This is a genomic window from Halanaerobium polyolivorans, from assembly GCF_020711195.1.
Taxonomy (GTDB): domain Bacteria; phylum Bacillota; class Halanaerobiia; order Halanaerobiales; family Halanaerobiaceae; genus Halanaerobium; species Halanaerobium polyolivorans.
Map to the genome: position 1 here is coordinate 57,672 of NZ_JAJFAT010000011.1, position 41,078 is coordinate 98,749.

The 41,078-nt window shown below is 32.7% G+C and carries 42 protein-coding genes, 1 tRNA gene, 2 riboswitches and 1 other annotated feature (1 of these 46 only partly in view); of the genes, 6 read left to right on the forward strand and 37 right to left on the reverse strand.

Annotation, left to right across the window (positions count from 1 at the left end; all coding sequences use genetic code 11):
* From grpE to lepA, 4 genes are all read right to left on the reverse strand, one after another.
* Nucleotides 1-135, reverse strand: the 5' end (the start) of a protein-coding gene (grpE, locus tag LJ207_RS08705) for a nucleotide exchange factor GrpE (RefSeq protein ID WP_229346106.1). The gene continues 483 nt to the left of window position 1, outside the view; only the first 135 of its 618 coding nucleotides appear in the window; the start codon lies at nt 133-135; its stop codon lies beyond the left edge, outside the window.
* 5 nt (nt 136-140) lie between these two features.
* The gene (gene hrcA, locus LJ207_RS08710; protein WP_229346107.1) at nt 141-1,190 is read right to left on the reverse strand and encodes a heat-inducible transcriptional repressor HrcA; all 1,050 of its coding nucleotides are present in this window, start codon (nt 1,188-1,190) and stop codon (nt 141-143) included.
* 106 nt (nt 1,191-1,296) lie between these two features.
* Nucleotides 1,297-2,451 (reverse strand): radical SAM family heme chaperone HemW, encoded by a 1,155-nt coding sequence (gene hemW, locus LJ207_RS08715; protein ID WP_229346108.1) that lies wholly within the window; start codon nt 2,449-2,451, stop codon nt 1,297-1,299.
* The gene (gene lepA / locus LJ207_RS08720; RefSeq protein ID WP_229346147.1) at nt 2,444-4,219 is read right to left on the reverse strand and encodes a translation elongation factor 4; all 1,776 of its coding nucleotides are present in this window, start codon (nt 4,217-4,219) and stop codon (nt 2,444-2,446) included. Before lepA ends, hemW begins: the two co-directional genes overlap by 8 nt.
* Nucleotides 4,220-4,417: 198 nt before the next feature.
* Here lepA and rpsT point away from each other — a divergent pair, with 198 nt between their 5' ends.
* Entirely contained in the window at nt 4,418-4,678 is a 261-nt protein-coding gene (rpsT, locus tag LJ207_RS08725) for a 30S ribosomal protein S20 (RefSeq protein WP_229346109.1), read from the forward strand.
* A 64-nt stretch (nt 4,679-4,742) separates the two neighbouring features.
* On the opposite strand, the gene holA is transcribed toward rpsT, so the two are convergent.
* The 6 genes from holA to LJ207_RS08755 form a co-directional block, all read right to left on the reverse strand.
* The gene (gene holA, locus LJ207_RS08730; RefSeq protein WP_229346110.1) at nt 4,743-5,750 is read right to left on the reverse strand and encodes a DNA polymerase III subunit delta; all 1,008 of its coding nucleotides are present in this window, start codon (nt 5,748-5,750) and stop codon (nt 4,743-4,745) included.
* Nucleotides 5,751-5,844: 94 nt separating this feature from the next.
* The gene (locus LJ207_RS08735; RefSeq protein WP_229346111.1) at nt 5,845-8,178 is read right to left on the reverse strand and encodes a DNA internalization-related competence protein ComEC/Rec2; all 2,334 of its coding nucleotides are present in this window, start codon (nt 8,176-8,178) and stop codon (nt 5,845-5,847) included.
* A complete protein-coding gene (locus LJ207_RS08740) occupies nt 8,175-8,804 on the reverse strand; it encodes a helix-hairpin-helix domain-containing protein (protein WP_229346112.1) in 630 nt (209 codons plus the stop codon). Before LJ207_RS08740 ends, LJ207_RS08735 begins: the two co-directional genes overlap by 4 nt.
* Before the next feature lie 132 nt (nt 8,805-8,936).
* A complete protein-coding gene (gene udk, locus LJ207_RS08745; protein ID WP_229346113.1) occupies nt 8,937-9,548 on the reverse strand; it encodes a uridine kinase in 612 nt (203 codons plus the stop codon).
* Between the two features lie 13 nt (nt 9,549-9,561).
* Nucleotides 9,562-9,825 (reverse strand): putative Se/S carrier protein, encoded by a 264-nt coding sequence (locus tag LJ207_RS08750; protein ID WP_229346114.1) that lies wholly within the window; start codon nt 9,823-9,825, stop codon nt 9,562-9,564.
* A 37-nt stretch (nt 9,826-9,862) separates the two neighbouring features.
* Complete coding sequence (locus tag LJ207_RS08755) at nt 9,863-11,062, reverse strand: patatin-like phospholipase family protein (RefSeq protein ID WP_229346115.1); 1,200 nt, start codon at nt 11,060-11,062, stop codon at nt 9,863-9,865.
* A 254-nt stretch (nt 11,063-11,316) separates the two neighbouring features.
* Between LJ207_RS08755 and LJ207_RS08760 the strand changes: the two genes are divergently transcribed.
* Nucleotides 11,317-12,276 carry a cytidylate kinase family protein gene (locus tag LJ207_RS08760; RefSeq protein ID WP_229346116.1) on the forward strand — a complete coding sequence of 320 codons (960 nt, stop codon included), beginning with the start codon at nt 11,317-11,319 and terminating at the stop codon, nt 12,274-12,276.
* A 3-nt stretch (nt 12,277-12,279) separates the two neighbouring features.
* Nucleotides 12,280-12,807: a hypoxanthine phosphoribosyltransferase gene (gene hpt, locus LJ207_RS08765; RefSeq protein ID WP_229346117.1), complete on the forward strand. Its 528-nt coding sequence runs from the start codon at nt 12,280-12,282 to the stop codon at nt 12,805-12,807.
* A gap of 4 nt (nt 12,808-12,811) precedes the next feature.
* Here hpt and LJ207_RS08770 read toward each other — a convergent pair whose 3' ends face one another.
* The 10 genes from LJ207_RS08770 to nadD form a co-directional block, all read right to left on the reverse strand.
* Nucleotides 12,812-15,208, reverse strand: a complete 2,397-nt coding sequence (locus tag LJ207_RS08770) for a heavy metal translocating P-type ATPase (RefSeq protein WP_229346118.1) — start codon at nt 15,206-15,208, stop codon at nt 12,812-12,814.
* Between the two features lie 176 nt (nt 15,209-15,384).
* Nucleotides 15,385-15,882 (reverse strand): GNAT family N-acetyltransferase, encoded by a 498-nt coding sequence (locus tag LJ207_RS08775; protein WP_229346119.1) that lies wholly within the window; start codon nt 15,880-15,882, stop codon nt 15,385-15,387.
* 11 nt (nt 15,883-15,893) lie between these two features.
* Nucleotides 15,894-16,889 carry an ornithine carbamoyltransferase gene (gene argF, locus LJ207_RS08780; protein WP_439649682.1) on the reverse strand — a complete coding sequence of 332 codons (996 nt, stop codon included), beginning with the start codon at nt 16,887-16,889 and terminating at the stop codon, nt 15,894-15,896.
* A gap of 75 nt (nt 16,890-16,964) precedes the next feature.
* Nucleotides 16,965-17,180: a binding site (T-box leader), on the reverse strand.
* Between the two features lie 80 nt (nt 17,181-17,260).
* Nucleotides 17,261-18,622 carry an MATE family efflux transporter gene (locus LJ207_RS08785; RefSeq protein WP_229346121.1) on the reverse strand — a complete coding sequence of 454 codons (1,362 nt, stop codon included), beginning with the start codon at nt 18,620-18,622 and terminating at the stop codon, nt 17,261-17,263.
* A gap of 28 nt (nt 18,623-18,650) precedes the next feature.
* On the reverse strand, nt 18,651-19,109 hold the full coding sequence (locus LJ207_RS08790; RefSeq protein ID WP_229346122.1) for a SoxR reducing system RseC family protein: 459 nt from the start codon (nt 19,107-19,109) through the stop codon (nt 18,651-18,653).
* A 15-nt stretch (nt 19,110-19,124) separates the two neighbouring features.
* Nucleotides 19,125-21,620, reverse strand: a complete 2,496-nt coding sequence (gene leuS, locus LJ207_RS08795) for a leucine--tRNA ligase (protein WP_229346123.1) — start codon at nt 21,618-21,620, stop codon at nt 19,125-19,127.
* A gap of 34 nt (nt 21,621-21,654) precedes the next feature.
* The gene (rsfS, locus tag LJ207_RS08800; RefSeq protein ID WP_229346124.1) at nt 21,655-22,011 is read right to left on the reverse strand and encodes a ribosome silencing factor; all 357 of its coding nucleotides are present in this window, start codon (nt 22,009-22,011) and stop codon (nt 21,655-21,657) included.
* Between the two features lie 3 nt (nt 22,012-22,014).
* Nucleotides 22,015-23,184 (reverse strand): LCP family protein, encoded by a 1,170-nt coding sequence (locus tag LJ207_RS08805; RefSeq protein ID WP_229346125.1) that lies wholly within the window; start codon nt 23,182-23,184, stop codon nt 22,015-22,017.
* Entirely contained in the window at nt 23,184-23,774 is a 591-nt protein-coding gene (gene yqeK, locus LJ207_RS08810; RefSeq protein WP_229346126.1) for a bis(5'-nucleosyl)-tetraphosphatase (symmetrical) YqeK, read from the reverse strand. The genes LJ207_RS08805 and yqeK overlap by 1 nt, the downstream gene beginning before the upstream one ends.
* Nucleotides 23,775-23,778: 4 nt before the next feature.
* Nucleotides 23,779-24,381, reverse strand: a complete 603-nt coding sequence (gene nadD / locus LJ207_RS08815) for a nicotinate-nucleotide adenylyltransferase (protein ID WP_229346127.1) — start codon at nt 24,379-24,381, stop codon at nt 23,779-23,781.
* Between the two features lie 181 nt (nt 24,382-24,562).
* Here nadD and LJ207_RS08820 point away from each other — a divergent pair, with 181 nt between their 5' ends.
* Nucleotides 24,563-25,081, forward strand: a complete 519-nt coding sequence (locus tag LJ207_RS08820) for a gamma carbonic anhydrase family protein (RefSeq protein ID WP_229346128.1) — start codon at nt 24,563-24,565, stop codon at nt 25,079-25,081.
* 67 nt (nt 25,082-25,148) lie between these two features.
* Here the strand turns inward: LJ207_RS08820 and LJ207_RS08825 are convergent, their stop codons facing one another.
* The 7 genes from LJ207_RS08825 to LJ207_RS08855 form a co-directional block, all read right to left on the reverse strand.
* Entirely contained in the window at nt 25,149-27,527 is a 2,379-nt protein-coding gene (locus tag LJ207_RS08825; protein ID WP_229346129.1) for a homocysteine S-methyltransferase family protein, read from the reverse strand.
* Nucleotides 27,511-28,239 (reverse strand): Vitamin B12 dependent methionine synthase activation subunit, encoded by a 729-nt coding sequence (locus tag LJ207_RS08830; RefSeq protein WP_229346130.1) that lies wholly within the window; start codon nt 28,237-28,239, stop codon nt 27,511-27,513. The genes LJ207_RS08825 and LJ207_RS08830 overlap by 17 nt, the downstream gene beginning before the upstream one ends.
* Before the next feature lies 1 nt (nt 28,240).
* Nucleotides 28,241-29,128 carry a methylenetetrahydrofolate reductase [NAD(P)H] gene (gene metF / locus LJ207_RS08835; RefSeq protein WP_229346131.1) on the reverse strand — a complete coding sequence of 296 codons (888 nt, stop codon included), beginning with the start codon at nt 29,126-29,128 and terminating at the stop codon, nt 28,241-28,243.
* A 147-nt stretch (nt 29,129-29,275) separates the two neighbouring features.
* A riboswitch (SAM riboswitch) is annotated at nt 29,276-29,380 on the reverse strand.
* 53 nt (nt 29,381-29,433) lie between these two features.
* A tRNA-Arg gene (locus LJ207_RS08840) sits at nt 29,434-29,508 on the reverse strand.
* 94 nt (nt 29,509-29,602) lie between these two features.
* Nucleotides 29,603-29,839, reverse strand: a complete 237-nt coding sequence (locus tag LJ207_RS08845) for a hypothetical protein (protein ID WP_229346132.1) — start codon at nt 29,837-29,839, stop codon at nt 29,603-29,605.
* Nucleotides 29,840-29,874: 35 nt separating this feature from the next.
* Complete coding sequence (locus LJ207_RS08850; RefSeq protein ID WP_229346133.1) at nt 29,875-30,126, reverse strand: SHOCT domain-containing protein; 252 nt, start codon at nt 30,124-30,126, stop codon at nt 29,875-29,877.
* Between the two features lie 248 nt (nt 30,127-30,374).
* The gene (locus LJ207_RS08855; protein WP_229346134.1) at nt 30,375-30,902 is read right to left on the reverse strand and encodes a hypothetical protein; all 528 of its coding nucleotides are present in this window, start codon (nt 30,900-30,902) and stop codon (nt 30,375-30,377) included.
* A gap of 457 nt (nt 30,903-31,359) precedes the next feature.
* Here LJ207_RS08855 and cysK point away from each other — a divergent pair, with 457 nt between their 5' ends.
* Nucleotides 31,360-32,280: a cysteine synthase A gene (cysK, locus tag LJ207_RS08860; protein WP_229346135.1), complete on the forward strand. Its 921-nt coding sequence runs from the start codon at nt 31,360-31,362 to the stop codon at nt 32,278-32,280.
* A gap of 54 nt (nt 32,281-32,334) precedes the next feature.
* Here the strand turns inward: cysK and LJ207_RS08865 are convergent, their stop codons facing one another.
* From LJ207_RS08865 to LJ207_RS08895, 7 genes are all read right to left on the reverse strand, one after another.
* A complete protein-coding gene (locus LJ207_RS08865; protein WP_229346136.1) occupies nt 32,335-32,700 on the reverse strand; it encodes an RrF2 family transcriptional regulator in 366 nt (121 codons plus the stop codon).
* Between the two features lie 222 nt (nt 32,701-32,922).
* Nucleotides 32,923-34,407: a TrkH family potassium uptake protein gene (locus LJ207_RS08870; RefSeq protein WP_229346137.1), complete on the reverse strand. Its 1,485-nt coding sequence runs from the start codon at nt 34,405-34,407 to the stop codon at nt 32,923-32,925.
* Between the two features lie 2 nt (nt 34,408-34,409).
* Nucleotides 34,410-35,069, reverse strand: a complete 660-nt coding sequence (locus tag LJ207_RS08875) for a potassium channel family protein (RefSeq protein WP_229346138.1) — start codon at nt 35,067-35,069, stop codon at nt 34,410-34,412.
* Between the two features lie 17 nt (nt 35,070-35,086).
* Nucleotides 35,087-35,485, reverse strand: coding sequence for a potassium channel family protein (locus LJ207_RS08880; protein ID WP_229346139.1), 399 nt, complete (start codon nt 35,483-35,485; stop codon nt 35,087-35,089).
* Complete coding sequence (locus tag LJ207_RS08885) at nt 35,486-36,181, reverse strand: response regulator (protein ID WP_229346140.1); 696 nt, start codon at nt 36,179-36,181, stop codon at nt 35,486-35,488. It abuts the gene before it with no gap.
* Entirely contained in the window at nt 36,174-36,554 is a 381-nt protein-coding gene (locus LJ207_RS08890; protein WP_229346141.1) for a response regulator transcription factor, read from the reverse strand. Before LJ207_RS08890 ends, LJ207_RS08885 begins: the two co-directional genes overlap by 8 nt.
* On the reverse strand, nt 36,547-38,391 hold the full coding sequence (locus tag LJ207_RS08895) for a sensor histidine kinase (protein ID WP_229346142.1): 1,845 nt from the start codon (nt 38,389-38,391) through the stop codon (nt 36,547-36,549). The genes LJ207_RS08890 and LJ207_RS08895 overlap by 8 nt, the downstream gene beginning before the upstream one ends.
* Nucleotides 38,392-38,503: 112 nt before the next feature.
* A riboswitch (cyclic di-AMP (ydaO/yuaA leader) is annotated at nt 38,504-38,631 on the reverse strand.
* A 242-nt stretch (nt 38,632-38,873) separates the two neighbouring features.
* Here LJ207_RS08895 and LJ207_RS08900 point away from each other — a divergent pair.
* Nucleotides 38,874-39,269 carry a secondary thiamine-phosphate synthase enzyme YjbQ gene (locus LJ207_RS08900; RefSeq protein ID WP_229346143.1) on the forward strand — a complete coding sequence of 132 codons (396 nt, stop codon included), beginning with the start codon at nt 38,874-38,876 and terminating at the stop codon, nt 39,267-39,269.
* 89 nt (nt 39,270-39,358) lie between these two features.
* Here the strand turns inward: LJ207_RS08900 and LJ207_RS08905 are convergent, their stop codons facing one another.
* Genes LJ207_RS08905 through LJ207_RS08915 form a run of 3 tightly spaced genes read right to left on the reverse strand, consistent with a single transcriptional unit; the run spans nt 39,359 to nt 40,895 of the window.
* Nucleotides 39,359-39,820 (reverse strand): S1 RNA-binding domain-containing protein, encoded by a 462-nt coding sequence (locus LJ207_RS08905; RefSeq protein ID WP_229346144.1) that lies wholly within the window; start codon nt 39,818-39,820, stop codon nt 39,359-39,361.
* A 27-nt stretch (nt 39,821-39,847) separates the two neighbouring features.
* Entirely contained in the window at nt 39,848-40,480 is a 633-nt protein-coding gene (locus tag LJ207_RS08910) for a hypothetical protein (RefSeq protein WP_229346145.1), read from the reverse strand.
* Nucleotides 40,481-40,493: 13 nt separating this feature from the next.
* Entirely contained in the window at nt 40,494-40,895 is a 402-nt protein-coding gene (locus LJ207_RS08915) for an arsenate reductase ArsC (protein WP_229346146.1), read from the reverse strand.
* Nucleotides 40,896-41,078: the final 183 nt, after the last annotated feature.

Sequence of the window (41,078 nt, forward strand, 5' to 3'; positions counted from 1 at the left end):
TTCTAATTTAACATCTCCTTCTGCAGAGTTATTTTTAGAACTATTTAAATCTTCTTCAGCCTTATTTGTTTTTTCTTCTTGATTATTAAAATTTTGATTTTCAGTGTTTTGCTGATCTTCTTTTTCTTTGTTCACACAAATCACCCACTCGCTTTAGAAATTAAGTTGCCTAATATATCAGAAATTACATCAACCGAAGAAATAACTCTTGGATATTCCATTCGGGTTGGTCCAATAACACCAATCTTACCCACTGCTCTATTTGAAATATAGTAAGTTGCTACTACAAGTGAGCAGTTTTTAATATCTTCTAATTCATTTTCTTGACCAATTTTTATCTCTAAATCCTGGTTAGAAATACTGTTAATAATTTTTTTCAGCATTTCTTCCTGATCAAGCAATTTGAGCATTTTTTTCAATCTCTCCAAATCATTAAATTCGGGCTGTTCTAAAATATAGGAAGTACCACCCAAATAAACTTTAACTCCATCAGGCTCAAAAGCTCCTTCTAACTCATTATAAAATTGCTTAAATAAATCTACTGACAGGTCTAATTTTGCCAGCAGCTCTTTTTCTAAACTATTTAAGTAATTAAGATCAAGCTCAGATAAAAGCTTATTTTCCAATTTATCACTTAAAAAGCTGTTTAAATAAGAAATTTTTCGAGCAGATAAGCTCTGCTGCAATTTAATAATTTTGTTATTGACCATTCCTGTATCGGTAACCAGAACAACCAATAAAGAGTTATTTTCTAACTGCATTATTTCAACTTTTTTTAACCTACTAACTTGAGTTTTCGGTTCACTTACTAAAGCAGTATAATGAGTAATATTTGAAAGCATTTTAGCCATACCAGAAATAATGTCCTGGACATTTTGTAGATCCTGATATAAATCCTCAATATTTTTAATTATTCCACTAACATCCTGTTCTTCTCTTCTAATCAATTCATCAACATAATATCGGTAACCTTTATCAGAAGGTATCCGGCCAGCAGAAGTATGAGGCTGTTCTAGATAGCCTAAATCTTCTAAATCAGCCATTTCATTTCTGATAGTTGCAGGACTTACATCCAGACTATATTTTTTTGCAAGAGTTCTTGAACCAATCGGAGATGCAGAAATTATATGCTCCTGAATGATGGCCTGCAGTATTCTTTTTTTTCGTTTGTCAAGTTCTTCAACCATCATTTCTCACCTCTTTTTTAGCACTCGCTTAACGAGAGTGCTAACAGCTAATAATAAAATAACATATTGATATTTTTTTGTCAAATAATAATCTGAATTATTTTCTAATTTATTTTAAAAAAACCAGAAAAACTTCGTTTGCCAATAGTTTTCCTTTTGCTGTCAAATAAAGACGATTATTACTCTCTGCTAAGAGAGATTTGTTTTTTAGTTTATCCACCGAATCTCGGTAAAGATTATTAAAATCTTCTTTAAAGTTTAAATAAAACTGATGTAAACTTAAACCAGCTCTAGTTCTTAGAGCCAGAAAACAATATTCGGCCATCCTGTCTTCTTTAGTTAAAAAATTTATCTCTCTTTCTACTTTTTGATCTGCTAAAAAACTTTTTAAATATTTATTTAGATCAGCCCTATTTTTATATCTTATTTTACCATTAAAAGCAGCTGCACCTGGACCTAAAGCAAGATAGCTATTATAACGCCAGTATAGATAATTATGTTGAGCTCTATAACCACTTTTGGCAAAATTAGATATCTCATAATTATTATAACCTGCTTTTAAGAAGAAGTTCTGGGCAAAATTATACATTTCTGCATCAATTTTATCAGCTGGCAGTTTAAATTCACCTTTTTCTAATCTCTGATAAAAGGGTGTTTGTTCATGAATTTCGAGATTATATAAAGAAATATGGGGTGGATTAAAAGAACTTAGGATTTCTAAATCCCTTTTAAATTCTTCCCCACTTTGTTCAGGTAGAGCAAAAATCAAATCCAGACTATAATTACTAAAGTACTTTTTGAGCAATTTAATTGAGTCAATATTTTTCTCTCGACTGCTATTTCTACCTAAAAAATCTAAAAATTTATTATTAAATGATTGAATACCCAAACTGATGCGATTGACTCCCGCTCTTTTATAAGCGATAATTTTTTCTTCACTTAAAGAAAGGGGATTAGCTTCGATTGTTATTTCTGCAGTTGGAGGAAGTTGAAAAGAGCTTCTTATTTTTTTAAGCAGGGCAAATATTTTTTCACCACTAATTAAAGATGGTGTTCCTCCACCTATATAAATTGAACGCAGTAATTTATTATCTACAGATTTAATTAAAGACTCTAATTCCTGAAAAAGGGCGGCCCAATACAGGTCCACCCTTTTTTTATCATATTCAACTGAATAAAAATCACAGTATGGACATTTAGAAAGACAAAATGGGATATGAATATAGAGAGCTGAAGCTTCATTAAATCTAATTTCTTTACTCATCTTCATGCCTTTCTAGAACAGTCATAAATGCTTCCTGAGGAATTTCCACACTACCAACCTGTTTCATTCTTTTTTTACCTTCTTTTTGCTTTTCAAGCAGTTTTCTCTTCCTACTTACATCTCCACCATAACATTTTTGCAAAACATTTTTTCTAACGGCAGGAATGTTAACTCTGGCGATAATCTTTCCGCCAACTGCTGCCTGAATCGGTACTTTAAACATATGACGTGGAATTACCTCTTTTAATTTCCTAGTTAATGCATTACCACGCTGATAAGAATTTTCTTCATGGACTATGGTAGATAAAGCATCAACAACTTCTTTATTAACTAAAATATCAAGTTTAACAAGCTTCGATTCTTTATAACCTTCAAACTCATAATCAAGGGTTGCATAACCCCTGGTTCTTGATTTTAACTGATTAAAAAAGTCTGTAATAATTTCACTTAAAGGCATTTCATATTTTAAATTAACCCTGTCTTGATTTACATACTGCATATCTTTAAATTCACCGCGGTTTTCCTGACATAATTCCATTGCCTGACCAACATACTCTTCAGGTAGGTGAATCTCTGCAGTAACAAAAGGTTCTTTTATTTTTTCGGTTTCAGATGGGTCTGGAAATAAGGCGGGGTTTTCTATTTCTAATTCTTCCCCATTTTTCTTAATTATCTTATATTCTACACTTGGAGCTGTAATTACTAAATCAAGATCATATTCTCTTTCCAGCCTTTCCTGAATTACTTCCATATGAAGTAGGCCTAAAAATCCACAGCGAAAACCAAAGCCAAGTGCTTCTGAGGTTTCGGCTTCAAAAGTAAAAGAAGCATCATTTAACTGCAGTTTTTCTAAAGCCTCTTTTAAAACTTCATAATCAGCATTATCTGTTGGGTATAAACCACTGAAAACCATCGGTTTAACCTTTTTATATCCGGGTAGAGCTTTATCTGCAGGTCGATCTTTTTTGGTTATCGTATCACCAACTCTACAATTACGAACATCTTTTATACCAGCAATAATATAACCAACCTCACCAGAACTTAATTCATCTTTTTCTTTCATATCAGGGGCAAAAAATCCTACTTCATCTACCTCATAACTCTTTTTATTAGACATTAGTAAAATTATATCATCTTTTTTAACAGAACCTTCTACAATTCTAACATAGGCGATAACACCCTGATAAGAATCATAAAAAGAATCAAAAACTAAAGCACGAAGTGGTTCATTACCTCCTGCATATGGGGCAGGAACCCTTTCGATAACAGCATCTAAAATTTTATCAATATTGGTACCATCTTTAGCACTTGCTAAAATTGCTTCATCTGGATCGATACCAATATCCAGCAGCTGTTCTTTTACCATATCTGGGTTGGCAGCCGGTAAATCAATTTTATTGATTACAGGAATAATCTCCAAATCATGTTCTAAAGCTAAATAAATATTGGCCATGGTTTGAGCCTCTACACCCTGGGCAGCATCAATAACCAAAAGAGCTCCCTCACAGGCAGCAAGACTTCTTGATACTTCATAGGAAAAGTCAACATGGCCTGGTGTATCAATTAAATTAAGTTCATAACCCTGATAATCAATTGTAACAGCCTGAGCCTTAATAGTTATTCCTCTTTCTCTTTCTAAATCCATTTTATCTAATACCTGAGCCTGCATATTTCGATCTGTAATTGTATTTGTAAACTCCAGCATACGATCAGCCAGGGTAGATTTCCCGTGATCAATATGAGCAATTATGCAAAAGTTTCTTATCATATCAGTCTGCAAATAGCTTCCTCCTCTAAAATTTAATGCTGTTGTAATTATAACACCACCATATTTTATAATCAAGCATATAGAGATTAAAAAAGACTTTTTAACCCTTGCATTTTATAAATTTACATGTTAAAATTGTAATGTTGCAAATCAAGTCTGAAATTATAAATATCCATTATCAAGAGGGGGTGAAGTTAGATGCCTATTATTAAGTCTGCAAAAAAGAGAGTTAAAGTTACAGAAAAGAAGACTGCTCAAAATCGCGAATGGAAAAATAAACTTAAAACAGCCATCAAAGATTTTGAAAATGCAGTTGAAACAGGGAATAAAGAAGAAGCAGAAGAACAGTTAAGAGAGACTATTAAGGTCATCGATAAGGCTGTATCACGCAATATAATTCATAAAAATAACGCAGCCCGCAAAAAATCCCGCCTCACAAAAATGTATAATAATATGTAAATAAAAAAGATAGCTATCTTTTTAATTTTGAAAACTCATCCAGCTTGGATGGGTTTTTTTGTTTTTAATAGTTGATTGCTTTAATTATTATCATTTCTAAAGCAGTATTTTGATCTGGATAATAGCCTGTTAAGAAATGATAATTAGCAGTTAAGATTTCTTCTAAGATCTTTTCCAATTCTAATTGAGTGAAATTCCTAGATCTCTGCAGAGCTTTTTTAACAGGATAGGGATGTTTATTTATTTTTTTGGCAATTTCTTTATTGTTTTTTGTAAACTGACTGTAAAACTTAACCTGCATCAATAATTCAATTTGATTTGCCAACATTGTTAATAAATATAGCGGATATACCCCTTTGTTCAGCATTTCCTTAAGACTTAAAAGAGCTTTATCAGTTTTCTTCTCTCCGATCAGATCTAAAAAAGCAAAGATCTCTTCATCTTCTATAAATCTTTCCCGACTGATTAAATCTTTTATATCATAATATGATATTTTTTCTTTATCAGGAAATCGAGTAACTATTTTCTCGATTTCAGCGGCAAGAATCTCTAATTTGTTGCTGAACATATTCTCTAAGACTTTAATTGACCTTTTGTCAATTTTTTTATTATATTCTCTAAAGCGGCTGACAATCCATTTGTCTAAATTAGAGTATTTAGGAGCTTTAAACTCATGATAACTGCCCTGTTTTTTTATTCTTAAATATAATTTTTTTCTTTTATCTAATGGCTCAGGACTCAAAATTAATAAAGAGGTGCTTTCAGCTAAATTTTCAAGCAAAGCAATAAACTTTTCTGCTTCTTTTTTATCAAAAGAATCAGCTGCTTCTAAATGAGAAATCACAAATCTTTTTTCACTGCCCAAAGGTGGAGTTTGAACTGCACTCTTTAACCTTTTTAAATAATCTTCTCCCGGCTGAACAAAGGACAAATTAAAATCTTTAATTTCCTCATCCACAAATTTATCGATAAACTTTTGCTTGAATTCTTCTCTAAGATAATTGTCTTCTGAACAAATATAATATAATTTTTTTAATTTATTCTCATTGGCTATAAAGCTTTGAACTTCCATAGTCTGTCCCCCAAAAAAAAATTTAATTACTTCTTATCTCATATCTTATCATAAATAATCAAAATACCGCAAACAATCTGCTTGAATTTAACTCTCAATTTAGAAAAGAACTGATCTTTAAAGTATTTCCATCAGTTTTCACCACTACTGCACCAGCTTGATCAGTTCGAAAATATTTGATTTTTCTCTGCTCCAAATTTTTTAGTACTTCTTCTGCCGGATGATTAAAGTTGTTTCTTCCCACCGGAATAACTGCTAAATCAGCCTGAATAGCATCTAAAAAGAAAGGACTGCTGGAAGTGTTGCTGCCGTGATGGCCCACTTTTAAGACATCAATTTTACCTGGTTGATGTTCTTTAATTATTCTTTCTTCACCACAGCTGTATAAATCACCGGTAAAAATAAAGCTGCGGCTGCCATATTCTAATAAAAAAACGAGAGAATTTTTATTTTCATCTCTATAAATTATATCTTGAGGAGGATTTAAAAAATCAAGCCTGCAGTCTGCAATATTTAAAAAATTATTTTCTGAGAGATAAAACAAATTTATAGCTTGATTATTTTCAGTATAGTCAATAATAAAATCTTTATATTGATCTCTTTCTGCTGCTCGGGCTATCAATATATTTTTAACCCTTTTCTTTTCCAACAAAGCAGGCACTCCACCTGTATGATCATCATGAAAATGACTTATCAGAAGATAATCTATTTTTGCTACTCCTTTGTAATTTAAAAAAGGCAGAATACTGTATTCTACATTTCTTCCCTGATAGCCAGGTGGTCCAGTATCTACAAGCATATTCTGACCATCTGGAAACTGAATATATATTCCATCTCCCTGGCCTACAGCGATAAAATGAACTTCTAAAAGCCCTGAATGAAAAGTAGAAAAAAGCAAAAGAAAAATAATCAAAAAAGATAGCAATATAACTTTTCTAAAGCAGCTAAACTTTTTCTCATTCAGCTCAACAATTCTCTTTTTGAAAACATATGGTAAAGAAAACAAAATTATATAATATAGAAAGATTAAAATAAGATTTGGTTGAGAAATTGTGATCATTCTTCCCTGAATATGAGTCATAAATTCTAAAGCTCTAAAAAATATGTTTAAGCTTAGATCTAAAGCAGGGCCAAACAAATAGGCAAGTTGAGCTATAAAAGTGCTTAAAATAACTATCACTAATATTAAGGGCAGCAAAAAACTAATAGCCGGAATAACCCAAAGATTTGTGATTAAAGCTATATAGGCATATTGACCAAAATAATATGCAATTAAAGGTATCGATGCCAGCTGAGCAGCAATAGATACTGCAAAAACTTTGTTGACATATTCTGCAAGCAGAGGTGTTAAATAATACAAGGTCAAAACTAATAAATAGGATAGCTGCAGCCCTACTGTAAACAATAAATAGGGGTTGATAAGTAGATTTATTATGAGGCTAAAAGAAATTATATTTATAAAATCAGGCTCACGGTTAAAAGCTTCTGCCCACAAATACAATAAAGCAAATATTGAAGCACGGATAATTGAAGCCCTTGCTCCAACCAAAACTATATAGATAAGATTAAATATTGTTATAAACAATAAAGCATTTTTTCTTTTTGCAAAGATATTAAAGGCAAAATAACTAAAAATCAGAATAATTATAGCTATGTGTAGACCAGAAATAGCAAGTAAATGGCTGGCTCCAGCTGCTTGCAAAAGTTCTTCTTTCTGATAAGTTATGGCAGATCTTTCTCCTAATAAAATCGCTTTGATAAATGCTGCATTTTCTCTGCTGAGCAAATTATCTATAGTAGAAAGCAGCCTGCTTTTAGCAGTGATAAGATAATTCTTATAGGAAAATTTTCTGTAATGATAGTTTATATTTTTAACTGACCAACTTTGCAGATAGATTCCATCTCGCTTTAAAAATCTTCTATAACAAAAGCCCCCAGGATTTTTTTGCACTTCTGGTAGTGATACTCTAAACTCAGCCGAAATAACACTATTATTATCATAGTGATAAAAGTTTTCTTTAGCTGTTATTATCTTACCATATTTAACTTTTTCTCCATTAATATAATCAGCTTTAATATAAAGGTAATCCCCTTCTAAATCGGCGGGATCTATTATAATTCTTCCTCTGATATTTATATAATCTTCAGTAAGATAATTCAAAATAGAATAGGAACTGTAATATTTATATTCCTGATAAGAATATAGTCCACTACCCAAAAAGAAAAATAACAGTACTAAAAGAATGATCAGCTTTTTTTTAGAAAGATTAAATTCATAAATAAAGTAATATAAAAAAAGCATAAACTGAAGAAATAGCAGCAGCTTTAAAAAGAAGAAATACTCTATTTCAAAGAAAGTTCTCGCTAAAATAACTCCCAAAACCATTGCAGAGGCTATATATATAAATGCTTTATTATTGAGCTTCATCTTAAACTGATCTCATCTCTGATATTATCTAAAGTTTTTTCTCCTATTCCACTTATCTTTATCAGCTCTTCTTTACTTTGAAAAAGGCCATTTTCTTCTCTATAATTGATTATTGCTTGAGCTTTTGCTTCTCCAATTCCACTCAGCTCTACCAGCTGATTAAGATCTGCCCGATTAATATTGATTAATGAACCGTTATTTTCTCCAGCTATCACAGCCAGATTATTTAAATCAATCGAGTTTTGCTCTTTAAAATCATTTTCCTCTCTATTTCTCTGTTCAATATTTGGAATTATAATTTTTTGGCCATCAGCCAATGTCACGGCAAGATTTATTAATTCCAGATCAGCTTTATCAGTTAATCCACCTGCAGTTTTAAGTAAATCAACAAGGCGATCTCCTTCCTTTAGCTGATAAACTCCAGGATTATTGACTTCCCCAGCTAGATGAACAATTATTCTAAAGTTTTCTTCAATCTCGCTGGCACTTTCTTCGCTAATTAATCCTTCCTCTTTTTCTTGAGTATAATCTATACTGTAATTTGGGCTCTCATTAAAAAAATAGGAAAATAGTGAGAAAAAAAGCAAGATCACAAGCAAAAAATATTTTTTATCAAGTTTTTTCAACAATTTATCCACCCCCTATCTAATAATTATGGATAAATAATAAAATTCCTGTAAAATAATTACAAAATACCCAAAAAAAATAACCGACCCTCAAGTCGGTTAACTGCATTATTTTTAAAAAATATGATTAAATTAGTTTCTTAAATGATCTTTGATTTTTTTAATAATCAGGTCATTGGCAATTTCATTTAAGCCACCATGAGGAATTATTATATCAGAATAATATTTGCTTGGCTCAACATATTTCTCATGCATCGGCTTAACTGTACTTAAATACTGTCTTTTTACAGATTCAAAACTTCTATCTCTTTCTTTAATATCCCTACTAATTCTTCGCAAAAGTCTTATATCAGCATCTGTGTCTACGTAAATTTTTAAATCAAATAATTTTCTTAAGATTTCATAATGGAAGATTAAAATCCCCTCTACTATGATAATTGCTGCCGGATTAACCCTCTTTTTTTCAGCTAATCTTTCATTTGTTTTATAAGAATAAACAGGCCTTTGAACAGCCTCTCCCTTTTTCAGCTTTTTTAATTGTTTAACCAAAAGTTCTGTTTCAAATGAATCAGGGTGGTCAAAGTTTATTTTCTCATCCTCTACTTTAAAATGAGAACGATCATAATAATAATAATCATGTTTTAAAATTATTGCATCTTCTTGAAAAGAATCCTTTAATATTCTGGCAAGTGTTGTTTTACCAGATGCAGTCCCACCTGCAATTCCGATTAAAAATGTCTTCATTTTTTTGCCCCTTTTAAATTTTATAATATTCTTTTTTGTCATTTTTAAATTCTACCCTATACATCCCTTTATAAATTATACTATAGTTGATGATAATATCAATAATCTCTTTGAGATTTTTATCTATTCTGATAGTTCTTCTGCAATCTGATTCAATAAAATCTGGAAGGGGAATCACCTGGTGTTCAATTTTATTTTCTTTTAATATTTTTTCTGCTTTTATAGAATCCTCTGTAGATTGAAAGATTATTATATAGTAACTATTATTTTTTCGCAATTTCTTTAACTCCTTTTCCTCTCTTTTATTTGCAAGTTTAAGCCAAAAATATTTTTTCTGCAATATCTAAGATTAAATCCTCTTTAAGCTGTTTGGGTAATAATTTGCTGGTTTTGATAAAGCTCGGAAGTTTTTTTCTTAAAGACTTATCTTTTTTTTGGTGATTGATCCTAACTAATTTTAATAGTTTTTCAAATTGATAGATTTCAAATCTATTAATATTATTTTTTTCTGCCAGTTTTTCTAAAAGAACAACCAAAATTTGTCCATAATCAGCTTTATGATCTAAGTCAAGCAAATTAACCAACTTGGGAATAAAATTTTCGAAAAAAGAGCGCTGATAAGCTTCATCGGGAAAAGAAAATTGTCTTAAGAGCTCTTTTTTATCTGCTTCACTAATATCAAGTAAAAAATTGAGAAAATAATTCTCTGCTTCAGTTTGATTAATATAATATTTTTTTCCAGACAAATTTTTAAAGTACTTCATCGTATCATAGTAACCCATCTTAATATTACGTCTGGCATTTTCCTGATCAAAATTAAGCATTCTACCTAAATATTCAGATGGATTAATATATATTATTTCGGAATCTTCATCTACTTTTTTGCCAATATCACCCAAGCCATATGTTCTAATAGCTATCAGTTTTTTATAACCTTTATTTAAAAGTGTATTGATAGGTAGGTTATTATAAAAACCACCATCAATTAAAATCTTACCATCTATTCTTTCCATTTTAAAAGCAGGCAGATAAGAACTTGCTAAAATATAATCTACTACTTTACCTTCGGGAATATCTTCTAAAAACAGCTCAAGTGGTTTAAAATCACTTAAAGAAAGGGTTACGATAGCAAAATCAATATCTGAACTTCTTAGTAACTTTTCATCTACATTTTCTTTTAAAAGAGATTTTAAATATGAATTATCAAGCCCTTTATTTTGTAAAACTTCTTTTGCCTTAGCTATAAAATAAACAAGATTGTCCTGGTTAATAGTAAGATTAAGCAGTTCTGATAAATATTTATCTTCTATATCTAAAACCTGTGAAGTTGAAACATTATACCAGTATTGATATGCTTCATCAAGTTTTCCCTGAACAAACATCGCCCCATTCATCGCTCCAATCGATGTTCCTGCTACAGCAGAGATTTCGATATCCAGCTCTTCAATTGCTTTTAAAGCACCTATATGATAGGCACCTTTTGCTCCACCACCTTCAAGCACTAAACCATACAATTTATCTCCCTCCTCAGCCAAAGTAAATTGCTCTAACTATATTAATATTTCTTGAGAAATCTGCATATCCCTTTAAAAAGTATTAATTCAATTTTTATTTTAATTATTTTTTTAAGCTTTGATTTAACTTTGCAATCGAAGCAAATTAGCTTTTCGCTCAATTTTGTATTCAAATTACTGCTGATATGATATAATAAAAGCAGATAAAGCTTGACATAACTGACTACTCACAAAAAAAATTAAAAAGAGGGAAGGTGAAGAGCTTGCAAATTATCACAATTTCTCGCCAAACAGCAAGTGGTGGCAATGAAATTGCTGAAGGTCTTGCTAATAGATTGGGTTTTAAATTAATTAATCGTGATTATGTTCTAGAAAACTGGCTGCCAGATGTTGCTGATGAACACCAGCTGCATATGTTAAAACAGAGCCGCAAATTCTACAACCGCTGTATTGATCAGAAATATGGTTTAGAAAAAGAGCTTACATTTGCTGATTATATAGAAAATAGACTAAAAGATTTAGCCAAAGAAAAAAACCTGCTTATAGTAGGCTTAGGCTCTCAAATAATATTTAGAGAGCATTCTCGAGCAATCCATATTAAAACAGTTGCCTCTCATCAATATAGGGTCAATAAGCTCTCCAGAAAATATGGCCTTAAAAAAGAACAGGCTGAAAGGATAATTGAACTAAGTGACCGCAAAAAACGCCGCTATGTATGGCAGGTTCATGAAGTAGACTGGGCTGATCCAACACTTTACCATTTAAGCATAAATAGTGATGGAATTGAGCTTGAACAGGCTTTAAGTATAGTAAGTAATTTAGTGGATTTTAAAAAGGAAAGCCCCAGGGCTCTTAATGAAAAAAAAGTTGAGGTAGAAAAAGAGAAAAAAGACTACGATTTTGCTCATCCCAGTGAGAAAGAATTTGCTAAGATTCTTGATATGCATAATATCAAATGGGAATATGAACCAACCGAATTCCCCCTTGAATGGGATGCAGAAGGAAATATTAGTATGGGGTTTAGACCTGATTTTTATCTTACAGAATATGACACATATATTGAATTAACAACTATGAAAAGGAAATATGTTACCGAAAAAAATAAAAAAGTTAAACTACTTAAAAAAACTTATCCACACATAAATGTTAAAATCGTATATAAAAAAGATTTTCATACTCTAGTTGAAAAATTTAATTTTAACAAAGGAGAATAAAATATGGAGACAGATAAAAATTTAGGTAAAATAGTTTTTAATGAAACAGAAATCTCAAAAAAAGTAGGAGAGTTAGCTGCTCAAATTAATAAAGATTATCAAGGCAAAGAAATCATAATTGTTAGTATCCTTAAAAGTTCTCTCTATTTTATGACAGATCTAACCCGCCAACTAGAAATGCCTTTAAAATTAGACTTTTTAGAAATCAGCCATTACAGTGATGAAGATGATTCTGGAATCATAAGAGTTACAAGGGATTTAGAATTTAGTATTGCCAATAAAGAAGTCCTTATAATAGAAAATATTATAAGGACCGGTCTTACTCAAAGCTATTTGCTTAGAAATTTAAAATCTAGAAACCCAAAAAGTCTAAACATCTGCTCCTTTCTCAATAACACCGAGAAAAAGTTAGTAGAGCTGCCTGTTCACTATAATGGTTTTGAAGTTGATGATGAATATTTAGTGGGTTATGGTCTAGATTATAAGGAACAATATAGAAACTTACCCTATATTGCTGAATATCAGTTATAGTCAACTAGCTTAAACTTATATCTTTGTTTTTTAATCTACTAGAATTAAGGATTACACTAATTGAACTAATGGTCATGGCTCCAGCAGCTATAATAGGGTTTAAAAAGCCTAAAGCTGCAATTGGAATTGCTATAGTATTATATATAAAGGCCCAGAATAAATTCTGTTTGATAGTGGCAAATGTATAACGGCTTAATTTTAGGCCCGAAACAACAGAACTTAACTCACCACTAACTAATGTTAGGTCTGAAGACTCAATAGCTATATCTGTACCAGTACCAATAGCAATTCCAACATTAGCCTGTTTTAAAGCAGGTGCATCATTTATTCCATCACCAACCATTGCCACAACTTCTCCTTGAGACTGGAGTTTTTTAACCTCATTCGATTTATCTTCCGGTAAAATCTCAGAGATAACTGATTCAATTCCAACCTGATCTGCAATCGCTCTAGCGGTTCTTGAGTTATCACCTGTTATCATAATAGTTTTTAAACCCATTGCTTTAAAAGCTTTAATTGCTTTTACAGAATCTTTTTTTATTGTATCAGCAACAGCAATAATTCCTATAGCCTGACCAGCATAGGCGACTATCATAGCAGTTTTTGCTTCTTCCTCTAAACTAATTATCTTATCTTTTAATTCTTGAATATCTATCTCTTTACTTTCCATGAATTTTTGATTACCTACAAGTATAACTTTATCCTTTAAAACTGCTTCAATACCTCTACCAACTACTGCATTAAAATCTTTAGTTTCCATAAACTCAATATTCTTTGCTTCGGCTTTTTTAACGATTGCTTCAGCAAGTGGATGTTCTGATGATTTTTCAGCACTTCCGGCCAGCTCTAAGACTTTATTTTCATCAAATTCTCCAGCAGCTATAATATCAGTTACTTCTGCCTCACCTTTGGTGATCGTACCGGTCTTATCAAGAACTACCGCAGTAATATCTTTCATTGTCTGCACTGCTTCTCCATCCCTGATTAAAACACCATTTTCTGCTCCTTTACCTGTACCTACCATTAAAGCAGTAGGGGTTGCTAAACCAAGTGCACAAGGACAAGCAATCACTAAAACAGCTATACTGGCAAAAACAGCAGTGGTTATGGCTTGAGTTCCACCTACAATAATCCAGGCTACAAAAGTTAAGATAGCTAAGGCAATTACTGTTGGAACAAAATATGAAGTTACTTTGTCAGCAAAAGCTTGAATAGGAACTTTTGAACCCTGAGCTTCTTCTACCATTTTGATTACCTGGGATAAAAAAGTATCTTCTCCTACTTTGCTTGCTTTAACTTTAAGAACTCCCTGCTTATTAATTGTTCCCCCAATAACCTCATCACCTTCTAACTTTTTAACCGGCATAGATTCTCCAGTAGCCATTGATTCATCAACAGCACTTTTGCCTCCAATGACTTGACCATCAGTTGGAATTTTCTCTCCCGGTTTAACAAGCATAATATCTCCTACTTCGACCTCTTCGACCGGAATCATTTTTTCCTGCTCAGCAGTTATTATTCTTGCTGTATCAGCACCAAGTTCCATCAACTTTTTTATTGCCTGTGAGGCCTTTCCCTTAGCTTTGCTTTCCAGATATTTACCTAATAAATGAAAAGCCATAATACCTGCAGCTAAACCGAAAAATCTATCCAGGTCAAAAAAGAATGATGAAACACCATAAGCATAAGCAGAAAAAGTACCAAGTGTTATTAATACATCCATATTGGCTCCACCATGTTTAACTGAATTAAATGCTCCCTTGTGGGTCTGATAACCGAGTATGAAGACAACTGGAAAAGCAAGGGCAGCTTCAATTAAAGCTTGAACAAAATTGGGAACAGCTAAACTATATCCTAAAAGTGAGCCAAACATTAAGATAAAAACCGGAATGGTAAGAACAAAGGCATAAATTAATTTCTTACGCGCCTTTTCCATTTCCATATTTTCCTCTCCTGCTTTAGCTTCTGAACCAGAAATTTCTTCACTTTCTACCTCATAGCCTGCCTCCTCAACAGCCTTAACAATATCTTTTTTCTTTGTTAAATCAGCCAAATATTCCACATGACCTTTTTCGGTGGCAAAATTTATATTAACTTCCAAAATACCATCTAATTTTTTAATATTTTTTTCAATAGCTTGAGCACAAGCTGTACATGACATACCTTTAATCGGTAGCTCAAGCTTATCCTTTTTAGTTCCATAACCACTATCGATTATTATTTTTTCAATTTCTGCAAGCGAAATTTTATTTTCCTTAAACTTAACGGTAGCTTTTTCAGTATTGATATTTACATTTGCTTCTACTATAGCTTCAGTATTTTTTAAAGCCTTTTCAACACTTTGGGCACAGGAAGCACAACTCATACCTGTAACTGAAAAAGTTAATTTTTTCTCAGACATTTATAAAACCTCCTAATTTTTCAAGCATTTATACCCCTATTGGGTATCTTAAATATAGTATAACACTCAACTTTAATTCTGTCAAAAAAAATTCTATCCCAAGTCAGACTCAGAATAGAATTGTTTAAATAATATTATTTATTGCTTTTTTTAATATCTAATATAAGATAGCTGTATTATAAATTCTTAACCCATAATCCTCTTTCATAACCCTTTTTATGATCGGTCTCAACACAGTTAAAACCCAAACCCTTATAAAAATTAATAAGTTTTTTATTTTCCAGTGAAGAATAGAGCTGTAAAAAATGAGCTTCTTTTTCATTTAATTTCTCAACAGCTTTTTCAAATAATGTGCTGCCTAAACCATGGTTTTGATAATCTGGAGCAACAGCAAATCTTTTCAATAAATACCTATGCTCAGCAACTTCTTCTAAACGTAATGAAGCAATTATTTTCTCATCATCAAGCATGATTAAAACTATATTTTTTTCAATATCAGCATATATATCCTCAATACTTTCTTTAAGTGCAGAATTAACCACTTTTTGTTTTTTATTCTTTGTTTTTCCATAATCAGCAAAAGCTTTTTTCATAAGCTCATTTATTCCCTGAGCATCTGTTTGGGATGCCTGTCTACATGTATACTCTATTTTCGGACTAAATTCTAACAGCATTTTCACCACCCCTAAATTGTTGCTGCCATAACAGCTTTTATAGTATGCATTCTATTTTCTGCCTGATCAAAAACCTTAGAATATTTACTCTCAAATACCTGATCACTAACTTCCATCTCCGAGATCCCAAATTCCTTTAATATCTTTTTGCCATTCTCTGTTTCACTGTTATGATAGGCTGGTAAACAATGTAAAAATATTACCTCACTATTTCCAGTATTATTAATCATCTCCATATTAACCTGATAATCTTTTAGCAGCTCAATTCTTTCTGCAAATTTCTCTTCTTCACCCATAGAAACCCAAACATCAGTGTAGATAGCATCTGCACCTTTTACCCCTTTGCTCGGATCTTCTGTCATTTCTATTTCAGCACCGGACTCTTCAGCTAGAGCTTTGGCTTCATTAAGCAAATCTTTTTCAGGCCATAATTTTTTAGGTGCCACAACGGTGAAATTAACACCCATTATTGCAGAACCAATCATTAAAGAATTAGCCACATTATTTCTACCATCACCTGTATAAACAAGGTTGATGCCTTTTAGCTGAGAAAAGTTTTCTTCTATAGTTAAAAAATCGGCTAAAATTTGCGTAGGATGAAAAAGATCTGTTAAGCCATTCCAAACTGGTACTCCTGCATACTCGCCCAATATTTCAACAGTTTGATGCTTATAGCCTCTAAACTCTATTCCATCAAACATCCTACCTAAAACTCTTGCAGTATCAGCAACCGTTTCTTTTTTGCCTAGCTGTATATCATCCTTACCCAAATACTCAGTACTTCCACCTTCATCTTTTGCTGCCACAGCAAAAGCACACCTTGTTCTGGTAGAAGGCTTTTCAAAAATTAAGGCAATATTTTTTGCAGCCAATAAATCCCCTTTTATCCCTGCTCTTTTTTTTGCTTTCAGTTCTTTTGATAAAGTTAATAAATAATCGATCTCTTGTTGGGAGTAATCTTTTAACTTCAAAAAGTTCCTCCCCTTTAGATTAAAAGCCATAATTATCTCCTCCTTAAATTCTCACGGCCAAATACTCAATAATTTTTACTCTAAAACTAAAAAATCCCCGCTCTCTTATTCATAAGAGACGAGGTATTACCCGTGTTACCACTCTAGTTGTCAGTCTTAAAAGTTAATAACTAACCACTCAAAATCTAACGCCATTTAGCGTCTCCCCCTACTTATTTCAGAAGAGATCCTCCAGGTGCGTTTCAAAATGCATTTTAGACCGAACTCACAGCTGCTCCGGCTTGCTTAACTAAAATTACAAATCTACTTTCCCTTCTCAGGATATAATATATTATTTTTTATAATTATATATACAATCTGAAAAAATTGCAAGTTTATTTAAAAAGTAAAAATATTCTGACAATAATCTAAAGCTCTATATTTTTCCACTTCCCTTTTTTGAAACGGAAGAATACATAGCTTCCGCGAACAGTCCAATCAACCACCATAGCCAACCAACCACCGGCCAGGCCTAAACCAAATCTATGCACTAATAAATAGCCTAAAAGTAATCTAAAAACCCAGCTGGATACAGCAGTACTGTAAAAAACAGCTTTGGTATCTCCAGCTCCCCTTAAAGCACCGGCAAAAATAAAATGAGTTCCCATCTGTAACTGAGAAAAGGCTATTATTCTTAAATTCAGTGAACCCATAGCTATTATATCTGGGTTAGCTGTATAAAGTCTGATCAAAAATTCTGGAAAAAGCAGAAATATTAATGCCATAAAGCCCATGATTAAAGAACCAATCTTCCAGGCTTCATAACTACCTTTTTCAGCCCCGGAAAGATTATCTGCCCCAATATTTTGGCCAACTATAGTTGTAGCAGCTACAGCTATTCCAAAACCAGGCATATATGAGATAGATTCTGCATTTATTGCTATCTGATGGGCTGCATAGGCAGTTGTCCCTAAAGCTGCGATAATCCTAACAAATAATAATTGGGCCATTCGGCGGACCGATTCTTCTAAAGCAGTTGGTACCCCTACTCTAAGAATCCTCTTAATCAATCTTAGTTTTATTGTAAAGAAATTTTTAAAGTCCATTTTCAAAACACTATAATTAGAAAAAGATAAGATTAATAAAACAATTCCCCCAAATGAGCGGGCTAAAGTTGTTGCCAGGGCAGCTCCATTTACTCCTAATTCTGGAAAACCCAAATTGCCAAAAATCAAAAGATAGTTTAAAACTATATTGAGTAGATTTACAACTATATTCACTTTCATTGGAATTTTAGTTTCACCTGCACCTCTTAAAGCGGCAGTTACAATAAAAGCAAGCACCATAAAGACAAAGCCGGGAGTCATTATTCTAAGATATGAACTACCAAGTGCTATAACTTCTGTTTCTCCACCCATAAAAGTTAATAATTGAGGAGCGGTAAAATAAAATAATAAAGCAGCACTTAAACTAAATAAAATTGAGATCAGTATAGACTGCTGAAGAACCAAAGCTGCATCTTTATTTTTATCAGAACCAATAAATCTAGAAACTAAAGCAGTTGTACCAACACTTAAGGCAGAAGCAAAAGCAGCCGTAAAGAAAACAGGCTGCATTGTTAAACCGATTGCTGTCACAGCTGCTGCTCCTAAACGGCCGACCATCATCATGTCTACTATGTGGGTTATAGTTGCTAAAAACTGTTCGGCAATTACAGGCCAGGCCAGTTTTAAGATAACTTTTTTTGTAGAACTAGCTTCTGTTATAATTGCTTTGTTGTCTTTACCCACCTAATTCACCCTCGATTTCTAAAGAAAATTAATTTTCATAGTAGACTTCTGCATTATTAACTATTCTAATTATTTCCGGATGAAAATAACTTTTTGCACCAGCTTTTTTATCAACAAATCTCAAAAAAGCAAAAGATAATAGAAAGCCGGCTGCTGAACCTATAATCCCTGCCATTTCATCAGCTAGGGCAAAAACAGATAATAAAGAACTGCCGGCAAAATAGCCAGCAATTATTGCTGCTAAAGGTAGTAGGTAAACCAAAAAAGCGGAAAACAAAACAGGTTTTGCCCCCATCTCCAGCTCCACCATACTACCAACCTCAGCATCTAAAGGATCATTGACCAAAACATCTATTTCATCTAATTCATGGCTCTGCTCAGCCCCTAAAACACATTTTTCATCACATTTATTACAGGCAGAGCTTCTGACAATTCTAACAAGGCTCTGTCCATTTTTTTTATCAATAACTCGAGCCATTTCTTTCATGATTTTCACCTCAATTTATTTAATAACAAGGTTAACTAATTTGGAAGGTACATAAATAGTTTTAATTAATTCACTACCTTCTAAATATGATTGAACCTTCTCTTCTGCCATAACTTTTTCTTTTACTTCTTCTTCTGATATATCAGCATCTACATTAATTTTCTCCCTTACTTTACCATTGATTTGAATAACAATTGTTATCTCATCTTTTTCAAGTGCTGATTGATTATACTCAGGCCAGCTCGCCAGATGGATACTCTCTTCATAACCGATCCTCTCCCATAATTCCTCACTCAAAAATGGAGCAAAAGGAGCTAATAACAAGAGGGTGTTTTCAGCTGCTGTTCTCAGTAAAGCAGAATTTATCTCAGCTTCTTCGCGGTCATTTAAATAAGAATATACCTCATTGGTTAATTCCATGATAGCACTAATTGCAGTATTGAAGTTCAGTCTTTGCCCAATATCTTCACTCACTTTTTTAATACTGCTGTGCATAATTCTATATAATTTTTTAGCATCTTTGTCTAATTCAGCAGGCTTTATTTCTGCTTCTTCGTTTTTAATTAATTCAATATTATCAGTAATATATCTCCAGACCCGATTTAAAAAGCGGTTGGCACCTTCTACCCCTTTATTGCTCCATTCCAGATCTTTTTCGGGAGGAGAAGCAAAAAGAATAAATAGGCGGGCTGTATCTGCACCATATTCTTCTAAAATATCTTTAGGATCAACCACATTACCCTTAGATTTAGACATTTTAGCACCATCTTTTAAAACCATACCCTGGGCTAACCAGTTTGTAAATGGCTCAACAGCTTCTGCCATCCCCATATCATGGACTACCTTGGTGAAAAATCTAGAATAAAGGAGATGTAAAATAGCATGTTCAATCCCCCCTATATACTGATCAACCGGGAACCATTTATCTGCCTTATCTTTGGCAAATGCTTTTTGCTCATTATTTGCATCAGTATAGCGGAGAAAATACCAGGAAGAATCAACAAATGTATCCATAGTATCTGTTTCTCTTTGAGCAGGTCCACCACATTGAGGGCAGCTAGTATTAACAAAGTCATCTACCTTCTTTAATGGTGATTCACCACTAGGAGAAAATTCAACATCATGGGGTAATTCTACAGGCAAATCTTCTTCAGGAACTGCAACTGCACCACAGTCATCACAATAAACTATCGGGATCGGTGCTCCCCAGTAACGCTGTCTGGATATTAACCAGTCACGTAACCTGTAATTAGTCTCTACTTTAGCAAAACCTGCCTCAGAAAAGTCCTCAGCCATTTTAGCAAAGGCTTCTTTAACACTTAAGCCATTATATTGATCTGAATTAATTAAATAACCATCATCAGCATAAGCCTCTTCCATTTCAGATCCTTTTAGCTTATCTTCTATATCCTCAGGCTGAATGACTGCCTTAACAGGGATATCATATTTTCTGGCAAAATCAAAGTCGCGCTGGTCATGGGCAGGAACTGCCATAATTGCTCCAGTTCCATAACTCATTAAAACATAATTAGCTATATAGATTGGAATTTCTTTGTCATTAACCGGGTTAACTGCATATGCACCGGTAAATATACCTAGTTTTTCACTTTCAGCTGAAGTTCTTTCTTCTTCTTTTTGCTTTTTAACCTTGGCTATAAATTCTTTGACCTCTTCTTCTTTCTCACTTCCCTCAGTAAGTTCACTAACCAGAGGATGTTCTGGTGCCAACACCATATAAGTTGCACCATAAAGTGTATCCGGTCTGGTAGTAAATACTTCTAAATGCTCATCTAAATCTTTTAAGGGAAAATTTATTCTAGTTCCTTCACTACGGCCGATCCAATTTTTCTGCATTGTTTTTACCTTTTCCGGCCAGTTGTCAAGCTCTTTAAAATCATCTAAAAGCCTATCTGCATATTCTGTTATTTTTAAAAACCACTGTTCAAGTTCTCTGGGTTCAACTTCGGTCCCACAGCGTTCACAGCCTTCATTAACAACCTGTTCATTTGCTAAAACGGTTTCACAGCTGGGACACCAATTAACAGTAGATTCTTTTCTATATGCTAAATCTCTTGCAAACATTTTGGCAAAAAACCACTGGGTCCATTTATAGTAATCTTTAGAAGCTGTAGTTACTTCTCTATCCCAATCATAGCTTAAGCCCATTGCTTTCATCTGTTCTTTCATATGGGCAATATTTTTCCAGGTCCATTCTTTGGGATGAATATTGCCATGTTTAATCGCTGCATTTTCAGCTGGTAAGCCAAAAGCATCCCAGCCCATAGGATGAAGAACATTATAGCCTTCCATCCTTTTATATCGTGCAACTACATCACCAATGGAATATACTCTAACATGTCCCATATGTAAATTGCCTGAAGGATAAGGAAACATTTCTAAAACATAATAATTTTCCTTATCTGGATCAGTACCTGTTTTATCTAAATTTGAATTTTCCCATCTTCTTAACCATTTTTCTTCCACTTTATCAAACGGATAGTAGTCCTGCAAAGATATTCACTCCTCTTATTTGTTTTTAATTATTTTACTCTTCTTCTCTTAATATTTTTTCAGCATCTGCCCAGAGTCTTTCAAGATCATAATATTCTCTTTCTCTTTTTTGAAAAACATGGACTATCACATCGGAATAATCCATCAGCACCCAGCGAGCATCATCAAGACCTGCTACTTTTTTGGGCTCAATACCTCGTTTAGATAGTTCTTCATCAATTGCTCTGGCAACAGCTTTAACCTGTTTATCAGAATTAGCACTACAGATCACAAAATAATCTGCAATCACTGTTAATCCTTCAACATTTAAAATATCAATATCTTCTGCTTTTTTATCATCAGCTGCCTGGGCAGCAATTATTGCAATATCTTTGATAGTTGTTTCTGACATTTATTAATTCCCCCTCAAATTGGATAGCTCAAAATCATGGCCTAAAATAATCTCTAAATTTTTTGCAGCTGAATCATCTTCTGCAAATTCTGTTTCTGCATTAATAAGTTCAGCCAATTTATTTACTGTTCTTTGATCTTCCTCATTAAAATATCTGATCAATGAATTTTGATAGTTAAAATGATCTGCATTAGAAATAGCTTCAATTTGAAAACCGTATTTTCTTAATAAATCAGCAGTATTAGAAGCTATACCATAACCACCCTGTCCATTAAGTATTCTTAGTGTGTAATTTTTGTTATTGATATAAGATTTATTTCTAACCAGGTTTTCAACCATCACCTGGGTTCTATCCCAATCAACGATCCAATAACTAACTCCACCCATATAGCGAGCTTCTCCGGGCAGGGTTCTAATTTCTATATTGTTTAGATCTATATCTTTGGCGGTTGACAAAAATGGACTAATATCTCTAATCGGTATGTCTGTATCAATAGATCTATTAATTTCTCTAAAAATTCCAGGTAAGCGGGCTACAGTTGAAGGAGAAATTGCTTTTTCAATTACAGCATCAACAAATTTTTGCTGTCTTTCTATTCTTCCTATATCACCACTCCGATCACGATAACGAACATATTTAAGGGCATCTTCACCACTTAAATACTGCTGGCCTTCACTGATATTGATGTATAAACCACCAGCTCTGTCGACATAATATAAATCTTTTTCAACCTCGATTTCTATGCCCCCAAGTCTATCAATTATATTCTCAAAACCTTTAAAATCAGATGCTAAATAATAATCAATTTCTATTTCCAGTAATTCTTCTACTGTTGCTTTTGTTAATTCTATCCCACCTCTAGCAAAAGAAGTGTTTAGTTTAGTGAAATTTTTACTTTCTAAGTTAATAAATGTATCTCTGGGTAAAAATATTACCCCTGCTTCATTAGTGTCAATATCGATAGAGATTAAAATCATCGTATCTGCCCTGGAGGCTCCCCCATTGATAGCAGAGTCATAACCTACAGCTAAAATATTAACTTTATTATCCTCAAAAGGACCCCCTGTAATTTGGCTTAATTCATCATTCCAAATATAGGCAAAGGCAATACCGATTATCAGCATAAAAATAATCAAAGAAATATATTTCCAATCTGTTAATTTTTCTAACATTAATTATCACTTCTCTTTAGCAAAAATTTATTTCGTAATTCATTGGTATATGGATGAACAGGATTATCAAGTTCAAGCTGATATAAAATGCTGTAATGAGCTATTAAATAAATACCATTCTTTAGGTCAGCCTTTACTCTCTTTCTGATCTTATCTAAGCCTTTAAATTGACGACCTTCTTCGATAAAATCAGCTGCATATATTATTTGAGCAATAATTCCCATTTCTGGATGACCTAAGGTGTGGTATCTTATAGCTTCAAGTATTTGATGATCTTTGAGCTTAAAATCTTTTTTAGCCAGTTCAGCTCCTGCTGGAGCATGTAAAACTGCTGGAATAGACCATTCCAGCTCATCAATCTTCCACTCTGAATCTTTAAGCAAAGCTTTAATTTCAGCTTGTTTAAATTCTTTAGCAATATCATGTAAATAAGCTGCAGTTTTTACCCTCTCTAAATCAGCCCCATGAATTTCTGCTAATTCTACCGCAGCCTTAACAACTTTTTGGCTATGCTCAAATCTTTCTCTATTTAAATATTGCTTGATTTCAGCCAGCCCAATATTTTTCTCAAAAAAATCTCTATTCTCCATTTTATCACCTGTATAATTTTTTTCTATCAATATAAGCTACAACATTATCTCGACTTAAATATTTAATTGAATTATTTTTTTTAATTTGATCTCTGATAAAAGATGAAGAAAGATCAATGCTTATACCCTGATAAAGCTTAAGATTATCTAAATATGCCTGATATTTTTCTTTTGCTAAAATTTTATCCAAATCATAACCAGGCCGTTTAAAAACAATAAATTTACCATTAGCTAATAAATATTCAGGTTTATGCCAGTCAAAAATATCTGCCAGAGAATCTGCTCCAATAATAAAAAAGACTTCTTTGGCAGCAATAGTAGGCACAAATTCTTTTAAAGTTCTGGCAGTATATGAATAACCTTCAGCCCTGATCTCCCAGTCTGAAACCTCAAAAAAAGGGTTATCTTCAACTGCAAGTTCAACCATCTTTAATCTATCTTGATCAGAACTAACACATTGATTTCTTTTATGAGGAGGTCTACCAGCAGGCATAAAAATAATTTTATCGAGTCCAAAATAATTTTTAATCTGTTCAGATAAAATTAAATGCCCTAAATGGGGAGGATCAAAAGTCCCTCCAAAGATTGCTACTTTGTTATTTGACATACTTTCCACCTCTAATTTCATACATCTTTAATTATAAATTATTTCCTTTCAGCTTGCAAGTTAAATGACTCATCAGTTTTGACTTTTCTCAGCTTTACCTATAATTAATCTTTTTAAAAAGCAGGAATTAAATTGCAGAAAGAGAAATTTAATTATAACAAGCATTTAAGGAGGTTTGATAATGTTATATAAATATAAAAATTTTAGACCGGTTTTGGGAGAAAATTGTCTTAATACTCCCGGCTGCAGAATTATAGGCCGAGTAGAAATTGGAGATAACTGCAGTATCTGGTATAACACAACAATCCGTGGTGATATCGATGAAATAAAAATTGGAGATTATACCAATGTTCAGGAAAACTCTGCCCTCCATGTAGATGATGATCAGGGTCTATATATCGGCTCTTATGTAACCATAGGCCATAATGCAGTTGTTCATGCCTGTAAGATTGGCGATAATTGTTTAATCGGAATGAATGCAACGATTTTAACCGGTGCCGAAATTGGTGAAAACTCTATTATTGGTGCTGGAGCTTTGGTAGCAGAAAACAAGAAAATACCTGCAGGAAGCCTGGTGCTTGGTGTGCCTGCCAAGGTTGTTAGAAAGCTGAGCGAAGAAGAAAAAGAGGGTATCCACCAACATGCAGTAAATTATGCTGATTTAATTGCCGATCATCAAGATGTGCAGGAACTATATTAAATAAATATAAACAGACTATATAGACTTGATTTTATCTATATAGTCTGTTTTCACTTCTTTTCATTTTTTAAGCAAAAATTTTCTTAGCTATTTCAACAGCTTCTCTTGCATCTTTAGCATAATAATCAGCATTTATCATTTCGGCATAATCAGGAGTTAAAACCGCTCCCCCAACCATTATCTTACAATCTGGATTTTCTTCTTTAACAATCTGAATGGTTTTTTCCATATTTTTTACAGTTGTAGTCATCAGAGCACTTAAACCCAATAACTTGATATTATTAGCTTTAACCGCTTTTTTTACTTCTTCTTCTGCCACGTTGCGTCCCAAATCAATTATTTTATACCCATAATTTTCTAAAACTGTTTTGACAATATTTTTACCTATATCATGAACATCACCTTTAACAGTAGCTAGAACAATCTTACCCTTAGAAATATCTTTACCACCATTTTTCAGCATTTCTGTTTTAAGAACAGCAAATGCCTCTTTAACCGTTTCAGCTGATTGAACCAGCTGGGGTAAAAATATTTCTCCTTTTTCATAACGTTCTCCAACAATATCTAGAGCAGGTATTAAATCTTTGTTTACAATTTCTAGTGCATCTTTTTCTTTTAAAAGCTCTTTGGTTAATTTTGCCGCTTCTTTTTTTATACCCTTAACAATAACTTCTGCTAAATCCATACTTTCAAGAGCAGAACCTGCTTTTTCTTGTTCCGCATCGATATCTGCCATAAATTCTATATATTCTCCTGCGCCTTTATCTATATTAGCCAGTACTTTAAAAGCCTTTATGTTGGCCATCATTTCCTTATCATTAGGATCCATTATAGCTAAATTTAAACCCTGATAAAGAGCCAAAGTTAAAAAGTTTCTATTCAAAACCGCTCTGGCAGGAAGACCAAAAGATACATTTGAAACACCCAGAGTTGTTTTTAGATTTAATTTTTCTTTAACCATTTGCAAAGCTTTTAAGGTTTCTTTGACACCTTTTTGCTGGGCAGAAGCTGTTAAAGTTAAACAGTCAATAATAATCTTTTCTCTTTTTATGCCATATTCCTCCGCCTTCTTTACAATTCTTTGGGCAATTTTAAAGCGTCCTTCTGCAGTTTCAGGTATTCCATTCTCATCCATAGTTAAAGCGATAACAGCTGCCCCATATTTTTTGATTAGAGGCAGTATTTTTTCCAGAACTTCAGCTTCTCCATTGATTGAATTTACAACTGCAGTCCCATTATAATAACGAAGGCCCTCTGCAATTACACTGGCATTACTTGAATCAATCTGCAGTGGTATATCAAGTATTGCCTGCAGCTCTTTAATCAGCTTAACCATCATCTCTTTCTCATTGATTTCAGGTAAGCCTAGATTAACATCAAGTATATCTGCACCTGCTTCTACCTGTTCAACCGCAACCCTGATAATATAATCCAGATCATTATTGCGCAGTGCCTTTTTAAATTCATTTTTACCAGTGGGATTAATTCTCTCACCAACAACATTTATCCTCTCTAGGTCTTTCCAGCTGGAAGGTGTACAGGCTATTGTTCTGCTCTCACTTTTTGTTTCTTTGACAGGCTTATCTTTTAGTGAATCAGCCATAAGGGCAATAAAATCTTCGTTGGTTCCACAGCAACCTCCTATAACAGCTAATCCCTGCTCATAAAGGCGAGCAATAGGTTTAAAATATTGTTCTGGACTTAACTTAAAAACTGTTTTACCTTCTTCAACCACCGGTAAGCCTGCATTTGCCTGCAGTATAACCGGAGTATTAGAATATCTTAAAACTTCTTCTGTTAAAGCTTCTAACTTTTCTGGTCCCAAAGAACAATTTAGTCCCAGAGCATCAACCCCAAGACCTTCGAGCACCGAAATCATTGAGTTAATATTAGCTCCGGTAAATGTCCTGCCATCTTCCTCAAAAGTTAAGGTGCAGAACACAGGTAGATCACTATTTTCTTTTGCTGCCAATACAGCTGCTTTAGCTTCATAGAGATCAGCAATTGTTTCTATATGTATAATATCAGCTCCACTTTTAACACCCTGAAGTACCTGGTGTTGAAAAAGTGAATATGCTTCATCAAAGCTTAAACTACCCATTGGTTCAAGCAGTTCTCCCAAGGGCCCTATCCCCAGTGCAACAAGAGCTTTGCTAGAACTTTGATCAACTGCTTTTTTAGCATTTTCTACTGCTGCAGAAATGATTTCTTCAACCGAATAATCTATTTCTGACAGCTTTAATTTATTAGCTCCAAAAGTATTTGTTGTTAGAATCTCAGAACCTGCTTTAAGATAACTTTTATGAATATCAATAATTACTTCTTTTTTATCAATATTTAATTTTTCAGGTACTGAGCCAGCTTTTAAACCCCGCTGCTGTAAGACAGTTCCCATTGCACCATCAAAAATCATCACTTTTTTGCCTAATCTATTTTCTAAATCCACAATAAACCCCCTCTTTTCTCAGTTCACATTCTTTATAAAGCCTGCAGTATTTACAGTTTTTTTCCTCAAAGGAATCATTTATCCCTTTATTTTTTTCTTCTATAGCTTGAGATTCATTTTTTTCTAGCACTCCGATAATAGCTGTCACAGATTTTGCAGGCATCAATAAATTATATTTAGAAGCTGTTAAACCAATTTTTTTGGGAGCATTTAAAACATTTAAAAATTCTTTTTGAATTTCAAGTTCAAGATCTCCATAACCAGGACTGTATCTAAAGGTTATCCCTTTTTTACCCTCTGCTAGAACCTGTTTTTTAATTTTTTCTTCAAGATAATCACAGGCTTCCTCGATAGCTGTTGCTGCACAGGCATCCAAAATCATTGATTTAGTGATAGAAGTTTTTTCGTAATATGATATCCGTTTATCAACCTGATTACCTAAGGTTGCAGCCATTAAAAAAACTTCTGGAGAATTTTTAAGATGTTTAACAATACTGTCACCCTTTAAATAGAGGGTAGTATTTTTTATATCCACTCCACTTTCTCTAACTTCTATAGGAAATTTTTTATAAATATAACGGAAATTTATGATTTCTTTTAATTCTACAATAGCCTCATCAATTAAATTATGAATACTCTGCTCAGCAAAATCTTCAGCCGTATTTAAATACCTCAGTACTTCACTTTTATCAATTTTAAATTCAAATTCCATTTTAATCAGCCTTTTCAACGTTTATATAATCAATTAAAGAGCCCACTGCAGCTTTTATCTTTTTAGCTACATAGGGATTGTTCATCGTATAAAGATGAATCCCATCAACATCACTTGCTATCAGATCTACAATCTGTTCAACTGCATATGCAATTCCAGCATCTCTTAATGCCTGATCATTATCACCATATTTATCAAGGATTTTGGTAAACTTTTTTGGTAAATAAGCATCAGAGAGTTCTATTATCCGGCTGACCTGTCTTTTATTAATTACCGGCATTATTCCAGCTTCAATTGGAACATCAATACCTTTAGCTGCTGCTTTGTCACGAAATTTATAAAATAATTCGTTTTCAAAAAACATTTGAGTAATTAAGTAATCAACACCATGATCAACCTTTTGTTTTAAATGAATTAAATCTTCTTCCAGACTATCTGATTCAAGATGACCTTCTGGATAACAGGCAGCAGCAATTCCGAAATCTCCTTTTTGCTTGATATGATCTACCAATTGATAGGCATAAGTATAATCGCCAATTTCTTTACCATCATCTGGATGATCACCTCTTAAAGCCAAAATATTTTCTATGTTTTTAGCTTTTAAATTATCTAATATTTGATTTAAAGTTTTTCTGGTAGAATTAATACAGGTCAAGTGGGCCAGAGATTCTATACCATACTTTTCTTTTAAAAGTGAAGATATTTCAACTGTGCGATTCTTATTTAATCCACCTCCAGCACCATAGGTTACACTAATATAATCCGGATCTATATCCTGCAGTTCATCTAATGTTTGGTAAATGTCTTCTATTGGTACATCATTACGAGGTGGGAAAACCTCTAAAGAAAAAACAACTTTTTTCTCTGCAAATAATTTTTTGATTTTCATTTTATCCTCCTCAGTTCTCTGCTCCGATTAAAAGCTAAATCATCTTAAAAACAACTACTCTTTTATCTCTTCTACAATTATCATATCATTAAACTTTTATCTATAAAAGAAAAAAACCACTTCTTAGTAGAAGTGGTAATTCACAACTACTTATCTTTCAGGAATTAACCTGCTGGATTTAGCACCGGGCAGTATGCACTGCTGGTTGCTGGGTTTCAAAGGGCCAGTTCCCTCCACCACTCTTGATAAGAAATATTTTATATTTTTAATTACTTTAACATATTATTATTTTTATGTCAAGTATATGGTGCCCCCGGTAGGAGTCGAACCTACGCACACGGCTTCGGAGGCCGTTGCTCTATCCACTGAGCTACGGGGGCATCACTTAATTATTCTAACAGAAGAGAATTACTTTGTCAATTTGCGAATTGCTGAAATTTTTCATAATTTATCCCTCCGAATTTTTCCATTAAATTATTTTAAATCTTTTTTTCTCTGCAAAAACTCTTCTCTTGATATTCTACCTAGAGCATATTCATGCTGTAATACAGCAAGTGCTTCCCTACTTCCACTATTATTTTTAGATTTAAATAGTAATACAATCGAAGTTAAGATAGTTCCCCAGAATAAAAGCGGCATCAGCCACCAAAAACTACCCAGAAAACTTCCACCGATTCCACCATAGCCACCTAATGCTAAACAATATCCCATCTTTATTTACCTCCTAATTTATATTTTTTAGCTTTTTATTTCCTTAAATCTTCTAAAATCTCATTCAGTTCAGACTTTGTTATTTCTCCCTTAGCATAACGTTCCTTGGCAATTTCTTCTGCACTTTTAGAACTATTATTAGAATCTCTATATTTATAATTTGAAGAACCACTGCTGTTATTTTTATTTAAATTACTAACGAAATAGATTACAGCAACTATAATTAACAACCAAAAGATCATAGAGAATCCTCCTCCCATCATCATTCCTGGAGTAAATCTCATCATAATTAAGCTACCTCCTTTTTATTAATAATATACCTTTACCCGGTATAGCTATATTATAATCAGCAATTGTGAATAAAATATGAATTTTTCTCAAAAATTTTAAATTTGATACCCCTATCCGGTATCTTAAGCATAATATAACACTCAAGATAATTTATGTCAAAAAAAACTGCTTAGATCACCTCAATGAGATTTTCTAAGCAGCTTTAAGTACTTTTATTTGAAAGATTTATTTAAACTAATATTAATTACTCCATATCACCTGTAACTGTAGAGTCTTCATCCATTGTAAATGTTGCCTCAGCTTCTTCTGTTTCAAAATAGAGATTACCATCTACAGTAAAGTCAATTAAGGCAAAGTTTTCAGCTTCTACATATACATCACCAATAAAGCTTCCACCCTGAAATCTTGTACTAGGACTCTGTACTCTAATACTCGGTGCTTCAAGAGTATACCTATCAGTTAAATTACGCTGATCGTCCTGATCATAAAGGGCCAGCTTACGATCTAATTGATCATTATTTGTGAATTCACCTGCTAATACAATGTCTTCCTCAACACTCAAGTCCTGATGAATAATCAAGATCCAGGAACCATCTTCAGAAGCTGCATTTAATAAAGAAGCTTGATCAGTAACTACAGAAGCAGAAGTAACAACATCTTCTTCAGGTTCTACTGCTTCTTCAGCCGGATCGTCAGCACCACATGCTGTTAAAAGCAAACCAAGAGCTAAAATCAATACAATTAATAATACTGATTTTTTATTCTTTAACATAAAATCACCTCCTCATATTAATAATTAAAGCTTAAAACACAAAAAATTTTAAAATTTATATTTTATTTTTATAGTCATTGAATTTGCAGAGGCTTAATTAAAAGCTCTATTTCTTTAATCATAGTATATTACTTTACTTTATCTTTGTCAAAAAATAACTAAAGACTTTTATTTAAGACAGTCAAAAAAAACCTCTAAATTTGTGATAGAGTGAAAGTCTGCTCGCAAACCTCGTGGGCTTGCCCCGAGGAGGGTCAATTATATGGAAAGGTTCTCTAGCCAATATAGTTGAATTATTTCATTTAACGATAATTACTGTTATAATATAAGCAGTAGTGCTTTCAAAACCCTGGTCTGCTAAAATGGAAGCAGAATTAGGCTTTATAAATAATGACTCTGACCTTGATGGCTTTGTAGATCTCTTCTATTTAAATATAATAAAATAAAGGTGGTTAAGATGAGAAAAGTTAATAATATTACCGAGTTGATAGGTAAAACTCCTATTGTTAAGTTAAGGAATCTTCTTGACCAAGACTCAGCTGAAGTTTACCTTAAACTGGAATATTTTAATCCAGGTGGAAGTGTTAAAGATAGACCTGCTTTTAATATGATAAAAACTGCCCAAAAAAATAGCAAGTTAAAAAAAAGAGGTACAATTATAGAAGCCACAAGCGGCAATACTGGAATTGGTTTAGCAATGGTTGCTGCCGCTGAAGGATATAATTGTATAATTATAATGCCTGACAGTGTTTCTGAAGAAAGGATCAAAATCTTAAAAGCATATGGAGCAGAGGTTATATTAACCCCTTCAGAAAAGCTAATGCAGGGAGCAATTGATAAAGCTAAATCACTTAATGAAAATATAGCTAACTCATTTATAGTCAATCAATTTACAAACCCTGCTAATCCTGATGCTCACCGCCAGAGCACTGCCCTTGAGATACTTGAGCAGCTTGACTATCAATTAGATGCTTTTGTAGCCAGTGCAGGTACAGGTGGAACTATAACTGGTACCGGAGAAAAGCTCAAAGAAAAACTAAAAGATTTAAAAATATATACAGTTGAATCTAAAAATTCGCCTGTTTTAAGTGGTGGCAAAGCAGGAAAGCATAAGATACCAGGAACTGGTCCAGGTTTTATCCCAAAAAACTTAAATACCAGTATTTATGATAAGGTCTTTGAAATATCTGATCAAGAAGTAATTGAAATGACAGGACTACTCGCCTCCAAAGAAGGTTTATTATTAGGGCCATCTTCCGGTGCAGCTGCCTGGACTGCAATAAAAGTTGCAAAAGAATTAGGAAAAGGTAAAAAAGTATTAGCAATTGCAGCTGATAATGGGGAAAGATATTTAAGTCAAAATTATTTTTCTGATTAAAACTCTTAAAAAATATTTAACCCCCTAGTTTAAACTAGGGGGTGTTAAATGTCATTAAATATGATAAATATAACCATCACTATTATTGGCCTTTATTTCAGCTGTTCTTTTGCTTAAATCTGCCAGAGTTATTGAAGCTAAATGCTCAAAAATAAGATCTTCTAAACCATTCCATACTTCATAAGCAGCGGTTTTATATATTGCAGCTTCAGAGCTGATTTTATCAGGACTTTTCTCTGAAATAACTGGACCTTCTAAAACTTTCAAAATATCGGCAGCTGTAATTTCCTCAGGGGTTTGATTTAAAAGATAACCACCATAAGCTCCCCTAACACTTTTTGCTAAATCAGCTTTTTTTAATTTTGCAAATAACTGCTCTAAATATCTTTCAGATATATTTTGTTTCTCTGAAATTTCCATTAAATACACCTCACCTTTATTTCTAGCCGATAAATTATATTAATTCTTAAATAAAATTATATTATATTTAAGGGAAGGAATCAATCTTCAACCCTTAAAGCTCTTTATTCTTCTTCTCTTTTATATTTGTGCATTAAGATTGAACATTTAGAAGCAGCTGTTATCTTATCAGTTTTAAAATTTTAAAGATTAAAGATTAGAGAAAACAAATCTATTAGCTATTTAGTCATTTTTGACAATATAAATACCATCTTTAAATAACTTGATACCTGCATATAAAATAATCAAGAATTCCAATCTACCCAGAAACATACCCAGGGTTTGAGTCCAAATTATACCAAGAGGAGCCTCAGTTGAAATCAAGCCTATTGAAAGTCCAACTGTACCTAAAGCAGAGCCAAATTCAAACATACTATCTAAAAGAGAATAACCATAAGCAGTATGTATGGCAACCCCAACAAAAAAAGTGAAGATATAAAGCATAATATAATTAGCAACTCTTTTAACATGTTCACTTTTTATGTAAAACTTGTTTTCTCCTCTCCAAAGATAATTACTACTGATATTTCTCCTTGGTAGAAATTGTTCCTTTATTTCCCAATAAATAGATTTGAAGATCAAATAAATTCTGTACTGTTTAATACCACCAGCTGTAGATCCGGTTCCACCACCAACCAACATCAGAAGTATTATAATAAAGTTAGCAAAAACAGGCCAGCCTGCAAAAGAAATTGTAGAAAAACCTGTAGTAGATATTGCTGTCACCAATTGAAAAAAAGAGATTCTGAAGTTTTCTCCCAAAGTGGGATAAAATACATTTAAAGAGAAAAACATTATAATCGGAGTTAAAAGTAATAAGGAGCTAATCATAAATCTAATTTCTGCATTTTTAAAAAAAGTTTTTATTTTACCTTTCAGCAAAGTATAATGAGTTGCAAAGTTAATTGTACCTAAAAACATTAAAACAATTGTTACTATTTCTATCTGCAGGTTATTATAATGACCGATACTATCAACCTGAGTAGAAAAACCACCGGTAGAAATTGCAGCCATTGAATGGTTTATTGAATCAAATAATGGCATCCCTGATATGTAATACAAAAATACTCCAGCCAGAGTATAAAAGCTATAAATTTTCATAATCATCATTGTTGATCTTTTTACATGAGGTAAGAGCTTATCACTTCTAGCCTCTGCCATATATAAACCCATTCCGTGGACTGGTAGTAGAGAAGAAAGAGCAATAACAGCTAAGCCAGCACCACCAAAAAACTGCATAATACTGCGCCAAATCAAAATAAGATTAGGAGCTTCTGTCACATCAACCAAAGATAATCCAGTTGTAGTCCAGCCACTAACAACTTCAAAAATAGAATGACTTAAACTCATATCTAAGATTGTTATAAAAGGAATAGCAGAAAAGATTATCGCACCTATCCAGGAAAATATAACAATTATACTACCCTCATTTAATGAAAGTTCTACATCTTCTTTTTTGTTTTTGACACCATAAAAATATAGTAGAGCTCCAGCCAGTAAAGCTGCCCCTCCTGCTCCCAAAAAATGCACTGCAAGATGTGCCTCTTCGGTATAAACTGTTAAAAATATTAATGGTGAAATAATTGCAGCACCAGCAAGCATGATTATCATACCAGTATATTTAAAAATCAGAAAGTATCTTGAAATTAAGAGATTTTTATAATTCATGCTTATTCACCACCAAATACCTTTATGGCTTCTGCTTGTTCTTTAGGCAGAGAAATAATAACAACTTTATCTCCTGCTTCAATAGTTGAACCACCTCGTGGAATCATCATTTTCCCATTTCTAATAATACCTCCTAAGACTATGCTTAAGGGGAGATCTATCTCTTTTATTTCCTTACCTGCTGCCATAGAATTCGGGTCCACCTCTACTGCAAAAATACTTAACTTTCCATCTTCAATCATTGTTAAATTGGTTATATCATCAGTAGAAATACTTTGTTCGATTAAAGAGCTAAAAAGATCGGTAATATTAAATATACCTGAAATACCTAATTCATTAAATAAATGCTCATTATCAGGGTTATTGACCAGAGCAGTTGTCCTATTTATAGCAAAATAATCTTTTGCCATTTTACAAATAAACAAATTATTATGATCTTTTTGAGTTAATGCAACTAAAACCTCTGCCTTATGGGCTCCAGCATCATCTAAAACTTCACTTTCTGTTGCATCACCACAAACAATAGTCCCATTTATTTCTTTAGAAAGGTCTTCTGCTAATTTGCGGTCTTTATTAATTATTGTGATAAAGTGCCCTTTTGAAATTAATTTTTTAGCAAGATGATAAATTAATTTACCTCCACCTACCAATATTATATCCACTACCTAACCACTCCTCATTAATCAATTTTACTTAATATTTTATCCGCCAAAAGAGATATCTGAGAAAAAATCTCAATTCTGTTTTCATTTCTATACATTCTTTCTACATCTGGATTAATAGTTCTGACCATTATTCTCGGCACATCAAAATTAATTTTTGCCATCTGAGTAATTAAATAATTTATCTGATCATCACCAGTGGTAACTATAATTAAATCTGCCGATTCGATTTTAGCTTCTTTTAAGACTTCATTTTCCATAGCATCTCCTTCAATTTCAAAACCCGAAAAATCAACCGGTAAAAGCCCAAAAGAAGCAGGATCCTTTTCAACAACAACAACTTCATGGCCGGAACGCGACAGGCTCCCTGCCAAAAGGGAACCTGTTCTACCAGAACCTATGATAACAATAAACATTTATTCAACCTCCTCATTATCTCCAAGATTCATATTATCTAAATCAATGGAGCCAATACTTTCGCCTGCCCTTTCAATATTATCATTTGCAGGCTTATAAGAAGGATCTAAAGCCAGAGCAGCTCTATACATTTTCATAGCCTCAGCCTGTTTGTGCTGCATTTCATAAATAATCCCAAGTAAATTAAATGGCTCCGGCTTTTCGGAGTCTTCTGAAGTAGCTTTTTTCAGCATTTCTTTTGCTTTAGAGAAATCTCTTTTGTTAATAGCATTTTTTGCCATGGTAATATAATCCTCAAAAGTCTCAACTTCTTTTTCTGAACTTTCCATTTCATAACGTTTAAAAACATCTTCAACAATCCCTATTATTTCTTCTGGTTTAAATGGTTTTCTTAAATAATCTACAGCCCCAAGTTTTAATGTTTCAACAGCAGTTTCTACACTACCATAACCTGTAATCATGATCACCTTTGTACTTATATCTTCATTATTGATTTCCTTTAGAAATTGAATGCCATCCATCCCCGGCATTTTCATATCAAGTAGAATAACCGGAAAATCATCTTCTTTAACTTTAGTTAATCCATCTTCTCCATTAACTGCTGTTTCAACCTCATACCCGGCTTTTGATAAAGCAGTTTTTAAAGTTAAACGGATATTTTTTTCATCATCAATTAACAATACTTTTTTATTCATCACTGACTTCCTCCTTTATATTTTCTTCTACAGCAAGTAATAAATCACTCTGGCTAATTGGCTTAACTAAAAAATCTTCAGCCCCCAGCGAAATAACCTTTTGGATATCATCTTCTGATGAAAGTGCAGACAAAATTATAACAGGTATACCCTCTGTAGCTGCATCACTTTTTAATGCTTCTAATACCAAAAACCCATTCATTTTGGGTAATCTTAAATCTAATAATATAAGATTTAAATCATACCCATTAGCTTTTTCTACGGCTTCTACACCATCAACTGCATAAATAACTTCATAACCAGCCTTTTCAAGGCTTTTGCCAACAACTAATCTAATATTTTTTTCATCATCTACTACTAAAATTTTAGCCATTATTCTCTTCCTCCTGATAACCAAAACGGGTTATATAAAAACTGAACTTTGAGCCCTCTCCTTCTTCACTCTCGACCCAGATTCTTCCATTATGAGCTTCAATAATTTCTTTGGCGATAGCAAGACCCAGGCCTGTTCCACTTTTTTCTTCTTTGTCATTACCTGCCCTCACAAATTTCTCAAATATTTTATACTGATATTCTTTAGGAATTCCTGGACCATCATCATCTACTGATACTAATATTCTTCTACCTTTTACTTCTGCACCAACCTTAATTCTCCCTTCTTCAACATATCTAAGCGCATTACCTATCAGGTTAGAAATAACCCAACTAATTTTACTTGGATCTGCCCAGGCCTGAATATTTTCTTCTTCTTTTTCAAAAACTAATTCAATACCCTTTTCTTCAGCCTGCTTATAAAATGGTTCTAATGTTTTTTCTATAATATTATTAACATCTGTTTTACTGAAGTCCATTTCAATCTTTCCTGATTCAATTTTAGATAAATCAAGCAGATCATTAACTAATTCTGTTAACCTTTCTACATCTTCGTATGCAGCTTCTAACAATTCCTTTTGTTCTTCATTTAGCTCACCAGTATCTTCATTTATTACCATATTCAAACCCATGTTCATAGATGTTAATGGAGTTCTGAATTCATGAGAAACTGTAGAAACAAACTCTGATTTCATATTATCTATCTCTTTTAATCTGGTTATGTCTTCTAGTAATGTTACAGTAAATTGATATTTTTCTTCATTATTTAACACTCTTTTAGTAGAAACCCTAAAATGTTTTTCTTTATTTTCTTTTTCCATCACAATTGTATTATTTTTTTGATTGTCTTCTGGTTTTTTAATAAAGTCGAAAAGCCTCTCTGAATTAATAACTTCTAAAAAATGCATATCTATAACATCATTATTAATAGAAAAGAGATTTTTTGCACTTTCATTAATTAAAACTATATTGTGATCTTGATCAGTTACAATTAAAGGGCTGGAGAGATTATTTACAATAGCTTCTGATTTTTCTTTTTCCATCAATATTTTTTTAACATTTATTTTTTCATATTCACGTAATTTTGTTATCATTTTATTAAATTCATCTGCTAAAACTCCTATCTCATCCTCAGAAGCAACTTCTACCTTTTGCTGGAAGTTCCTTTCTGCAACCTTCTTTATACCCTTTTGCAGTTCTTTTATCGGATTTAATATCTGCTGAGTTAAATAATAAGCAAAAATCAGAAAAAAACCGGTTACACCCAGGGCTAAAATAATTGTATATATTATCGCTTGATTGGCTCTGCTATTAGCACTCTGCTGTGCACTAACCATCTCCTGTCTATTTATTTCTCTTAACTCCCTAATTTCATTCTTTGTTTCCATAAAAACAGGCAGTAATTCTTGATTATATATCTCCCACCTATCTGCCTCATCTGCATTATAGAAATTATCAAAAATAGAAATAAAGGTATAATAATTTTCACTTATCTTATTTATAATATCCCCTTCACCTTCGATTGTAATATTATCTTCTGCTCTTGCCAACCAGCTGTAAAATTCGCGTTGATTCCGCCTAAATATTTCTTGTCCTTCCAGACCTTGCTCTTCTTCAGGTGTTCTTAACATCATCAAAAGTGCACTATCTTGTCTTTCGATAGCTTCAACCATACTATCACTTGCTGTAATACTTTGATAGTTCTCTACCATTATGTTATTAATTGCTTCAGATAATATTTCAAAATTATAAACACTCCAGACAACTACCCCGGTCAATATGATAACCATTACCGCAAAACCTAATATTATTTTACCTTTTAAAGTATTTATTTTCATAACTTAAATCGCCTCTCTTTCAATGTAAATTCTTTACTCAAAATAAAAAAACACCACAGATAGACTGTAGTGAATATTTATAAACAAAAAAACACATACCTTTGACAGGCAGTCTGTCCTTTAATAATGTCTACGAAGTTAGCTGACGGGCTTGAAGTAAAAGGTCTTCATCTAAAAAATAGATTCGCCCCAAAAAATTGGGTCCTCCGCTCTCAAAATGAGATTAGACAACAATTTATTCTATTTTTAATAATAATTAATAATTTAATTCTTTACTTGAACATATTTTAACACGCTTTTTTTAAAAAAACAAACTTTATTATCAAATTCAAACTCTTTTTTGTGCTATTTATTTCCAAATTTGATTTTTTGAATTAGAGTTGTTATAATCAATATTAAGAATAATTAAAGCAAAATGAACTCTTTTAACAGTATTAGTTTTACTTTTGATTTTGACTTAAGGTTAAAAAAGGAGGCTAATTATGTTAAAAAGTTTTACAGTTGAAACTGCAGAGGAAGTTGAATTTATTAAGATCACAGATCAGATCTTGAATGTTGTTGAGGAAGCTGATGCTGATTCAGGTTTACTGCAGGTTTATGTTCCTCACACAACTGCTGCTGTGACAATCATTGGGAATAGTGGTGCTGGTATAACAAGAGATATAGTTTACGAAATAAACAAACTGGATGATGACTATGGACATCTAGAAGGAGATTCTTCATCTGCCCATCTAAAAGCTAGTTATTTTGGTGTTGATCAGAACTTTATAATCGAAGATGGCGAAATTCTCTTAGGAGACAATCAGGATATTTATCTTGGCGAATTTTATGGGCCTAGAACTAGAGAAGTTGTTGTTAAGGTTATGGCAGATAAGTAATTACTTGAGTCCAGTTTATAGTTTATAAATATATGTAGAAAGGGATTCCAGGCATTAATGTCTGGAATCCCTTTTCTTTTTTAGTTAAATTACTTAATTTTAATTCCTTTATCTGTTATATCAATGATTCTTTCTTTATAAAGTCCCCCAATTGCCTTTTTAAAACTTCCCTTACTCATTTCAAGTTTTTCTTTAATCTCCTCTGGTGAACTATTATCGTTTAGAGCTAAAAATCCACCTTCATTTTTTAGAGTTTTTAAAATCTTTTCTTTAGCATCTTCAATCCTGCCATAACCGATTTTTCTTAAACTAAGATCAATTCTATTGTCATCCCTGATCTTTTTGATATAGGCAGTAGTTTCATCCCCAATTTCTAAATCCTTATAAATATCATTATTATAAACAAGTCCATAATACTTATTATTAATAATAGCTTTAATTCCTAAGTCAGTAAATTGATCAACCTTTATTTGAACTTCGTCTCCTTCACTAAATTCAACATTTTCTGGTTCTTCTTCAATAGATCTTTTATTCATTTCTTCACTGCTCATATTTTTACACCTCAAATAATATATTAATTAAGAAATTACGTCTTTAAAATTTTCTTCATAAAGTAAAGTTGGTGGTTCTTTAGTTATCATTCTCTTTCTCAGATCATAAGCTTGGACAAAGTCAAGTAATTCTTTGGCCATCATTTTTGCTTCTTTAAGATCAGCAGCTGCTTTTTCTATTTCAAGCAGGACTGGATATCTTATCTGCTCAGTATACATTAATTTCAGATTAAAGGATTTATAATCTCCAACAAAACTTTTGCCGTTAAATGACATAAATCTTTTATGTCCTAGCTTTTCTATTTCTTCAATAATATCTTCTCTATTTTTAACAGCCCTATTTCCACCCAAAATATTTATTATTTCACTATCAGCAAAGCTTTCAGAAATTTTCTCACTATATTCACGCCGAATATTAATTATTTCACCTATATCTGTTTCTTTATAAGCAAGACTCTGTAGTTCATGTTCGGCAAAATTTGTTCTGCTTACTCTTAATACTATATCTTCCCTAAAAAGCTCTGGACCAAAGTGCAGAGTTTCCCATTCTAGTTCTGTCTTTAAAACTTTTTTTAAAAAAGGTAGGGTTTTATATGCTTCAGCTTCATCTTTAAAATTAAATCTAGTTTCAACCTCATAGATAAATTTTATTTTTACCACCTCTTATGGGTATTTATATTTCTCCATTTCTTACTTTTTTGATTAGTGTTTTTACTTTGCCATTAATAATCTCCCTAGTCGCTCTAAAAACCTCAATCGCTTTACCGGCTGGATCTTCAAGTCCCCAGTCCTCTCTAAATTTACAGGGTAAATAGGGACATTCTACTCCACAACCCATAGTTATTAGAATATCCAATTCTGAAGGAATATCTTCTAATAATTTTGGCTGATGATCACTAATATCTATCCCGACTTCCTCCATTGCTTTAACAGCATTTTCTTTAACGGCATCAGCAGGATCGGTCCCTGCACTGTAGACATCGAGCACATCACTACCATAGGCTCTAGCAAATCCTTCAGCCATTTGACTGCGGCAGGAATTACCAATACAAACAAAAGCAACTTTATATTTCATTATTTCATCTCCTTGAATATTATTGGTGAATTAAAAGTATATAATACTAATTCATACTTAAATGATAGACTATAGTTAAAAAATTGTCAAGAAAAGTGGGGCAAAGGATTGTGTCAAATAACTTTTGGAAATGAGATAAGACTCCCTTATATATTTTTTAAAAAGCTAATGCTTTTATTGCTC

Excerpts from the sequence above, each read along its gene's own strand:
- hrcA (WP_229346107.1), bottom strand. The coding sequence starts at position 1,190 with ATGATGGTTGAAGAACTTGACAAACGAAAAAAAAGAATACTGCAGGCC.
- hemW (WP_229346108.1), bottom strand. The coding sequence starts at position 2,451 with ATGAGTAAAGAAATTAGATTTAATGAAGCTTCAGCTCTCTATATTCAT.
- lepA (WP_229346147.1), bottom strand. The coding sequence starts at position 4,219 with ATGATAAGAAACTTTTGCATAATTGCTCATATTGATCACGGGAAATCT.
- rpsT (WP_229346109.1), top strand. The coding sequence starts at position 4,418 with ATGCCTATTATTAAGTCTGCAAAAAAGAGAGTTAAAGTTACAGAAAAG.
- holA (WP_229346110.1), bottom strand. The coding sequence starts at position 5,750 with ATGGAAGTTCAAAGCTTTATAGCCAATGAGAATAAATTAAAAAAATTA.
- LJ207_RS08735 (WP_229346111.1), bottom strand. The coding sequence starts at position 8,178 with ATGAAGCTCAATAATAAAGCATTTATATATATAGCCTCTGCAATGGTT.
- udk (WP_229346113.1), bottom strand. The coding sequence starts at position 9,548 with ATGAAGACATTTTTAATCGGAATTGCAGGTGGGACTGCATCTGGTAAA.
- hpt (WP_229346117.1), top strand. The coding sequence starts at position 12,280 with ATGGAGACAGATAAAAATTTAGGTAAAATAGTTTTTAATGAAACAGAA.
- LJ207_RS08770 (WP_229346118.1), bottom strand. The coding sequence starts at position 15,208 with ATGTCTGAGAAAAAATTAACTTTTTCAGTTACAGGTATGAGTTGTGCT.
- LJ207_RS08775 (WP_229346119.1), bottom strand. The coding sequence starts at position 15,882 with ATGCTGTTAGAATTTAGTCCGAAAATAGAGTATACATGTAGACAGGCA.
- LJ207_RS08790 (WP_229346122.1), bottom strand. The coding sequence starts at position 19,109 with ATGAAAGAAATGGCTCGAGTTATTGATAAAAAAAATGGACAGAGCCTT.
- rsfS (WP_229346124.1), bottom strand. The coding sequence starts at position 22,011 with ATGTCAGAAACAACTATCAAAGATATTGCAATAATTGCTGCCCAGGCA.
- LJ207_RS08805 (WP_229346125.1), bottom strand. The coding sequence starts at position 23,184 with ATGTTAGAAAAATTAACAGATTGGAAATATATTTCTTTGATTATTTTT.
- yqeK (WP_229346126.1), bottom strand. The coding sequence starts at position 23,774 with ATGGAGAATAGAGATTTTTTTGAGAAAAATATTGGGCTGGCTGAAATC.
- nadD (WP_229346127.1), bottom strand. The coding sequence starts at position 24,381 with ATGTCAAATAACAAAGTAGCAATCTTTGGAGGGACTTTTGATCCTCCC.
- LJ207_RS08820 (WP_229346128.1), top strand. The coding sequence starts at position 24,563 with ATGTTATATAAATATAAAAATTTTAGACCGGTTTTGGGAGAAAATTGT.
- LJ207_RS08830 (WP_229346130.1), bottom strand. The coding sequence starts at position 28,239 with ATGGAATTTGAATTTAAAATTGATAAAAGTGAAGTACTGAGGTATTTA.
- metF (WP_229346131.1), bottom strand. The coding sequence starts at position 29,128 with ATGAAAATCAAAAAATTATTTGCAGAGAAAAAAGTTGTTTTTTCTTTA.
- LJ207_RS08845 (WP_229346132.1), bottom strand. The coding sequence starts at position 29,839 with ATGGGATATTGTTTAGCATTAGGTGGCTATGGTGGAATCGGTGGAAGT.
- LJ207_RS08850 (WP_229346133.1), bottom strand. The coding sequence starts at position 30,126 with ATGATGAGATTTACTCCAGGAATGATGATGGGAGGAGGATTCTCTATG.
- LJ207_RS08855 (WP_229346134.1), bottom strand. The coding sequence starts at position 30,902 with ATGTTAAAGAATAAAAAATCAGTATTATTAATTGTATTGATTTTAGCT.
- cysK (WP_229346135.1), top strand. The coding sequence starts at position 31,360 with ATGAGAAAAGTTAATAATATTACCGAGTTGATAGGTAAAACTCCTATT.
- LJ207_RS08865 (WP_229346136.1), bottom strand. The coding sequence starts at position 32,700 with ATGGAAATTTCAGAGAAACAAAATATATCTGAAAGATATTTAGAGCAG.
- LJ207_RS08870 (WP_229346137.1), bottom strand. The coding sequence starts at position 34,407 with ATGAATTATAAAAATCTCTTAATTTCAAGATACTTTCTGATTTTTAAA.
- LJ207_RS08880 (WP_229346139.1), bottom strand. The coding sequence starts at position 35,485 with ATGTTTATTGTTATCATAGGTTCTGGTAGAACAGGTTCCCTTTTGGCA.
- LJ207_RS08885 (WP_229346140.1), bottom strand. The coding sequence starts at position 36,181 with ATGAATAAAAAAGTATTGTTAATTGATGATGAAAAAAATATCCGTTTA.
- LJ207_RS08890 (WP_229346141.1), bottom strand. The coding sequence starts at position 36,554 with ATGGCTAAAATTTTAGTAGTAGATGATGAAAAAAATATTAGATTAGTT.
- LJ207_RS08895 (WP_229346142.1), bottom strand. The coding sequence starts at position 38,391 with ATGAAAATAAATACTTTAAAAGGTAAAATAATATTAGGTTTTGCGGTA.
- LJ207_RS08900 (WP_229346143.1), top strand. The coding sequence starts at position 38,874 with ATGTTAAAAAGTTTTACAGTTGAAACTGCAGAGGAAGTTGAATTTATT.
- LJ207_RS08905 (WP_229346144.1), bottom strand. The coding sequence starts at position 39,820 with ATGAGCAGTGAAGAAATGAATAAAAGATCTATTGAAGAAGAACCAGAA.
- LJ207_RS08915 (WP_229346146.1), bottom strand. The coding sequence starts at position 40,895 with ATGAAATATAAAGTTGCTTTTGTTTGTATTGGTAATTCCTGCCGCAGT.